The sequence below is a fragment of the Pontibacter sp. E15-1 genome, assembly GCF_022601975.1.
Lineage (GTDB): Bacteria > Bacteroidota > Bacteroidia > Cytophagales > Hymenobacteraceae > Pontibacter.
Map to the genome: position 1 here is coordinate 57672 of NZ_JAKVIR010000008.1, position 57671 is coordinate 115342.

The window sequence follows — 57671 nt, forward strand, 5'->3', positions numbered from 1 at the left end:
TATACTGCGCTGTCAGTTCTGTCAGGCGGTCGTTCACCTCACGCTGCTCGCGTCTTGCATTGGCAGTGTTGTTGCTGTTGGCTTTAAACGTGCTTGGTCTGAAGAAACCGAACAGGCTGTTGTAGTTATTAATCGAGGTGTTCACACCAAACTTCAACCCTTCCACAGGCTCCAGGTAAACCTTAAGGTTTGCCAGGGTCTGCTTGTCGCGGGCCTCATTGGTAATCTGCTTCATTCTGGCTACAGGGTTCTCGATCTCGAAACCACCCGGGATGCGATTCCCGTTAAATTCGTCAAACCCTTCAACGTTCGGCTGCAAATACGTGCCGTTATCATTAAATACCGGGAACGTTGGGTTAATTCTGCCTGCAGTCAGGAAAGAGAAATAATCTACAAAGTTCTTGTTGCTCACCTGCTGTGATAGAAGCAACTGGATCTCCAATTTATCATCCAGTGCCTTCTGAGACAGGTTCAAGCGTGCGTTCAGGCGGTCGAAACCAGAATTGAGGGCTATACCCGGCTGGTCTAAGTATACCACAGAACCACGGTAGTTGAATTTATCGGTGCCGCCCGAAACAGCTACATTGTAGTTTTGGCTATACGCCTTGCGCGTGATCTCGTCGAACCAATCGGTACGGGCACCAAAGTCAAAGGCACTTCGGTCCAGACCCAGTTCATCCAGTTTTGACACGAACGCGTCAGGGGAAAGAAAAGAAAGCGTGTTAGACACTTCCTCTAAACCTACATAGCTGCTAAGCTCAACAGTAGTTTTGCCGGGAGTTCCGCGTTTGGTCGTGATGATGATAACACCGTTAGAACCTCTAGAACCGTAAATAGCTGCAGAAGAAGCGTCTTTCAGCACGTCCATGGAGGCAATGTCCTCTGGAGCAACCGAGTTCAGGTCAGCACCTGCCACACCGTCAATCACGATAAGCGGCTCACTGTTCGCGCTCAAAGAAGATGTACCTCTCAAGCGAATAGCCGGACGGTTGTTGGTTGGGTCACCACCGCCTGAAACCACGTTCAGACCAGCTACTTTGCCTTGCACCGCCTGCATCGGGTTGTTGATTACCCCTGCATTCAGGTCTTTGGCATTTACGGTAGCCGTGGCACCCGTTACGTCAGCCTTCTTCTGCGTACCATAACCCGTTACCACCACTTCTTCCAGTGCTCTGGCATCTGTGGCAAGCGTGACGTTGATCATCGAACGGTTGTTGATTGCAATCTCCTGGGTCTTGTAACCGATAAAGGAAACAACAAGTGTTCCGCTTCCGCTCGGCACGTTCAGGGTAAAAGTACCATCCACGTTGGTGGCAGTACCTACAGTAGTGCCTTTTACTACCACAGTAGCGCCCGGCACCCCTTGGCCATCATCACCCACAACTTTACCTTTCACTTCCGTGGTTTGCACCACAGCGGCAAAGTCCATAGCGTAGCCAGAATGGGCAGTAGCCTGCACTGCACCTTGCGACAGGCATAGCGCCGCCACCAGAATGGCGAACTTTTTCTTTTTGAAGGAACTACTCGCTGAGGCATGCTGTGGGTGCCCAGGAGGTGTAGTGTAATTTTTTTTCATACAATGGCTTTAAGATGGTGAAACTATAGTTTCTGGAGCAAAAGCAATTTTGTTTATATATTAAACGGCACTATATTGAACTCGTTGCAAAAGGTTTGTTATCAATTACTTACACACACCCTTACGTGTTCAGGAAAGCGCCCTTTTGCGAAAGGAAGTTGAAAAATAAAAACTTGCCTGCTGCCATTTTGCCGGCAATTAGTGCCCATGGGCAATGTTATTTCTGATCTAGTCAGTTGAAGGTTCTTGTTATACCAGTCACACGTCAACCTGCTGTTTGAGCGCTTACTTACTAGGTTATTCACAAGAAGCGCTATGCCGATCTGTTTTAAAAACTCTGGATCATCTTGAAATGTTTTGCAAAGACTTCATGGGAAAAATTACAAGTAAAACCAGAGCAGTGCATTTTATATATAGTGCTTTCTCTCTTATGATGGGGTTGTTACAAATAAACGAGGTTAAATCAGCAAGTTCAACCGGACGTGCCAAAAGGTAAAAAGTAACTACTCACGCCAAACACAAAACACTGAATACAAGCAAATTGAAATCAAAACACTCCTCTAAAAAGTAACTATAAAGTAGCCTCTTTCGATCCTGATTGAAAGGGAAAACAGGTATAAACCGGTATTTTTCCATATGGATGTTATGCCACTGTATTTAACTTTTGTAAAGTGTCATATACACGCTATATGGCCTGTACCAAGGGAATTGACTCGAGTGAACAATCGAAAAATAATTTCGGGTAAAGCTTGAAGCGCCATATCTGATGCATAGCGCTGCCCTGTCCACTGCCGATTGACTTCCTTTGCGCTGGTGCGAGCTTGTAGCCTTATACCAGCACCAAATAGATTTTGCGCTTTAGGCTTGCTTGTCGAGGAGAAGCGTAAACGAACTTACTCCTATAAGGAAGGGAATTTTACCTGAATGGAAAGATTCTATAGGCTGATCACTTGAAATCGGGATGACTTCATAATATCGTATAGACGCCGCCTGAACCTGGCTGGCAAAGGGAAGGCTTAGATGGCTTTGATCTCCATGATCCGGTGCTCGAAATCCTCGTTTGAGAGAAGCGACCTGTTCTTGACTTTTGTCTTGTAGTTATACACTGTCCTGACGGAATACTCCAGAATTCGGGCAATCTGCTCATGGTCGCTGATGCCAATCCGGATGAGCGCAAAAATCCGCAGCTCCACGTTCAGCGACTGGTCATCCGGAAGTTCAAACCGGTCCTCGGGCTTAAAGTAGGAGTTAAAAACATCCACGAAATTGGGGAACAGCTTCAGGAAAATCCTGTCGAAGCTCTGGTACAGACTCTCCCGCTCGGCTTTTAAGCTGACAGAGTCCATGACTTTCGTGATCTCGCTATACTGCTTCTGCCGCATTCTCTTGTCCACGGCCACTTTCAGCTTTTCGATCTTATCCAGATACTCGGTATACATGTTAAAGGAATAGCCGATGTACTCTTCCTTAATCTTATTCGCTTCAAGCAGGGCCTCGTTCGTTTCCTGCAGCACACCGTTTATGTCTTTCAGTTTGCTGTTTGCCAATTGAAGGCTGCCGTTTGCCTCCGTCAGGCTTTTCTTGGCTTTCCGCAGTTGCTTTACCTGCCTGAAGATGACGTAGGCAAACACCACCACCAGCAGCGACAGTAGCGAAATGGCTACTGCATACACAAACAATCGGCTCCGCTGGCTCTCTACGGTGGCTAAACGATCCCCCTCAATTACCGGCAGGATAGCCGCCACCTGCATTTTGCGCAAGCGGGCACCGTAAAACCTGGCATCCTCGAGCGCTTGCTTTATATAATAGTAGGCTCTGGCCTGGTCGCCGCTGTTGTACAGCAACTCTGCCAAACGCATCAGGGCCATGGCCTCTGTCGTGGACGATTTTATGTCGGCAATCGCCGCCCTTGCCAGCATCTCGATGGCCTTGTCCTGGTCGCCAAGTGCATCGTAGGCATTCCCCAACGCATGGGCCGCCATGGCATACTGATGGTACCCCGGCTCAAAATTACGCAACACCATCTGGAACTGGCGCTTCACTTCCTCATACTCGCCCAACGCCTCGTACTTCCCGCCTCTCAGGGTATAATACTGCATCTCGCCTTTGTTTGAGAGCACAATCGCGGAGTCGGTATACTGCCCCCCCTTGCGCATGTACTGGTCAGTGAAGTGTTTGTCTTTGTTATAGCTGGCCAGATCGAAATATGCCCTGGCGTTCTGCGTATAGTAGTCGATCCGGATACTGTCAGGCATGCTTGCCACGCGCATTTCGTCCAGCGCATCAAACGTCTCCTTGAAAAGTCCGGCTGAAAGCAGAATGAAACTGAGGTTGAGTTGGGCATGCGTGATCCGGGCAGGGTCCTGTAGCCTGGCCGCGATATCCTGCAACTGCAGGGCATAGGTAAACGCCTCATCGTACTGAAAAGACCTGTACTCCCGATACAGCTTGTCGTAAAGGGTATACTGTGTTTTCAGTGACAGGGTGTCCGTCGCCAGCGCGGCCTGTAATTTGGCAATCCGCTGCTGCTTCAACTGAATGTATTGGTGCTTGTTTTCGATGGTATGGGTGAGTTCATGGAGCAGGCTGTCGGTTTGAGGTGAAGCAAAGGCTTGGAGCGTATGTGTCAGGAATAAAAAAAGGCAAGTAAGGAAAACACCCTTTAATTTCATGTTGGTTCTTGAGTTGAGTCGCTTAAAACTCTTCAAGATACTTCTTCTCGTGCTTATCTCAAAGCCTGTGCAGCCCCGGATCTGCTGGCTCGCCCCTGTGTCCGTCAGTTTTGGCTCGGATTTACTCTTGGATATTAATGTGAATTCGGGAACTACTGTAGTTTAAATAACTTCAAAATAAAGTTTCTAGCCATTGAGGAAAATCTACTGTCAGAACAAGGCAAAATGATTCCCAGTTTTTCCGAGAGGCACCGGGGGTAGGGGCCCCCTATTTGGCGGGTTCCGGTGCCGAACGGAGTGAGGCATTGCGCAGCGCAGCGAGCAAAGGGACACGGCACAGTGCCGAGCGGGAAAACGCGCCCCAGCGGGCGTGGAGCGCAAAATGAGCTATAAAACAATGAATTTCGAGTTTAAAACAACCGCTTGATTTACCGAGTTTACGTGGATTAGAGAGAGAATTGGTTTTTATTAGATAACAGCACAAAAAGAAGGCTACCCGTTTTTGCAGGTAGCCTTGAGGATATGTATGGAGCGTTAGCGCCTAAGGAAGTGCTCTTATAGCTCCCGGATCCAGATGTTGCGGTAGCTGATCGGCTCGCTTGGGTCTCCGTGGTCCTGCAGCTTGATCGGCGCTTTGCCGTGCTGCTTGTATTCAGGCAGCCCGATGTACTGCGTTGGCCCCTTTAGCTGCGTGTCGTTCTGAACCACCACGCCATTGTGGAGTACCGTAACGCGGGCCGGGGTAAACAGGCTCCCATCGGCTTTAAAGCGCGGTGCCGTGAAAATAATATCGTAGGTATTCCACTCTCCGGGCTGGCGCATGGCGTTTTTCAGCGGCGGGTGCTGCTTGTAAATGCTGCCTGCCTGACCGTTGGCATACGTGCGGTTGTTATAGGAGTCAAGGATTTGGAGTTCATACCCAGCGTCGCCCTCGCCGGTAGAGGCCAGAAACAGGCCGCTGTTGCCGCGCCCCTGTCCCTTGCCCGTGATCTTGGCCGGAATCTTCCACTCGATGTGCAGCTGGTAATCCTCAAAACTCTGCTTGGTCTGAATGTTGCCGGTGCCCTTCTTCACCGTGAATGCGCCGTTTTCTACCGTCCATTTCGCGGGGCTGGCCGGGTCGTTGGTAGACACCCACTGGTCCAGGTTTTTCCCGTCAAACAAAACGAGGGCGTCGGCCGGGGCATCGGAGGCAGTTTTGCCCGGCTGCACCACCTTCACCTCAGGCTCCCAAAACTCGGTCATCTCTGGCGTCATTTTCGGAGGCTTGGGCACCTCCTGGGCATTCGCGTCTGCTGCGCCCAGTAACCCGACCGCGCTCAGGAGAAATGCGGCCGCCTTGATTTGGAAAGTGTTTCTGCTTTTCATGGGGTATGGTGTTTGAGTTTATCGTTTCGCTGTTGTCGTTGCCACGGGGATGCTGTTCATCGTATACCAGGCCTCTGTGGTCCAGAGGTTTTTGCCTGTGCTGCTCCTGAAGCTGTTCTTGTTGAGGCGCACATACACCACATGCCCCGGCTTCATACCCCCCAACTGCAGGAATGCCTTCCTACGGTCAGGCGATAGGGTAATTTTCTCAATCGGAAGCGCTTTTTCATCCATCTTCGGCCCGCCATAGTCGGCGGTGGGCTTGTACCACCACTGCTGGATGGTATAGTCTGCGGCCTTCGTGCCCACCCCTTCTTTCAAAGGCTCTGTGAACTCCAGCTCAATGCCGTTTGGCTTTGCCCGCACCGCCAGCATCTCGAACGCAACTTTGTCGTTGTAGGTTAGCTTTTGCAGCCCGTATCCCAGCTTACCGTAATGCTGCCAGTTACCCGTAGAGCCCACGCCGCCCACATACAGGGCGTTGTCGGGGCCCCATACCAGGCGGTTCACCCCGGCCTCCAGCCCCTGCGTGAACCTGAACACCACTCCCTGGTAGGTTCCGTTCACCTTCTCGGCGAACACGCGCTTGATGCCGCCGTGCGTCACCTCGCCGTGCAGCATCTGGTTTTTGTACGGGCCCACGTCGATCTTCACGGGCTGGCTCGGGGAATTACCGATCTCGTCCTGAGGCAGCCATACCACCGGAGGAGTTTGTGTTTTTCCCTCGGTGCCCTTAAAGTCCACGGAGCGGGAGCCATACCAGGCGTTCTCCTGCAGGTGCACAATCTTGCTGGCAGGCAGCCAGTCGCCCTGGTTGTCAGCGATGAAAATCTCGTTGTCCACGCCAAAACCAATGCCGTTGGGTGTGCGCAGCCCGCTGGCGATCAGCTCGTGGGTGCCATCTTTCCGGGATATTTTCACCACCTTTCCCCGATCCGGGATCTGGGGTTGTGTACTGGCGCCGCCCGGGTTTATGGCCGTGGCCAGTGTGCCGTAAAAGTAGCCGTCTTTGTAGAGCAGTCCAAACGCGAACTCGTGGAAGTTGGCCGACACTTTCCAGCCGTTTGCCACGGTCTGGTACTCGTCAATGATGTCGTCGTCGTCCAGGTCCACCAGCTTGGTCAGTTCCTGCTTCTGCAGCACGTATATCTCATCGTCCACTACCTTCAGCCCCAACGGCTCTGCCAGACCGAAGGCAATGCGCTTCACCTTAATGTCTTCGGGCTTTTTGTCCTTCACGCCATCCAGTATAAACACGGAGCCCAGCGAGTCCCAGGTGCTGATGACCATTCTGCCGTCAGAGAGGAAATCCATACCCCCCACTTTGGGGTGGAAGCCGTCCGGGCGGGCCTGCGCCAGCGTGAAACTCGGGTGCACGGCCTCCAGCGGGGCGGCGTCTCCGGGCACCAGGTCTTTTTTGGCCGCTATCGGTTGCGCCTGCGTCTTCTTGATGGCGCTCCCTTTGTAGCTGAACACCTCCGGCGGCACCACGGCAAAGGCCTCGGCTCCGTGTGGCTGCCACTGCAGCGACAGGCCTTTGCCGCCACTGCCCTGGAAATAATCAACCCTGAACGCGTGTTTCCCTGGCTTCAGGATCACCTCGCCATCGCGTGGCTGCAGGCCGTGGCTTCCGCCGTTGTCTACTACCAGCTTGTCGTCGATGTATAACCGGGAGCCGTCGTCGCTCACCAGCCTGAAAACGATGTTGGTGGCTTTCTTCATGGTGATATAGCCGCTGGCTTGCAGCACAAAGTAGTCCTTCAAATCGCCGAAACCGCCTTCATCGGCATGGAGCGCGTTCACGGCACCCGAGAAGGTCGGGAGCATCTCCGCGTCTATCTCCGGTATATCCGTCAGGTTGTCGCTGAACTGGTAGATATTGATGGCGATGCCGGGTTTTTCGGCCGAAGCGTCCACCTCTCCCGCTTTCACCTCCTGAAAATTGATGGCATAGGCGGGGGTGGGCATCAGCTGGTTGGCCGTGGCCTGCTGCTCTTTTTCGGCATCCAGCGCCAGGATATAGGACACCATGGTACGGGCATCGTCTTTCGCCAGGTCCGGGTGCGGCGTCATCGGGATATCTCCCCAGCTGCCAGCCCCGCCGGCAATTATCTTCGCCACCAGTTTGTCTGTGTTTTCGCCGTTGTTCTCATACCGCTCTGCTATGGCCATATATGCGGGCCCCACCGTTTTCACGTCTTTGTTGTGGCAGGTGTTGCAGTCGCTTTTGGCCATCAGGGCAAACACGGCCTCCTCACCCGATACCTGCTCCCCTCCTGCCAGCGCGGCCATGGGCTTGCGCGTCAGTTGGAGGGCCAGCCTTGTCTTGTCGTTGCTTTTCAGCAGCAGGCCGCCCCGCAGGGTATGGAACTGCTTGTTTTCCAGCGTCTCCGCCGACTTCTCGGCCACCACAAATTCCCCGTTGGTTTCGTAGTCTTTCTCGCTTTGCAGAGAGCCCAGTTGCATGTTCAGCTTTACCTGCGCGCCCGAAGGCACGCCCGAGGTTTCGAATACTCGCTCGAAGCCCACTTTGCCGCCATCAGCCGCGAAGAACTCGGGCTTTTCCTGCACCTTAATCCGCTGTCCGTTGCTCACCAGCTCGTAAGAGATGGTAACCGCGTTATCCCGGATGGTATGTCCTTTGTATACCACCTCCGGCACCGTCTCTTTGCCGCCCTCTACCAGGCGCCAGGGGTTTCCGTCCTGCTCCTCCAGAAAAGGAGTGCCGAGGGTAGTGGGTTGCGGCCCGTGCGCCGAAGTGTATACCGGCCCGTCAAAATTTATACCTCCCGTCCAGGCTTTGTACAAAGCGGCGTTCTCGGTGCTGTAGGCAATCCACAGACTGTCGTGGAGGGCGATGCTGAGCATACGCGGTTTCTGGTCGAGGACGGAGCGCAGGACCCAGGCCTCGCGCGGGCGCTCAACCTGCTGGCTTTTCCGGTTGCAGGCCCCGATCCCGAGCAGGAGCACAAAGACAGTGAAAATTAATCTGAATGTTACCTTTGTCATGAAGTAGAGTTATACTATTCTGTTGTGTTTCGATTTGAGTTAGAAAGGAACGAGCCGCTTTCGCTTCGGCCACCGTTGCACCGCTCCCCCTTTTCCGTAGAAGCGGCACCGTGCCATACCCCTCAGCAGACGGGCACAGTTGTTTACAAAGAAATAAATTTGCCACAGCAACCTCAACCCAATCCAGCACAAGGTAAAAAGTAACTACTCACGTGCACCTTATACTATTGCCTATCAGATACTAAGCAAAATATAGGGTGAATCAAAAAGTAAACCCCTGCCGCTGCGCAGAACCCAGACTTAACTGCTCACTGGCCATTATATAACGTTTGTCTACCCATATTTCAGTTACTCGCAGCGAGAAAGAAGCAAGCCTGAACTATTAATTAATCGGCAGTCCATGAAAGGCTAAGCCATATGCTACACTCCTTTTAAAGCTGGGAAAAACGAAGCCGGATGCCGTGTGTTTGTATTTTTACCCTATCGCCACATACACAGCAGCTATCAAGTTTTTGCACGAGATAGCTTCTCCAAAGGCCTTTAGACAACGCTAATTTTAAGACTACATGGGCTTTTGCCAGTCGTTCCGATAAGATTTCATTATATTTGAAACAACATTAGCATGATGACATTGATCGAGCATGGTCCTATTTGACAGTCCTATATTACGCTTAAGCTATACCCCGGCAACGGACATACTCATCGCAGATTTATCCAATTCATACCATTTTCATGCGATGGAGGTACAGGAGGCCTTGACAATGATCCTGAACCATGTCCGGCATTACGACGTCAAGAGGCTGCTCATGAACTCACGGAACAGAGTAATGGTAATTGACGAGATGGCCTATGCACTTCTGATGACCGATTTCATGAAGGCGCTGCTATTGACCCGCCTTCAAAAGCTCGCCCGTATAAACACCGGTATTGATTCCAGGGAAAGCCTGGTGCAGTATTTCGACACGCAGCTTGTCACTACTTTTACGCTCAAGACGTTTAGCTGCATCGAGACTGCCTTGGAGTGGCTTGCTGCTGAAGTGTAAAATCTGTTCAAACAATCCCCCGGCTCCTGCCTGCTATACCTGCCCCGGCACAAACTTTTCCCTCCGCCGTCGCTCTTTGTTTTACCCTGGCTATACCATCACAGCCTGGCTTCTGCTGATCCTCCGCCTCGTTTGCCTGACATGTTACAGTAGATTTTAGCGAGAAAGCAATCCCTATTTCAAAAAACGCGTATCAGTAACAGATTTTCACTTACTAAAACCTATGAATTATGAACGAGGCAGAATATAAAGCACGCGGAAACTGGAACGAACTGAAGGGTAAAATGAAGCAGGAATACGGCGACCTGACAGACGATGATCTGACGTACGACGAGGGCAAAGAAGACGAATGGCTGGGTAAGCTTCAAAAGAAGACCGGCCAGGCAAAAGGAGAGCTCAAAAAATGGATCGACTCGCTATAAGTTGAAATAGTATGATGAAAAGTCCCTGTATCTGGTATAAAACCGGGTGCAGGGACTTTTTTTGTTTCCTCCCGAAGTAGGAGCATGTATAAACTTCCTGCAAAACGAAATCCAAACCTGCCCTATGCCGGAATCAGGCAGGCACCCCATCTGGCCCCTAGGCAGAATACTCTTTGATCGCATCCCCAACCTTTCGCTTAAACCCCCTCCTAAGAAACTCCTGAAAGCGCTCAGCCTTCAAAATCATACCTCCCCAAAATCATTTTCAAACCGAAGTCATATCTCATGGCGGTGAAAGGGGTATGCGCCATGTTTTAGCGGCCAGGAAACGTAGACAATGCTATTCAAGGTTCGTTCAACCTGCTTCGGTAAACGTTCGCCAGCTAAAGGCAGATCCGTATGTCAACTTTTAAAGAATATACAGCCCCTTCCGAAGCTGGAGTCCATGCGCCATTAGTTGTGCAGGTGCATAATCCGCTGTAAATCATACCGTAAAGTCTTGCAAAGAAGCCCTGTATAAATATATAAACTTTCATATATTATATAAGAACAATTAGAAAATACAGTGCCGGGGATGTAAGTTTGTATGAAGATTTTACATTCTGGACTGGTCAGCTAAATGGATACGATGTACCTCGAACTAAGAAATGCTTTTGGAAAAGTGTTTTTGCAAATTGGCTACAACCCGGTAAGCGACTACGTGTACTGTAACTGGCTAAGCTACCAGACCAAGGAAAGTGTTATGCACGGCGCAACCGTGATGCTGGATCTTCTGCAACAGCATGGTTGCCGAAAGGTGCTGAACAACAATACGCAGGTCGTAGGCCCCTGGGACCATAGCATCGGGTGGTTGTATCAGGTATGGTTGCCGAAAGCCCTGGCGCTTGGGCTAAATCAATTCGCGAACGTTTCCGTCCAGGACTCCTTCTCGGATGAGTCGTTCACCAAAATCTCTGACCTCGCCAACCTGAACCTATTCGTGAACACGTTCACCGACGAGGAAGTCGCGAAGGAATGGCTCAAAATCTCGCCGCTGACGCTGTCGGCATTGCATGCTGTGGGTGAGGCCGTGCCGGCTTAGTCATAGTTAATTTGTACTCCTCAGCCGATAGGTGTACCTCCATCTCGGCGCTAAAGTGTTTTAAAAGAGGGTCCAGGGGCCTCCGTCTTTTCCGAAGGCGAGTTTGCAGTACCTGAACACCTCCAGGTACTGCTGCTACATCTTCTCCAGATCCAGTTAGTTTTTCTCTTTCCTATCTACTGTGTTAAAGGTAATACTCCTAATCCTTTGCCACAGTTCGTTTTACAGCCTGTCTTGGGATAATTATTAGTTACTGTGCTGCACCTGCCCTTTTATCAACACTTGGTGTATCTTTTTAGTATTCTGGATGTCTACCAGCGGGTTCCCACCCAGTAACAGCAGGTTAGCATATTTCCCAACGGCAACTGTGCCGTGCATATCCAACACGCCAAGGTAGTTAGCAGCATTGTATGTAGCCATTTTTAGGACAGCGGCATTTGAGAAACCGGCTTCTGTGAGGTATTGCAACTCATGGTGCAAGGCAAGGCCTGGTAAGTTAAAGGGGTTAGGAGAATCAGTCCCAGCAAGTATGTAGTCTGCATAGTCTAGGAAATGATCTTGCAACACCTGCCTGTTAAAGTCGAATTTCACCTTGAAGCTCTTATCAACTTGCTCAGGCAAACTTGACCACCAGCCCGTTAATCCATTAGCTGGCGCTAAATGCTTTACCTCGTTTAATTCCTCACGCACTTCTGTATTGTTAAAATTTCCGTACAGACTCAGTGTTGGGCATAACCACACCTTGTTTTGCTTTATCCGGTATGCATAGGGGGCCAGCTTTGCCTTTTCGTAGTGTGGGTAAAGTGCCATACGGATAGACTCCTCCTTCCTCTGTTCCATATCTGGAGACTGTGAAGTGGCAAACTGGATAAACCCATCCAGGTGTTCAATAGACTTGTGGCGCGGATCTCCGAAATCTTTACTCGTTAAGGTATAGGGAATATGCCCACTAACGCGTAGACCTGCTGCATCAGCGGCCCGAAGTATCTCCAAATAAACCTCCGCAGGCAACCGGTTGTAGACCTTTATTTCATCATAGCCTTTCTGCTGATGTTCCTTCACTAAACGTTCAACCTCACTTTTGTTTATTTGAAAACATAATTCATACTCATATAGGAAAAGTCGGAAACAAAATGGCACTTCTAGTTAGGGTGAGTAAAGCAAATCAGAATTATGACCGTCAAGTAACGGAGTTGACTGCTTATGCCTCGAACAAAGGTATGGAAATTGTGGAGGTAAGAATAGAAACTATTTCTGGTGCTAAGAAAAACACACAAAGAAAAGGTATGCAACAACTCCTACGTTTAGCTAAGAGCATGTTTAAATTTTAACTTTCTGTTTTTCAGGTCATTCGGTTTAATATCACTTGGCAGTTGTGCCACAGCACCCAGCTTTCAGCGCTTCGGGGTGTTTTTTCCATGGTCCTTATCGAGCCTTCTGAAGAAGCTGAACATGCCGAAAGCCCGCTCGGTGACCCACCGCCATCTGACCGGCACAAAGCCCTCTGTGCCTGGTGGCTTGGAGCTTATCTCCAGTTCCACCCCCAGCAGGTTCTCGCTCACCCACTCCATGAACACCTGCTCATAGGCCGCATCGGCCAGTATCTTCTCCCTCCGGTGCAGGTAGCCCCTGAGCGGGGCCACCACCCGCTGGGCCAGCACCCCGTCGGCCTTGTTGGCACTGTGCACCACCACGCCCCACACCAGGCCCAGCGTGTCGGTGATCACGTGCTGCTTCCTCCCGTTTACCTTCTTGTCGCCGTCCACGCCCGTCTCCTGGCTTACAAATGGGTCTGTCTTAACCGACTGGGAGTCAATGCTCAGCAGGCTGGGCGAGGCCTCCTTCCCCTGCCTTTCCCGCTCCCTGATGTTGAGCAGCCAGTTGAGGCTCTCCAGCGTGCCGTCCGCCTGCCACTTGTGGAAATAGTAATACACCAGTTGCCATTTAGGGAAAAGCCCCTCCGGCAGGTTGCGCCACTGGCCGCCCACCCGCAGCATGTAAAAAATAGCGTCTACTATAACCCGCAGCGAGTGTTTGCGTTTTCTCTCTACAGGCAGCGATGCCTTCACCACCTCCCATTGCGAGTCAGTAAGTCTCTTATACTGAGATTCCATAAGCTTAAATTTTTGGTCACTTTTAACTTACGGACTGACTCGCTCTTTTTTACCAAATCAAAAATTTAAACATGCTCTAAGACGAAGAAAATCAATAAGGTGTTGGTTCATGAGGTTACACGGTTGGGCCGCGACACTTCTCAGGTTTTGGCTATCCTTCGTTACACGAACTTGAAGTATCCGTTTTATTGATGAATTATCAATTAACGACACTTAGAGTATGTTTAAATTTCATTTTTGGAAGCGAAAAATGTTCATGAAGGGTTCTGACAAAGCGTTTTTTGAGCTCATAGCAGCGTTATGGGGCGATAAAAAGGTGAAGTCAGGTTCCTTGATGGACGTTTTGTAGCCCAAAAGATGAAATTTAACCATGCTCTTAAGGAGGATGGGACAGTAAATACTATGGCTCAGTTTCTTTTAACCATATTGGCAGATATAGGTCGCATGGAGCGATTAACTCTTATTGAGAGGGTAAAATCTGGATTGGATGAAGCAAAACGCAGGGGGAAAATTTTGGAAAGACCTATTGGCACTACCAAAAGCCTATTAAAAGAGCATCCTAAAGTTGTTAAGTATCTTAAGGACAATTACAGTATCAGAGAGACTGCTAAATTGTGCGACGTTAGCATAAGTCCTGTACAAAGGGTTAAGAAGCTACTTTAAAACTTGAGATTTATATGCCCATCATTTGTTATAGTCTGTTATACATCCTAATAATAGACAATCGTTCTAAAAATACAGCATTCAGTATTACCATAGCCATTATTGTGTGTGGTGGTAATTCTTTGCTAGTTCAGTAAAGATCATTTAAAATAGATTTTTGAAAACAAATTACCAAAATGGCTCAATATAATTAGCTAAAAGCAAACACTATCTCTTCTAAATAATGCGATTATTCATTTCTTCAAAACTGATTCGCTAATCCCATAAGTCATTTCGTCAACAATGCATATGGAATTATGTCATCAATGATACATTTGCACTTAATAAGTGCAACGGTGATATAAATTTTTATTTAGTTAATATTAAAACTTGATATTAAGAAGGTTATATAGTAAAACAAGGAATCTCTAGGTTAATAAAATGTAAATAATTTTATTGATTAATTACAGATTATGAATAGATTATAAAATATAATTTTAAAACAAAATATTTTTTTACAAGTATAATTTATATAATTATTTGAATTAAAAATATAAAACAGTAAACATATAGTTACATAAGAGATGTATTCATAACATATATAAAACTTTTAATATAACAACTATGGCCAAGCAAAACGAACTTATAGATATTGTAGTCACTTCTTCAGAGTTAGGTGCATTCGAATATGGAAATAAAATGTACAAATTCTGGGAGCTACTAAATAATGTTAAAAAAAATCCTCGTGAATGGCAATTCCGATACAATCCTTTATTTATCCCTGAAGTTAAAGAAGACTATCAAATTGCTATCGAAAGTAAGCCTATTGGAAAAAACGGAACATGGCGAACAGCCTTCACGATTTATTTAGACACTCCCGATGCTAGAAGAACAGCATATATGACTGTCTGTAGATATAAAGATAAAGAAGCATCACTTATTCAACCTACGAGTGTATTTGTTCTACCAATTCACGAGGTAAAAATTGATATACCTGATCTTAAATATCTTTATCCTAGTGCTCGAATCCTTGACAATTTATTCAATTTCGATTCTTCTGCAGATGAATTTACTATCGTTATCGAGTCACCAAACGAAGAAACTGCTCTTACACTTGAGAAAGATATACTACAAATGACAATTGAGTATTCTTTCAATTTTTATGTGCGGGATATACAGCAAAACTGGGTTAAGTTCTCAATCAAGACTTTGAAGGAAAGTAAACTGTTTATTGAACTCAGTGGTCAAGCAGTAAAATATATACATAGAGATGACTTAAGAAAGTTATTAGAAAAAGTTACTAATCAAGTTGATTTCAATGCAATTATAGAAAAACCAGAAGACTTTGAAGAGAAACTTCTTGACAAACTGCTAGCGCGCTGGAATGCAGTAGAATCATCAAGTAGTTTTGATGAGATTAAATGGCAATCTACATATAACAAAGATGACCTTAAGCCTGATGTAATTACCAAAGAATTAAATGAAATGTTCTCAAAAGTAGAAAACGAAGAGAATTGGAAGTATAATACTAGTTTTTCCTCAGAAACTAAAGTAGGTTTATTCGATTGGTTAAGTGCTGAAGGCAATATACAAGGAGTTTATACTAATGAAGGACTCAAAAAGCTACTTAATGAGCATAATGTCAAAGTAGAATTTGAAGGGACAAAGATTGTTGTTAAATCTATTGAGTTAAATCAAATAAATATCTCGGATTTCAACGAAGAAACAGATATTCTAAGCGTAAAAACTTATATGGGACCAAATGAAAATATGGAACTTAAAGGCTTTATTGAACTTAATCGAATAGTACCACTTCAAACATTATACCCCGATTTATCATTTCAAGTTTCTAGAATCCGGAATCAAATTTCTGAGATACTAAATGATATTGTGCCAGTTGGTAGCATATTACCATTTTTTGGAACATTGGAGCAAGCAGAGCAATTAAAGAGTAAAGGATGGTGGATATGTGATGGGCGTATTATTGATGATCCTCAATCAATTCGAAACAATAGTCCTGCACCAGACTTAAAAAATAAATTCCTAATGGGTGATTCGACACATAATAAACTTGGTGGAGCAATGAGTCACTCTGTTAGTGGAGTAGTGGTAACAAGTTATACAAATGGCTGGCATGAAACTGTGAGAAGTCACACGGACCCATCTCTAGTTGTACATGGTCCTAATGGATGGGTAACAGGTGCTCCAATTAGAAGTTCTGGCATCATTCCTAGTTTTGATATTCCAATCGTACCGCCCTATTGTACAGTAATTTATATTCTCAAAACACGATAGAATTAAAATACACATATTGAAACTGTTTAGAGTTTTCTGTGAGAGCAAAAAAGTTTTCTATAAGAACAGAAACACCTGTTCAAAACACCTTTTTAAGCTACAATTGTTTCAGTATCTTTACATATCAAGATATAAATAAGCCCTTTAACTGCTACTGCTATTTATTTGAGATTGAAAAATAGCCAAACCCAGAAACTCTAAACTGGTTCTTTACCATATCCACTACATCACAATGATTTTTTTGAAGGGTCGTTAATGCTAAATCGATAGGTTTTAATGTTTTTCATTTCAAAGAAATTGAATTTCTAAGTTCTCGCTACTTGCTATATGTAAAACAAAGTACTATGATCAGTATTTTTGTGTATAACAAATTTTGTACACAAAACAAAAAAACCCTCTTTACATAGCTGCAAAGAGGGTTTCTAATACTTAAATGTGATCCCGTTTGGATTCGAACCAAAGACCTACTGCTTAGAAGGCAGTTGCTCTATCCAGCTGAGCTACGGGACCATTGTTTCCGGGGAAGCGATGAACTTCCCGTAAACAAAAAATTTCGGAATTGCTTCCGAAATTTTTACGTCGGGGTGGCAGGATTCGAACCTACGACCTCCACATCCCAAATGTGGCGCGATACCGGGCTACGCTACACCCCGAACTAATGCCTTCAACGCCGGGAGCGTGTTTTAAGGACGCTGTTACTGTTGAACGCGGTGCAAAAGTAAGCGAAGATTTTGAATTGTCAACATAATATTCAAAATAATTTTCGCTTGCGGAGAGGGGGGGATTCGAACCCCCGGTACCCTTACGAGTACGGCAGTTTAGCAAACTGCTGGTTTCAGCCACTCACCCACCTCTCCGTGGCTCATCCTGCTAATGAGGATACAAACATACTACTTTACCTTTTGCCCTGCAATAGCGGCTGTTAAAATTTAGTTCCCTTTCGCGCAATTTCCAAAGCCCGGCTCTGGTAACTAATTGATTCCTTTCGGCTTGCTGACGGCATATTTTTTCGTTTTTTTTATGCGCGGCCACCTCCTTCGGGCTATCCGCGGCATAAACGCGCCGCGCCTGCCTGTCCGGCAAAAGAAACCGGCCCCGGGTGCCCGCAGGAACACATTTTTGTGCAGGGGGTTTTCTATATTTGTATGTGTATGGCCCGGCCCCTGGTGGTTGCCCGTGCCATACCCTTTACGCAGACGCCTTAAAATGACCTGGTACCAAACCCTGACCTTGCTTGAGCTTGTCTTCGGCGCCCTTTTCTTTGGGTTGTACGTGGGCTATCTGCTGCGCGTGCGCCGGGTGGCGCGCTTCTTCGGGCAGCGGCCGCACATCGTCTGGTTCAAGTTCGTGCTGCGCCACCTCTATGCCCTGCTCCTCGTGATCGCCATACTGGGGCCGTCGTTCGGGGCGATGAAAAAGGAGATCAGGACTATTGGGAAAGACCTGTACATTGCCGTGGACCTCTCGCAGTCGATGGATGCCACGGACGTGCCCCCCTCGCGCCTGGAGAAGGCCAAGCACGAGATCCAGCGCCTCATCACGCGGTTCAACTCTGACAGGATCGGGCTCATGGTCTTTTCGGACGAGGCCTACATCCAGAGCCCGCTCACCTACGACCAGAACGCGCTGCAGCTCTATACCCAAACCCTCCGGACGAGCCTCCTCCCCCATTCCGGTACCGACTACGGCCCCGTGCTGCAGCTTACGCTGGCGAAGCTGAGCCAGCTAAATAGGCCCGAAACCACCGAGCAGAAAGCCCGCATCCTGGTGCTGATCAGCGATGGAGAGGATTTTGGCGGAGACGTGGAGGCGCTGGCCGTACAGCTTCGGGAGCAGAACATCCGGGTGTATACGCTCGGCGTGGGCACCCTGGAGGGTAGCCGCATTCCGGTGGGGCGCGGCTTTAGGCGCGACAGCGAGAACCGCCTCGTCACGACCCAGCTGAACCCCGCACCCCTGGTGCAACTGGCCGACCTGACGGGCGGGCAGTACTTTGAGGTAAGCGACCGGGTGAGCGAGGTAAGCCGCCTCATCACGGCCATCAACAACATTGAAGGCGAGAGGCGGGAGAGCAAAACCATTGATGTGACCGCCAACAAATACGTGTACCCGCTGGCGCTGGCGCTGGCGCTCATCGTGCTGGATGTATTGATCACGGTAAAACTGATCCGGATATGAAACTCGTGTTCCTGCTTGTTTTCCTGATCAGCTTCTTTGGTGCCGGGCTCAACACCATCTCCCGCGTAAACGAGTATGCCCGGCAAGGGGCCGCCGCCTTCCAACGGCAAGAGTATACCGAAGCCATTGTCGCCTACAACTACCTGGTGCATGAGCTGGGCGTGCAGGACGACCAACTGCAACTGAACCTGGCGCACGCATACTACAAGGCGAACATGTGGCCGCAGGCCCAGGATGAATACCGCGTGCTGGCCAGCCACCCGAGCCACCATTTGCGGGCCGTGGCGCACCTGCAGCTCGGCAACATCGCGGTGAAGTATAAAAAGTATGCCCAGGCGCTCCCCCTCTACAAAGCCGCGCTGATAGCCGAGCCGGAAAATGACGCGGCACGTTATAATTATGAGTTGTTGAAAAAGTATGTGGCGCTTCACCCGCAGGCGCAGGAAGACAGCGACCGGGAGCAGTTGCCCGACAACCCGGAAAACCCTGCCCCGGACAGCCTGACGACACCGCCGCCCGCCGCCGAAGCGTTGGAGCCGCAGCCCCGGAAAAAACCCGATGCCGGGGGCAACCTGGAAGAGGAAACCGACAAACCCCAGGAAGACCGGAACGGGCAGCAAGAGCAACGCACAGGCACAAGCCCGAAAGAGAACGCCGATGGCGAAAAGGAGCGGGAACAGCAAAGCGGCACCGAGGCAGGCGATGTGGAAGGACTGAACCCCGCAGGGCAGGCAGATGCCCCGCAACAGCAGCGCGGCCGGAGCGCCGAGAATGCCGCAGCAGACGACCCGCTGGCGCAGACGCGCCGCACACGCCTGCAACAAATGAACATGAGCCCCGAAAAGGCCCGCCTGCTGCTGGATGCCATGCGCAACGCCGAGCTGCAGTATATACAGCAGCTTCCCAAAAAAGCATCAAAAAAGCCGGACACCGCTAAACCCGATTGGTAAGCGCCAACACCATAACATCCGACACATGGACACAGCAGAACATTACCGCCGGCTCGAACGGGTATACCACCAGGCAAACGTGCAGGAGCTTTTTACGGGCAGCACCATTGCCGTGCAGCACGCAAAGGCGGAGCTCACGCTGCCGGTGTCGCCCCGCTATTTTCATGGGGCCAACGCCATACATGGTTCGGTATACTTCAAGCTGCTGGATGATGCGGCCTACTTTGCGGTGGCCTCTGTGGTGCAGGATGTGTTTATCGTGACCTCCTCCTTCCAGCTCAATCTCACCCGGCCCGTAACGGGCGGGCTCCTGAAAGCCGTCGGGACGATCAGGACCCAAGGCAAGCAGCTGTTTGTAGCCGAAGCGACACTATACAACGAAAGCGGCAGGGAGGTGGCCTTTGGCACCGGCCAGTTTATGCGCACCGCCCAGCCCCTCACCAGCCTCAAGGGGTATGCAGAGGAGCTATAAGCTCGATCCTGGTAGAGCTATTCCGGCCCCGGATGTATAAGCGCCTGCTCAAAACCTCGACTGCTTCCTGACCAGGCTGCAAATCGAAAGCACGTGGATATACCCTCACATGAAACACCGGGTCTTCCCCTGTCCTCGTTCATCTCGGCCACCGGCCATACCTCAACCACAGAAAAGCAAAGGCCGACCAAACCTGCGTCGCCGCGTAAAACAAGGTATAGCAGCCACGGCCCGGCTTGCCTAACGAACGTTTGGTAATCTCCCGGAATCGTGCTAACTTCACAGGACAAAATCATTTAGTGTAAAATTATGCAAACCAAAGAAGTATATATTATTTCGGCTGTCAGAACGCCGATTGGCAGTTTTGGAGGCGCTTTGGCCAGCCTTACGGCCACACAGCTGGGTGCCGCAGCCATCAAAGGGGCTCTTGAAAAAGCCGGGGTAGACAAGGACCTGGTGCAGGAAGTGATCATGGGCAACGTGATATCGGCAAACGTGGGCCAGGCCCCTGCCCGCCAGGCGGCCGTGTACGCCGGGCTTGGCTACCAGGTGGAGTGCACCACCGTGAACAAAGTGTGCGCCTCAGGCTCTAAGGCGATCATGTTTGCGGCGCAGGCCATTATGCTGGGCCACAAGGATGTGATTGTGGCGGGAGGTATGGAAAGCATGTCGAATGTGCCGTATTATCTTGACAAAGCCCGTTTCGGTGCTAAGCTTGGCCACGGCCAGATGACAGACGGCTTGCTGAAAGATGGCCTGTGGGACGTATACAACGACTTCCACATGGGTAACGCCGCCGAGAACACGGCCCGCGAGATGAAGATCACGCGCGAGATGCAGGACGAGTACGCGATTGGCTCTTACAAGAAAGTGGCAGAGGCCAACGAGGCCGGGCTGCTGAAAGACGAGATCGTACCGGTAGAGGTGCCGCAGCGCGGCAAAGACCCGCTGGTGATCTCGGAAGACGAGGAATTCAAAAAGGTAAACTTCGAGAAGATTGCAGGCCTGCGCCCCGTGTTCGACAAGGCGGGCACCGTGACAGCTGCCAATGCCTCTACCCTGAACGACGGTGCCGCGGCACTGCTGCTCATGAGCAAGGAGAAAGCCGAGGAGCTGGGCCTGAAGCCGATCGCGAAAATCCTGGGCTTTGCAGACGCGGAGCAGGACCCGATCTGGTTCACCACTACCCCATCATTGGCCATACCGAAGGCACTCAAAAACGCCGGCGTGGATGCCTCTGACGTAGACTTCTATGAGATTAACGAAGCCTTCTCTGTCGTATCCATCGCCAACAATCAGAAGCTGGGCCTGGAAGGCGGCAACGTGAACGTGTTTGGCGGCGCGGTGTCCCTGGGTCACCCGCTGGGAGCCTCAGGTGCCCGGATCCTGGTGACGCTTTGCAACGTGATGGACAAGAAAGGCGGTAAGATCGGCGTGACCGGTATCTGCAACGGCGGCGGCGGCGCTTCGTCTATCGTGATCGAAAAGATGTAATTTCGCCTTTGGGCATATAATTTGACAGGAGCCTTACGTTCATGACGTAAGGCTCCTTTTTTTGTAGGATACGTGACCATCCGGATGCATTTTTGCCCGTTTGAATTCTTGCGCCCTGGCTTTTGTTAGTTTTCGGGCAACGCTCCTTTTATCACATTGGTTTGGTTGCCGTAGTATTTTATCGCTGTTACTATATGTATAAATCACTGCTGACCCTTTTCTTGCTGAGCCTCCCCTATACCTTTGCCTCGGCCCAAACCAAAATCGTCACGTACCACGATGGCGCGCACACGGCGGTAAAGGAGGTATACTTTATTACCCCCGACTCCGCCATTGTCGGTTATTATACCCGCTACTACCCTACCGGGGAGCAGGAAGCGCTCATGAAATTCGTGGAGGGGAAAAAGGACAGTGTGTATACCGAGTTCTACCCGAACGGCACCCCCAAACTGCAGCTAACCTATGTGATGGACCAGAAGCAGGGCCCTTTTAAAGCCTATACCCCCGATGGCACCCTGCTGCAGGAAGGCAACTACGAAAACGACAAACAGAGCAAGCTGTTCCGGACGTTTTATGAGAACGGCACGGTGAAAAAAGAGACGGAGTTCGTAAACGGTTTCCCCGATGGCCTGGTGCGCGACTATTACCCCTCCGGCAAAGTAAGGTCTGAGATCACGTACAAAAACAGCAACCAGAACGGTCCGGCCAAAACCTACTACCCGAACGGCAACCCCGAAACAGAGGCCAACTACCGCAATGGCATGCTGGAGGGATCTTATAAAACCTACTTCGACAACGGCCAGGTACAGACAGAGGTGCAGCATACCGCCGGTGAGAAACAAGGCCGTTTTAAAAGCTACTACCGCAGCGGCAAACTGAGCACCGAGGGCAGCTTTGTGGCGGGCAAAACGCACGGCGCGTCCAAGGCATACTACGAAAACGGAAAGCTGCGCAGCGTGATCAACTACAAGAACGGCAACCCGACCGGGCTCACGCAGTTCTACTACGAGGACGGCACCTTGCGCGAGGAAGCCACCTACAGCAACAACGGCAACGACAGCAAGCTGACCTCCTATTATCCGTCTGGCCATATAAAGGCAGAGGAACAGTTTAAGGACAAGAAGCAAACCGGCAACTGGAAGATTTACTTCGATGCCCCCGGCAAAAAGGTGCAGCTCAGCGAGAGCTTCAGCAACAACAAACTAACCGGCGAGCGCTTGCTATACCACGAAAACGGCACCGTGAAAACCAAGACACTGTATGAAGCAGGGAATATTGTGGGCATCAGTCAGGAGTTCTACCCTTCCGGCAAGCTAAAGTCAGAAACAAACCACAAAGACGGCCGCCGCTTTGGCCCCTACAAGCAGTATTTCGAGAGCGGCAAAGTGGAAGTAACCGGCCAGTTCCGGAACAACCGCGAAACCGGCAACTGGAAATACCAGGACGAGGCAGGCAAGACGCTCAAAACCGTGGTATACCGCAACGGGGTGGTGGTGGAAGAGAAATAAATCCTCAGAAAAGCACCAAGGAACGGGTGCTTTTCTTGTTTCAGGGTATAGGATATATAGACATATAGTATACCCAGCTTCAGAACATTCACAAATTTACACATGTTTGTTGCATTAGAACGTCTGCTGCTTTGAAAATTGTAAGCTGGAATTGTAATGGCGCATTTAGAAATAAGTTTGAGCATCTCATCGAGTTTAAAGCTGACTTATATATAATTCAAGAGTGCGAAGACCCCGCGCGAACCCCTCATAAAGCCTATCAGTTATGGGCTGAGAATCATCTATGGATTGGAGACACGAAAAACAAGGGCATAGGTGTATTTGCATCCAAAGATATTGACCTAAAACCCTTGAATTGGAGCAACGCCTTTCAGGATCACCATGTGAAACACTTTCTCCCTTGTACCATAAATAACAATTTTGACTTATTGGCAGTTTGGACACACCAAAATAACTCTCCAAATTTTGGGTACATCGGCCAACTATGGAAATACCTTCAAGTCAACAAGCATGAATTATCTAACGCTATAATTGCAGGGGATTTCAATAGCAACGCTATCTGGGATCAATGGGACAGGTGGTGGAATCATTCGGATGTCGTGAACGAGTTAAGGCTAGTGGGCATGGAAAGCCTTTATCATACCTATACAGGGGAGGATCAGGGCAAAGAGACACAGCCAACTTTCTATGTTCATCGGAATCCGGAAAAGCCATACCATATCGATTATGTTTTTGGCAGCAAGGAATTCTCAGACAAGTTAACTGAAGTCCGATTAGGGCAAAGAGATCATTGGTTAACAGTAAGCGATCATCTGCCTTTAATCTGCGAGTTTGATTTATAAGTTTCTATTCAATCGAACCTGACATCACAATTATATTTGTTAACTCAGAATCCCCTACGCCTCTCTCCCCTGAGGCGTTTTTTGTGTCCAATCTACCACCGGTGCATCAGGCGGCATTTTTCTCAACAAATTCACAAACCGATTTTTCCACAGAAAACCCGCAAGCGCTGAATCACTTAGCTATTTATCCACGGATTCCGCTCCTTTTTTTGATTTTTAATTCCTAAATCTTCAAATTACCTTCGTAACCTAAACACGAGGAGCATGACCCAAAACGGACTGAAAACCGACATCCGAACCGACTGGAGTCTGGAGGAGATAAAAGCGATTTATTATAAGCCAGTGCTGGAGCTGGTCGTTGAGGCGGCCAATGTGCACAAGCAATTCCAGGCGACCGGCGAGGTGCAGGTATGTACCCTTCTTTCCGTGAAAACCGGCGGCTGCTCCGAGGACTGCGCGTACTGTCCGCAGGCGGCACGGTACAACACTGGCGTAGACGTGCACAAACTCCTGACGCAGGAGCAGGTGCTTACTTCTGCCCAACGCGCGAAAGAAGGCGGGTCTACCCGTTTTTGCATGGGCGCTGCCTGGCGCGAAGTGCGCGACAACCGCGACTTCGACAAGGTGCTGGACATGGTGAAGGGTGTGAACGACATGGGCCTGGAGGTTTGCTGTACCCTGGGTATGGTAAACGAGTACCAGGCAGAGCGCCTGAAAGAGGCGGGCCTGTATGCTTACAACCACAACCTCGACACCTCCGAAGAACACTACGATAAGATCATCACAACCCGTACCTACGACGACCGTCTGGGAACGATAAACAACGTGCGCAAAGCAGGTATCTCGGTTTGCTCCGGCGGCATTATTGGCCTGGGCGAGACGGACGAGGACCGCATCGGAATGCTTTATACCCTCTCCACGATGGAGAAGCACCCGGAATCTGTGCCGGTAAACGCGCTGGTGCCCGTAGAAGGCACGCCGCTGGCTAACCAGCCGCGCGTGTCGGTATGGGAGATGGTGCGCATGATCGCGACGGCCCGTATCCTGATGCCGCAAACCATGGTGCGCCTGTCGGCGGGCCGCGAGCAGATGGACGTGACCGAGCAGGCACTTTGCTTCCTGGCTGGCGCAAACTCCATCTTTACCGGAGAGAAACTGCTTACCACGCCAAACCCCGATTTCGATCAGGACAAGGCAATGTTCGCGCTGCTGGGACTATCCCCACGCAAATCATTCAAAGAAGAAGTAGTAGACGCTGGATGCTAGACGCTAGACAATAGGCTTTCCATTTCTGTTAAACGCAATTCGTGAAAGTCTGAAATCTAACGTCTTATGGCTAACGTCTCAAAAAATAACGCCTTAAAAAAGCTGCAGGATAAGCTGACGGAACGGGCGGCGCAAGGCAACTTGCGCCAACTCAAAACCACCACCGGCCTTACCGACTTCTGCTCGAACGATTACCTGGGTATGGCCCGCTCCGAAAAGTTGCGGGCTGCCATACAGGCGGCGGAGCAGCACTACAGCCATTTACCGTTGGGGGCAACCGGCTCCCGGCTCTTGTCTGGCAACCATTTACTGTTTGAGGAACTGGAGGAAACGATAGCCCGCTACCACCACGGAGAGGCCGCGCTGCTGTTTAACTCGGGGTATGCGGCGAACGTCGGGCTGCTGTCTGCCCTGCCACAGCGCGGCGACACCGTGTTTTACGACGAGGCCAGCCATGCCTCGATGAAAGACGGCCTGCGCCTGAGCTTCGCGAAGAGCTACAGCTTCCGGCACAACAACCTGCAGGACCTGAAGCAAAAGCTGCAGCATGCTACCGGGCAGGTATACGTGGTGGTTGAGTCGGTGTACTCGATGGAAGGCGACAAAGCCCCGCTACAGGAGTTGGCACAGCTATGCCAACAGGCAGATGCCGCCCTGATTGTTGACGAGGCTCATGCCGTCGGCCTCTACGGACCGAAAGGCGAGGGAATGACCGTGGCCTTGGGTTTGCAGGAGCAGGTGTTTGCGCAGGTCATCACGTATGGCAAGGCCATGGGCGCGCACGGAGCCGCCGTGGTCGGGCCGCAGGCGCTCCGCAACTTCCTGATCAATTTCAGTCGGGCGTTTATTTATACCACTGGGTTGCCAACCCATGCGCTGCTGGTCCTGAAATGCGGCTATACCCTGCTGCCGGAAATGGATGCCGAGCGGCAAAAGGTTAAAATGCTGGCCGGGCATTTAGCTACCCAACTGAACAAGATAGCAGGCATTCGCTGTCCCGCCGCCGAGAGTGCGATTCTCTCAGTGTTTGTGGACGAAGGCGGCAGCGCGAAGCTGAAAGACCTGGCTTTGTTTTTAGAGAAGGAGAAATTTGATGTGCGCCCCGTGCTCAGCCCCACCGTGCCGAAAGGCCAGGAGCGTTTGCGGGTGATTGTGCATGCCTATAATACATTACAGGAAATTGAAGGCCTCGCGGAGGCCATAGCCCAAGGAAAATGAAAAGCTACTTTATCACAGGCATCGGAACGGATGTAGGCAAAACGGTTGCCGCCGCCATCCTGACCGAGGCGCTTCAGGCCGATTACTGGAAACCTGTGCAAGCAGGTGGCCTGGATTTCACAGACACCGACACTGTTATGAGTCTGGTATCTAACCCCGTATCCCAATTTCACCCGGAAGCCTACCGCCTGAAAATGGCCGCCTCTCCACACCGCGCCGCCGCTGCCGAGGGTATAGAGATTGATGTGCACGGCATGCAGCTGCCCCAAACCGAAAACAACCTGGTGGTAGAGGGTGCCGGCGGACTGATGGTGCCCATCAACAAGCGCTTCCTGATGCTGGACCTGGTGCAGCAACTCGGGCTGGAGGTGGTGCTGGTTTCCCGCAACTACCTGGGCAGCATCAACCATACACTCCTGACGGCTGAAGTGCTGCGCTACCGCAAAGTGCCGGTGGCGGGTATCATCTTCAACGGCGAGGAAAACGCAGCCTCCGAGGATTTTATCATCAACTATACCGGCCTGCGCCGCCTGCCCTCTATCCGGCAGGAAGCCGATTTCTGCAAAGAAGCCGTGGCAAAATACGCCGAGGACTTTAAAGCCTGTTTGTAAATACACCGAGGTATAATTTGATATAACCTGTACGCTCAATTTGCCCATACTTCAACATAACCGTCCCTGCTGTGTTCTTTATACCAGCAAGGACGGTTATTTAAGTTTTAAGCGTTACAATACTGAATCTAAACAGGAAATTACCCAATATTATTAATCGAGAAAGATTTTTTACTTTATAGGAAATTCCCCTCCTCGGAGGGGCAGGGGTGGGTTTTCACATTATCAAGCTGTAACCCAATCTCTAATTCAGAAAAACGATACCAGAACACTATGAACTTAGCACAACGCGACCAGAACGTTATCTGGCACCCTTATACCCAGATGAAAACCGCCGCCCTGCCTGTGCCGATAGTGCGCGGAGAGGGTGCGGTGCTGTATGCCGAGGATGGTACAAGCTATATAGATGCCGTGGCCTCGTGGTGGGTGAATCTGCATGGGCACGCACATCCTTACATCGCCAAAAAGGTAGCGGAGCAGTTGCAAACGCTGGAGCACGTCATCTTCGCGGGCTTTACGCATGCCCCTGCCGTAGAACTTGCCGAGCGTCTCCTTCAGATTCTTCCCAAGGGCCAGAGCCGCCTATTTTATACCGACAACGGCTCTACCGCCGTGGAAGTGGCCCTGAAAATGGCGATCCAATACTGGAACAACCTCGGCACACCTAAAAAGAAGATCATTGCTTTCCGCGATAGCTACCACGGCGACACGTTCGGGGCCATGGCCGTGAGCGCGCGCAGCGCTTTCACGGCTCCCTTCTGGCCATACCTCTTTGAAGTGGAATTTGTGGATGTGCCGGTGGCGGGTAAAGAAGAGCAGACGATCAGGCAATTTGAAACGCTTGCTACCGGCGATGACGTGGCCGCGTTTATATATGAGCCACTGGTGCTAGGCACCGCGGGCATGGTGATGTATACCCCCGAAGTGTTAGATAAACTCCTGTACATTTGCGAGGAACACAACATCCTGACCATTGCCGATGAGGTGATGACGGGCTTTGGGCGCACGGGCCATACCTTCGCCTCGGCCTATATGCGGCACCAGCCGGACGTGGTGTGCATGTCCAAGGGCCTGACGGGCGGCACAATGGCCTTGGGCGCAACCTCCTGCAACGAGAAAATCTACGAGGCTTTCCTGCACGACGACAAGAGCAAAACCCTTTTCCATGGGCACAGCTATACCGCTAACCCCGTAGCCTGCGCCGCCGGGCTTGCCAGCCTCGACTTGCTGGTACAGGACGAGACGCAGCAAAGCATCCGGCGCATCAGTCAGCGGCATGCAGCTTTTGCAGGGCGCATCCAGCATTTGCCCTACATACAGGAGGTGCGCCAGCGCGGCACTATCTTAGCTGTCGAGTTCAACGACGGTACCAGTTCCTACTTTAGCGACCTTCGGGACACCTTGTATAGCTTCGCTCTGGACCACGGCGTTATCCTGCGCCCGCTTGGCAATATCATCTACATCATCCCGCCCTACTGCATCACCAACGAGCAGCTGGAGCAGGTATACCAGACTATCCTGGGGATGCAGGAAGTAGTTAGTGGCACCAACCCATACCCCCGCCCCGACAAGACTGTGCTGCACGATTAATTCTTCACCCTCTGTTCACCTGCTTTGCCTGCTCCTCTAACTGGGGGCGGGCAGACAGTTTGCGATTTTCCTGTACCTTTGCCCGCGCATGGAAGCTGCGACATCATATATCGTCATCCGGGGAACCGGAGTCATTTCCCCGCTCGGGCATAATGCCCATACCGTGGAGGCTGCCTATCGGGCAGGTATACCGGCTTTTACTTCTGTTGCGCATCAGGGGCAGCTACTGCCCATTGCCGCGCTGCCTGATGCCGCAGAGCATGCGCTGCAGCAACTGCTTCAGGCAAATCCAAACTACAGGCAACTCGACCGCTCTGTTCTGATGGCCATTTATGCCGCGCGGCAAGCAGCTTCAGAGGCAGGCTGGCTGAATGAGAGCGAAAACCCTGCGGATGACCTGGCCGTGAACATTGGCTCATCGCGTGGGGCTACCGGCTTGTTTGAACAGCATTTCGACGCGTTTCAGCAAGGCCACACAGTTTCCTCAAGCGCATCGCCCACCACTACCCTGGGCAACCTCTCGAGTTGGGTGGCCCACGCCGTAAACGCGGGCGGCGCGCAGATCAGCCACTCCATAACGTGCAGCACGGCCCTGATGGCGGTAGCGAATGGCGTGGCGTGGCTGAAGGCGGGGATGGCGCAGCGCTTTTTGGCCGGTGGCACCGAGGCACCGCTCACCCCCTTCACGCTTGCCCAGATGAAGGCCGTCGGCATTTACTCCAAACTGGCCGATGCCCCCTTCCCCTGCCAGCCCTTTGCCGTGGAGAAGCAGAACACCTTCGCCTTGGGTGAGGGGGCTGCGGTTTTCGCGCTGGAGCAGGTGGCGGCAAGTCAGTTGCAGCCGGGCAACTGCGTGATCGAGGCGGTGGGCTTTGGCTTTGAGAAGCTTGTGAGTAAAACGGGTATTTCCGCGGCGGGGGAGAATTTCCAGAAGGCGATGCGGCATGCACTGGCACAGCTACCCGAGCACGACCGCCACGTAGACCTCATCATTACCCATACCCCTGGCACCCGCGCCGGCGACAGCGCCGAACTGGCTGCCATCCAAGCTGTTTTTGGGAACCACATGCCTGCCATCACCACCAACAAATGGCTGATCGGGCACACGTTGGGTGCCTCCGGGGCACTCAGCCTGCAGTATGCCACCGCTATCTTGAGCGGCCAACGCCACACAGCCCTCCCATACCCTGCTCTCCTTCCTTCCTCATCACAACCAGCGCACTATTCGCGCATCCTTATCAATGCCGCTGGCTTCGGCGGAAATGCGGCTAGCATCCTTATTAAGTTAGTATAATATAACTTATCCTACATACATCTGCTTGCCACAATATTTGGCATGTGCTATGCCTGTGCGGTATTTTCTAATATCTGGACAAATAATTCGCTTTATCAACATTCTATATTGTATATAACACATTATGCATGTGTTACTAATTAAACCCGATATGCCCCTAAAACATTCCTGTAAGTCTTTAGCCGCATCCTTGCGATAATAATTATTTTTCGTTCAGAATTAATTACACAAATCTAATATCTATACACTTAAATATACTACTTTTAAATATGCTAAATTTTATATTCGTTCACATTATAGCATAAAAAACATAATACTTTTACGAATTCTATGTGCTCCTCTCTGCCTTTGGCTTAGGCATTATAGCCGACATCAAGCTGAGCATATCGGAGATTTCCATTCTCAGTGCACAAAGCGGCATGACGGGCACAGTGTCCGATGTGTGCGGGGTAAACTTCGCTGGCACATAGAATGGCGATGCACGTAATGCCTGGATAGATGTGATAAACACTTTCCCTTAGTTGAGCCTGAATGAGTTGAAAAACAGCAGGATTTCTACTACGCAGCTATCTAAAGCTCCAGTTGGCTGTCACAAACCAAAACGCACTTCAACCCGGAAACTATACCTTCACGATGCGCACGACTGACACAAAAGGTGCAACTACGGATGTGCCGCTTCTCGTTCGGATGTATTCTGCCTCAAGTCAACCTGCGCCGTATGCACCGCTCCCGGTAGAGCTGGCCTATTTTACCGCCAGCGTACAGCACTCCTTCGTGACGCTGCAGTGGCTCACTGCCACCGAGACAGACAACAAAGAGTTCGTGGTAGAGCGCAGCACCGACGGTAAAGTGTTCAGGGCCATTGGCACAGTAGCGGGCAGCGGGAACAGCAGCACCAAAAACAGGTATAGCTTCGTGGACCGCAACCCGCTTACCGGGACGACCTACTATCGCCTGAAGCAGGTAGATTTCAGCGGAGAGCATGAGTACAGCCGCGTGATAGCCGTGGGCACCCAAGGCGTTGCCGCCCAACTGCGCCTGCAGGCTTATCCGAACCCGTTCGACGCCGCCTTGAACGTGACTGTAACCGCCTTGACCGACAGCAAAGCCACCCTGCAACTGTTCGACCTGCAGGGCAAGGCGCAGCAAACGCAGCAAGTGATGCTCCAGACAGGCGTGAACGAATGCACGATGCAATTGGGCACCTTAACGAAAGGCATTTACCTGCTCAAACTCTCAGGCAACGGGGCAAACGGCACGCTTAAAGTGCTGAAGAACTAAGGGATGTATACCCCCGCCCCTAAAAAAAGAGGCTACCCCCACTGGGCAGCCTCTTTTTTTAGGACAATGCTTTAGAGATATGAAACATGTTGCGGTGTTTTTTGCTATTTTTGCGATATAACTATCATTCATTTTTCAATTATATAAATGAGAATACTGAAGTTCGGCGGTACCTCTGTGGGATCTGCTGAGAGAATGAGGTCGGTTTCTGCGCTCATCCAGAGCGGGGAGCCTAAAATTGTGGTGCTGTCTGCCATGTCGGGCACCACCAATGCGTTGGTACAAATAGCCGAGACGCTGTACCAGAACAAGAACAAAGAAGCCAATGCGCTCATCGACGCGCTGCACGATAAATATAAACAGGTGGTGGAGGAACTCTACACCACCGCCGACAAGAAGAAAGAAGCCAATAGCCTGCTGACAACCCATTTCGACCACCTGCGCGCCTTCACCCAAGACCTGTTCACGATACACGAGGAACGGGCGGTGCTGGCGCAGGGCGAACTTTTGTCTACAGCCCTGTTCCAGTTTTTCCTGGAGGAGAACGGCATCCCGTCGGTGCTGCTTCCGGCACTCAACTTCATGAAGATCGATGAGAACGAGGAGCCGGATGCCCCATACATCGCGAAGCAACTGAAAGTGGAGTTGGCCAAATACCCGGAGGCTACGCTGTTTATCACGCAGGGGTATATCTGCCGCAACACGTTCGGGGAGATCGACAACCTGAAGCGGGGCGGCTCGGATTACTCCGCCTCCCTGATCGGGGCTGCCGCCGACGCAGACGAGATCCAGATATGGACCGACATCGACGGCATGCACAACAACGACCCGCGCATCGTGAAGAACACCTACCCGATTGCGCAGCTGTCGTTTGACGAGGCGGCGGAACTGGCTTATTTCGGGGCCAAGATCCTGCACCCGAGCAGCGTGACACCGGCCAAGCAGAAAAACATACCGGTGCGCCTGCTCAACACCATGGAGCCGGAGGCCAAAGGCACGACCATTTCCGCGGAGCGGGTGGGCGGTAGCATCAAGGCGGTGGCGGCAAAAGATGGCATCACGGCCATCAAGATCAAATCGGGCCGCATGTTGCTGGCCTATGGTTTCCTGCGCAGCGTGTTCGAGGTGTTCGAGCGGTATAAAACGCCGATCGACATGATTACCACCTCCGAGGTAGCCGTGTCCCTGACCATCGACAACGACAGGTTTCTGGACGAGATCGTGGCGGAGCTGGAGAAATTTGGCCAGGTAGAGGTAGACAAGGAGCAGACCATCATCTGCGTGGTAGGCGATTTTATTGCCAAGGACAGCGGCCCCGGCTTGCGGATTTTTGAGTCGCTGAAGGAAATCCCGCTGCGGATGATCTCCTTCGGTGGAAGCCGCAGCAACATCAGTCTGCTGATAGACACCGGCAACAAAGTAGAGGCCCTGACAAAACTGAACGACGGAATTTTTGAGAGAAACAAAGCGAATGCTTAACCTGAACTTAGAGGAGTTGCAACAGCACCCCACTCCTTTTTATGTATACGATTTAAACCTGCTGCGCCAGACGCTGCAAGCCGCAAGGCAGGAAGCTGACAAGTATGATTTCCATGTGCATTATGCCCTGAAAGCGAATGCCAACACCCCTGTGCTCGACGAAATGCGCCAAAACGGCTTTGGTGCCGACTGTGTGAGCGGCAACGAGATACGGGCAGCCATCGAGAATGGCTTTGCTTCGAAAGAAGTTGTGTTTGCCGGGGTAGGCAAATCAGATGAGGAGATAAACTACGCCCTGGAGCAGGACATCTTCTGCTTCAACTGCGAGTCGAGCCACGAGTTGGAGGTACTGAACGAGCTGGCAGCTAAAAAGGGCAAGGTGGCGCGCATCGCGCTGCGCATCAACCCGAACGTGAACGCCAACACGCACAAGTACATCACCACCGGGCTGGAGGAGAACAAGTTTGGCATCAATGCCTGGGAGCTAGAGCATGTGCTTGCACAATTGCAAACGCTCTCCAGCATCGAGCTGATCGGTATCCACTTCCACATCGGGTCGCAGATCACGGACCTGTCGGTGTTTAAGAACCTGTGCACCCGGGTGAATGAGTTCCAGGAGTGGTTCCTGGCGCACAACATCCAGCTTCAGCACATCAATGTGGGAGGCGGCCTGGGCGTGGATTACTATCACCCGGAGCAGCAGCTTATACCTGACTTCGAAGCTTACTTTGGCCTTTTTAACCAGTTCCTGGAAATCAGGCCGGGGCAGGAAGTGCATTTTGAGCTTGGTCGTGCGCTGGTGGCGCAAAGCGGAACACTTATTTCGAAAGTGCTATACATCAAGAACGGGCAGAACACCAACTTTGCCATTCTGGATGCCGGCATGACCGAGCTGATCCGTCCGGCGCTCTACCAGTCATACCACAAAATCGAAAACCTGACCAGCACCGCTGCGGAAGTCCGTTACGATGTGGTGGGCCCGATCTGTGAGTCTTCGGATTGCTTTGGCAAGGCGGTACTGCTGCCCGAAACGAATCGCGGCGACCTGATCGCCATCCGGACAGCAGGTGCCTATGGCGAGGTGATGGCCTCGGGGTATAACCTCCGCAACCGCGTAAAGGCGGTATACCTACACTAACGTGCTCCGGTATTTCTGAATCGGTCGTTTCCCGGATCAGATAGAAAACAAATCGGCCCCGCTTCCAATAGGGAGGCGGGGCCGATTTGTTTAGTAAAAGTACAGATCTGATTTACTGTGTGTATAGAATACCGCTAATTTTTGGTTCGCACGAAGTCTGCATTTGCACGCACAATTCCGCTCTCGCCTTGTAAAAATTCAGCCAGCGCCAGCGCATCGCTTGTCGCATTCTTGTTTAACCGCAGCACATATATATGCTCTGTAAGTGCAGGCAGCACTTCGGCATTATACTGATCGGCCAGTTGCTGCAAAGCATTCTCTCCCCCCTCCTCAATCGTCACGGTAAGTTCGTTGGTAAGGCCGAGCAACTGATCGCCCTGCATAAACAGGGGGCTGGCATAGCTCACATCCGGGTTGTCGGCCAGCAGATGAAGCGCCTCCTCAACCTGGCTGCAGTTTAATCCGGCCACCAGTTCCAGGCGATACAGTTGTGCCGAGTTGTCAAGCACTTTTGCCTTTTGCTGCTTTACAAAATCGTACGCTGCCAGGCTTTGCTGCTGCTGTGCCGAAGTAAGTCCATCTTTAAACGAGACAAGCACCTCCCTGGTAAAAACCATACCCAGCGACTTCTGTTTCTGGTCCTGCGAATAGGTATAGGTTTGGCAAGCCGAGTTGGTTTGCGCTCTCAATAATTTTGGCCCGCCCTTTATGTTTCGAATGGGCGCAGGGCCATCTTGCCTGCATGAAGAAAACACAAAAATAAACAGGATGCAGATAATGTAAGGAAGGGTATATCTTTTCATGTCCGTACAAAATAAATCGTCTTCAGAATTATTTATATGTACGACCAATCTGAGTTTAAAGCTGTAAAAACATCAATTTCTATAGATTAATATATATTTAATTTACTGTATTTAAAATAAAAGCACACAAAATTGGGTTATATTTAGCAAAATTGAATTTTACCAGATATAAAAACACGTCAATTCAAGGTATGCGTGCTCTCGGGTATAGCTTTATATACGCAGCCCCATAAAGGCTAACTTGTGCAGTAGTGCAGGTTTGCCGCTACCTATACGGCCATCGTAAGTAAAGAACCTTGCTATCATGCAAAAGCCGATGACACGGCTGGCCTAATACCATTATCGAATAGATTTTGCGCTTTGAAGTATTTTCTGCAGTGTTTACTATCTGCTGTTACAAAACGCCCTCTTTTGTCCCCCTTGGGGGTAGGGGCCCTCTAAGAAGAAGGGGGTTAGGGGGATGACACTCCCTGCGGACATTCATATGTGTGGTATTTTAGAAGCTGTTTCTCATCAAGCAAGAGCAGTAAAGGTACTTCCGCCCGCCTTTCATCCCCCCTGCCCCCTTCAAAGGGGGACTTTTACGAACTGTACGGCTCTCTTGTATAACAGCAGATTTGACTGTGCAAAATATGTTTGATAGTGGGATATAACTGCTCTTCAAGAAAAGCAAGGTTATGCCTCAGTATTCAGGAAATTTATGATTTTGGAGCCTGCGCCATGGATATGCGTATCGATCAATTGATATTGGTATAACATGACAGGCGTTGCTCACAGAGCTACCAAAAAAGCGTTTCCGCTTCAACGCAGCAGGATATAAGTCTTACTGAAAGCAGTCTTCCAGAAACTTCGCTTACCCTACCTGCTGCTCAAAGTCTACCTCCGCTTCTTTCTGCTCTCCCTGGTAAAACTGCACAATAGCCTCTTTCAACTGCGTGAACTCCACCAGAAAACCGTCGTGGCCATAATTGGAGTCAATCAGGTAAAAAGATGAACCGGGCACATGCGCATGCATAAACCGCTGCTCCTCCACCGGGAAAAGCAGATCGGAGTTTACACCCACAAACAGGGTGCGTGCCTTAACCTGGGCAAGCGCCTTCTCCAGCCCTCCCCGGTCGCGGCCCACGTGGTGCGAGTCCATGGCCTTGGAGAGATGCCAGTAGGTATAGGCATTGAACCGTTTTGCCAGCTTTTCGCCCTGGTGCACCTGGTAGCTGGATGCCCGGAAGTTGTCTGTGATGCTGTTGCCCGGCTCCTGCTGCGTGGCGGCATATGTATTATAGTGTCTGTAGGAGAGCATTGCGATGGCACGCGCCGTCTTTAGCCCCTCCGCACCGGCCGTCTCCGTGGCAGTGCCCCAACTCGGGTCTTGCCGGATGGCCATGCGCTGGCTTTCGTTAAAGGCGATGCCCCAGGGAGAATGGCGGGCATTGGAGGCCACATGCACCAGCCGCTCAAAAATCTCCGGCTGTTGCAGTGCCCACTCCAGTGCCTGCTGCCCCCCCAGCGAGCCGCCAAGCAGTGTATGCACCCGTTCCAGCCCAAGGTGCTGGCGCAACAGGTCGAAGGCACCCACCACATCGCGGTTGGTCACCTGCGGAAAGGTATGGTAATATGGCTGCTGCGTTTTTGGGTTGATGCTAAGCGGCCCCGTGGAACCATAGCAGCCTCCCAGGGTATTGGCACACACCACAAACCACTCCCGCGGATCATATAGTTTTCCATCACCAAAAAGGTCACACCACCAGTCGGTAAAGTCCGGGCTGCCGGTTAGGGCGTGGCAAACCCACACCACGTTGTCACGCCGCTCATTCAACGTGCCGTAGGTGGCGTAAGCAAGCCGGAGTTCGGGGAGCGTGTCCCCGGACTCCAGCTCGAAAGTGGATGTATGCGTGAAAAGGTGATGTGTAGGCATAAGGTGTATAAAATTTAAAGTACTGGCTCTGGCTGTTGTTTTTTTACGGCAGCAAACGCCTGCTCAAAATCCGCTTTGATGTCGTCGATGTGCTCGATGCCGGCAGACACGCGCAGCAGGGTTGGCTCTACGCCCGCGCTTTGCTGCTCGGCATCCGATAGCTGCTGGTGCGTGGTGGAGGCCGGGTGGATGATCAGGGTTTTGGCGTCGCCCACGTTGGCAAGGTGGCTCACCAGTTGCAGGCTGTTCACAAACGTCTCTGCCTGGGCGCGCTCTCCTTTGAGCTTGAACGACAGCACACCGCCGAAGCCGCGCTTGAGGTATTTTTTGGCCAGCTCATGGTAGTTGCTGCTTTTTAGGCCCGGGTAATTCACGGCCTCCACCTGCTCGTGCTGCTCCAGCCACGTGGCAAGCTCCAGCGCGTTCTGCACTGTTCTGTCTACGCGCAGCGACAGCGTCTCCAGGCCCTGGATCAGGAGGAAAGAGTTGAATGGGCTCAGGGCAGGGCCGAAGTCGCGCAGTCCCTCCACGCGGGCGCGGATGGCAAAGGCAATATTGCCAAACGGGCCGTCGGTACCGAACACCTCCCAGAAGTTCAGGCCATGGTAGCCTTCGCTGGGCTCGGAGAACTGCGGGAACTTGCCGTTGCCCCAGTTAAAGTTTCCGCCGTCCACAATCACACCGCCGATGCTGGTGCCGTGGCCGCCGATCCACTTGGTGGCCGATTCCACTACTACGTTCGCCCCGTGCTCCAGCGGACGGAAAAGATATCCGCCAGCCCCAAAGGTATTGTCCACCACCAGCGGGATGTCGTGCTTTCGCGCCAGCGCCGCGATCGCCTCAAAGTCCGGGATGTTGAAGCGCGGGTTGCCGATCGTCTCTACATATAGCGCTTTCGTTTTGTCATCAATCAGCTTCTCGTAGCTTTCCACCTCGTCGTTCTCGGCAAAGCGCGCCTCCACGCCCAAACGCTTAAAGGATACCTTAAACTGGTTATACGTGCCGCCATAAAGATACCGGGTAGACACAATGTTGTCGCCGGCCTCCACAATGTTGTTAAGGGCAATAAACTGCGCTGCCTGCCCCGAGGCCACGGCCACGGCTGCCACACCACCCTCCAGCGCCGCCATGCGCTTCTCGAACACATCGGTGGTGGGGTTCATGATGCGGGTATAGATGTTGCCGAACTCTTTCAGGGCAAACAGGTTGGCCCCATGCTCTGCGTCTTTGAAGGCGAAAGAGGTTGTCTGGTAAATTGGCACGGCGCGCGACTGCGTGGTCGGGTCTACTTCCTGGCCGGCGTGCAACTGTAAGGTCTCGAAATGCTGTGGCTGTGACATGGTTTTGCAGTTAAAAGGTTAAATGTTGGTTTGAGGATGTATGGGTGCCTGGACGGGGGTATATGGCATGATGATCACAGGCAGAACGCAAGGCTGCGAAAGGCGGTGCGGTAAAGGCTTAGCTCAGCAACAACACCGCATGCCGCACATGGAGGTGCGCATGAAATTCTGCCTTGCCAAAATAGAGATGAAAGGATGCGGCAGAAGCACTGCCGGCGAAAAAACTAAACTGTGATTGGTAGACTCGATTCCCTTATTCATGATCGTATCAATTTATATTCTTCCGGATGTTCCGGAATCAGGAATTAGCACCTTAACCGCGTTAGTTAGGTTGCTAGAGTTTCACAGAGCCTGTCTCTCCACTCTTCTTTATAAATCAACTCCCGAAGGGATGATTGACTTGATGTTGCAATTATAAAGCACGGAAAAAGCAAATCCAAATAAAACGCAGCTTTTTTGCCACTGAGCACCCAATGCCTTGCCTTCTCTCCTACGGAGGCATGCAGCAGGCGTTGCGCAAAGCAGCCTCGCACGCAGCGCTACGCAACCGCCATTCCCGAAGAGGATCGTATACCTCAAATGTGCGGTAACACAGCATTCTGCATAAAAGCTCAAGTGCCGCACTTTCAGCTTGGCTGTAAATACAAGTTATCACAATTGTATAGTTTTATGCAATTTCTAACATCAATAGTATAAAACCATAAGTATTTATACCTAGTATAATCCAATATAATTACCCGACTATATTTTGATGATTACTTATCCGTGTAGCCGTATCCTTCAGAAATATTTTAAGGCCTACAAATTATAGTTAACTTTGAGTGCAATTCATGACACAGACTTTATGGAGGCCATAAAAGAAACCAATTTCTCATTCCCCGGGCAGACCGGCTTTTACAAAGGCAAAGTTCGCGATGTGTATTACTTCGGGGACAAACTGGCCATTGTGGCGACAGACCGCATCTCGGCCTTTGATGTGGTGCTGCCCCGCGCCATACCCTATAAAGGCCAGGTCCTGAACCAGATTGCCAGCCTGAATCTGCAGGCCACTGCGTCGCTGGTGCCCAACTGGGTGCTCTCCACGCCCGACCCGAACGTGACGGTAGGCTACAGATGTGAGCCCTTTAAAGTGGAGATGGTTATCAGAGGGTATCTGGCCGGACATGCCTGGCGCGAGTACAAAGCTGGCAAGCGGCTGCTCTGCGGGGTGACACTGCCGGAGGGGCTGCGCGAGAACGACAAACTCCCGGAGCCAATCATCACGCCAACCACCAAAGCCGATGAAGGGCACGATGAGGACATATCCAGAGAAGAAATTTTGGCGCAAGGACTTGTTTTAGAGCAGGATTACCTTAAATTAGAGCACTATACGCGCACTTTATTTCAGAAAGGCACGGAACTGGCTGAACAACGTGGACTGATACTTGTTGACACCAAATATGAGTTTGGTCGCCACGATGGGAAAATATATCTGATCGACGAGATACACACTCCGGATTCCTCCCGTTATTTCTACACCGAGGGGTATGCGGAGCGGCAGGCCAACGGTGAGCCGCAGCGGCAGCTTTCGAAGGAATTTGTGCGGCAGTGGCTGATCGAAAACGGCTTTCAGGGCAAGGACGGCCAAAACGTGCCCGAAATGACAGACGCTATCGTGGCGGGCATCTCAGCGCGATACATTGAACTGTATGAGGTTTTTACAGGCCAGGAATTCAAGAAAAACAGCTACGAAAACGTGCTAACCCGCATAGAGGAGCATATTCGTGACAATAATTTTAACATCAAAAATTAATAATGTTAATGTAGATTTTGGTACATTCGCATCTAAATCTTTACTGGTAGATCTATGAAGTACACGATTGATAAGAAAGAAAACTATACAATTATCACGATCGACGAGAAAAAGCTGGACACATCCATTGCGCCAGACCTAAAGTCTGAGTTTGTGAAGTTGAACGCTGAGGGGATAACGAACTTAATTCTTGACCTGAACAACGTAAAGTATACTGATTCTTCGGGATTGAGCTCTATCCTGATTGCAAACCGCCTCTGCAATTCGTCCAGCGGCCTTTTGATCCTCACTGGTTTACAGGACCACGTGATGAAGCTCATCACGATTTCGAAGTTGGATTCTGTCCTGAATATTCTGCCTACTGTGGAAGAAGCGATTGACCGTGTGTTTTTGCATGAGATTGAGCAGGATCTGACCAACAAAGAAGACTAAGGGCGCCGTCTGCTGTGGATTTCGAACTCAGGATACTGGGCAGTTCGTCGGCCACACCCTCGGCAAACAGACACCATACCGCACAGGTCCTTACCATTGACAACCAGTACCACCTGATCGATTGCGGTGAAGGAACGCAGATGCAGCTGATGCAATACAAGATAAAGCATCAGCGCATCTGCAATATTTATATCAGCCATCTGCACGGAGACCATTACTTCGGCCTGCCGGGGCTTCTCTCCTCCATGCACCTGCAGGGCCGCCACGTGCCCCTGCACCTCTTCGGCCCTCCCGGCCTCTCCGAGATTTTAAGCCTTCAGTTCAGGTACTCAGGCACCAACCTGTGCTATCCCCTCATTTTCCATGAGCTGGACACGACGGCGCATACCAGGATTTTTGAGAACAAGCAACTCACGGTGCATACCATCCCGATGGAGCACCGGGTGCCCTGCTGCGGCTTTCTGTTCCGGGAGAAGCAGAAGTCGCGCCCGCTGATCAAAGAAAAGCTACCTTCCTTCCTGACGCCGCCGCAGCTGGTGCGCCTGAAATGGGGAGAGGACATACGCGATGAGCAGGGCCATATCGTGGTCTACAACAGAGACGTGACACTGGAGCCGAAGCGCAGCCGCAGCTACGCCTACTGCTCAGACAGTCGCTATAAGCCGGAGCTGCTGCCCCTGCTCCGGGAGGTGGACCTGCTTTACCATGAGGCTACCTTCGCCGACGATCTCCGGGAGCGTGCCCACTATACCTTCCATAGCACTGCGCGGCAAGCGGCCGAGATGGCCCTCGCCGCCCGCGTGCGCAGGCTGCTGCTCGGGCACTTCTCGGTGCGCTACAAAGACCTGAACCCGCTTTTGCAAGAGGCGCAGGAATTGTTTGCAGACACTGACCTGGCAAAGGAAGGCAGCATCTTCTGCATCCGGGAGTAACACGGCAGTTATTCCGGCTAAAGGCAGGCAACCTATACCCCGACCCTTGTCGTGAATTATACCTAGAACCCATATGATGCGGAGAAAATGGCTTTCCATGCCGGATGTGCTGACCGGGCCTGGCATTGTACCGCTGGTAATCCAGTTTTTCCTGATGGACCAGACCGTCCATTATCCATACGTAAATTAGTCCTGATTTATTGGCTCAAGTAGCGCTTCCGGATGCAACATACCTCTCCTTCTGAAAAAAGACGCACGCACCTGTTTTTGGTGCTGAGTGCCATATTTATAGCCAATGCCTTGCTGGCCGAGCTGATCGGGGTGAAAATATTCTCCGCTGAGGCCCTGCTGGGGATTCCAGGGGCGCAAATACCGGTACTGGCCGATACCCGGCTCGACTTTAACCTGACGGCGGGCGTCATTATCTGGCCAGTTGTCTTCATCTCCACCGACATTATCAACGAGTACTTTGGCAAGGCGGGCGTCCGGAAAGTGAGCGTACTGACCGTGCTGCTGATCCTGTATGCGTTTCTGGTGATCAGCATCGTGACGGGCCTGCCCCCTGCCCCTTTCTGGCTGGACGTGAACAATACCGACGCGCAGGGCAACCCGTTTAACATTAACTATGCCTTCAACAGCGTATACCGGCAGGGATTGGGCATCATTGTCGGCTCGGTGGTTGCGTTTCTGCTCTCGCAGTTTCTGGATGCCACGGTGTTTCATTGGCTGCGCAGGTTTACGGGCAGCAGCAAGATATGGCTCAGGGCAACGGGCTCTACGCTGGTGTCGCAGCTGGTGGACAGCTTTGTGGTGCTGTTCGTGGCGTTCTTCCTCTTCGGGAACTGGCCGATGGAGCAGGTGCTGTCTGTCGCCATCATCAATTACATCTACAAATTCTGCATCGCTATCCTACTCACACCGCTTCTGTATGTGGCGCATTACGTTATCGACCGCTACCTGGGCCAAAAAGAGGCCACGCACCTGATGGAGGAGGCCAGTATAGAGAACTGATACAACGGGGGTATACCGAACGGAAAAGTTGCTTTATCAATTGGCCAGCACATGCCTCCCTTCGTCTGGCGGCATGGCTTTCAGAAGCGCTCTGGGTAAAACTGGCATGCAAGCACAGGAATCCGTACATTTGTACCAGCAAAACCAAGATGCCATACCACTTAGCACATACACAAATCTTTATCACGGGTTACGTGCTACACGACCTGTAAGTGCCTTTCTACCTGCTACCGGGGATTCGCCCGCATCAAAATTTCAGTTTATCACCTTTTTTAAAGTTCAGGGAATATTATGTTCAGAGGAATCATCCTGGTTTTTCTTGGCGCGTGTAGTTTTGGCATACTCTCCACGATTGTAAAATTTGCTTACCGCGAAGGCTTCTCCCTGGGAGACGTGACTGGCGCACAGGCACTGTTTGGCCTGATTGTCCTCTGGGCGATTGTGCTGGTACGTAACCTGATGCCGGACAACGCGGGCCGCCGCACGTCATTTAAAGAGAAGCTGAAGCTGGCGGCCATGGGTACCAGCAGCGGCCTGGTGAGCATTTTCTACTATAAATGCGTGCAGGAGGTACCGGCCTCCATCGCGATCCTGCTCTTGATGCAGTTCACCTGGATGAGCCTGGTACTGGAGGCAATCGCCAACCGGAAACTTCCCTCGCTGTTACAGGTGGGCACGGTGGCCCTGGTGCTGCTGGGCACTGTCCTGGCAGGCCGCCTGTTCTCCGGCACGCTCCCCGATTTTAACCTGGTGGGTGTCGGCTTTGGCCTGCTGGCTGCGTTGGCATACGCGGTGTTTCTGATGATCAACGGCGGCGCCGGCAACAGCATGCATCCCACCACCAAGAGTGCCTTGATCTTAACGGGTGCCTGTGCGCTCATTTTCACTGTTTTCCCACCGGCTTTTCTGGTGAACGGAGCCCTGGCTCAGGGGCTTTTTAAATGGGGTATAGGGTTGGCGCTTTTTGGCACCATTATACCTCCGCTGTTTTATGCGTATGGCCTGCCTAAAACAGGCCTGGGGCTGGGTGCCATCCTGAGTGCGGCCGAGCTTCCGGTGGCGGTGCTGCTGTCGAGTGTGGTGCTGCACGAGGAGGTATGGGCCGTGCAATGGATGGGCGTGGCACTCATCATAGGCGCGATCATCCTGTCCAACATCAGCTCGCTGCGCAAAAGCCGTCGGCTCCAAAAAACGGCGGCAGCCTGATGCGGCGGTAAACTGAAATGCCCTGCGCCAGCGTAGTCCTGCGAAAACAGCGGCCATAATGGAGGGAAATAACGATCGGCTGGGCTATTTCCGGCATTTTCCCGTAATTTGCATCCTCAACTAGCATACCTACCCTATGGCACGTTATCTTACAGGAATCCAGAGTACGGGGCGCCCACACTTAGGCAATCTGCTTGGCGCGATTATACCTGCTGTGGAGCTATCGCAAACCTCTGAGGAGGCTTCGTTGTACTTTATTGCTGACATGCACTCGCTTACCGCCATCCGCGACGCCGACCTGCTGCGACAGAACACCTACGCGGTGGCAGCGGCCTGGCTTGCCTTCGGCTTCGACACAGACAAACACATTTTCTACCGCCAGTCGGATGTGCCGATGGTAACAGAGCTGACCTGGTACCTCAACTGCTTTGCGCCCTTCCCGATGCTGGCCAACGCCCACTCGTTCAAAGACAAATCGTCGAGAAGAGGGCTTTCTGACGTAAACGCTGGCCTGTTTACCTATCCGGTGCTGATGGCGGCCGACATCCTGCTCTACGACGCTAACTTCGTGCCTGTGGGCAAAGACCAGATCCAGCACCTGGAGATTACCCGCGACATTGCCAGCGCCTTCAACCATGTATACGGGGAGACGTTTGTGCTGCCGGAGGCAAAGACGGACGAGGCCGTGATGACGGTGCCCGGTATAAACGGCGAGAAAATGAGCAAGTCGTATGGCAACACGATTGATATTTTTGAGGCCGACAAGCCGCTGCGCAAAACGATCATGAGCATCGTGACGGACAGTACCCCACTGGAAGAGCCCAAGGAGACGGAGCATGACACAGTGTTTAAGCTTTACCGCCTGCTGGCCTCCCCAGAGGAAACAGAGCAGATGCGCCAGAACTATACTGCGGGCGGCTACGGCTATGGCCACGCCAAGCAAGCCCTCTACGAACTAATCATCCGGAAGTATGCCAAAGAGCGGGAGCTGTTCAGCTACTACATGAACAACCTCCACGAGATCGACAAGAAGCTGCTGGAAGGGGCCGAAAAAGCCAAAGCCATCGCCGGGCCCGTACTGCAACGTGTGCGCCAAAAGCTTGGCTTTTAAGCGGGTTTTTATACCATAAATGCGGTTTTATACCCCCTAGCTAACATTTACTGAAGCGGCAGCTGAGAATTCGGCTGCCGCTTCGGCGTTTCAATACTTTTTGGTTTGCCATTCTGGATTAATCGGGCAGAAGAAAGGAGTGCCCCGTGAGATTGTTGCTGCCTGATGCCGCAGTATACATAGTTGCTACAGAATCCTTTCGTAACTACATAGACACATGCCCTGCGCGCATGTCATTTCTGTAGCGCTTAATTTACGATCCGGATGATCCACTCAAATTTGCTTGTACAAAAAGCGAAAGCTTTCTGCTCACATTTGCTTACCAGTAAACTGTCGCCAAACCTCGTTTTCCATAACCTCCACCACACGACTGCGGTGGCGGCTGCGGCCATGGAGATCGGGACGGGCAGCGGCCTGCAGGCGGAGGAACTGGAACTGGTGACGGTAGCGGCCTGGTTTCATGACACGGGCTACAGCTGCAGGTATGCCGGGCACGAGGATGCCAGCAAGCAGATCGCCAGCAGGTTTTTACGCGCACAGGGAGTTTCCGCGCAGGTCGAAGCCTTGGTAACAGCCTGTATTGAGGTGACGAAACAGCCTCAGAAACCTGGATCGCTGGCTGAACAGGTGCTGTGCGACGCAGACCTGAGTCACCTTGGCAAACGCTGTTTTCAGGTCGCCTCGCAGCATCTGAAAAAAGAAATAGAGGCTGTGCGGGGTATACCCATACCTGACAGGGAGTGGCACAGGCAAAACGCCTGCTTTCTCGAGAGCCATACCTTTTTTACGCCCTTCGCCCTCCGGCACTACGAGGAGCAGAAAAGAATAAACCTCCAGCGTGAGCGCAAACTCCTGTGCTGATCTCAGTATGCGCCATCGAACCAACACCCTGCATCAAGCCTTTTCTCCTAGCATATAAAGTATGTTCCGCCAACCACTAACCTACATCTCCAGCGCTATCGACCGGTTTTTCAGTCTCCAGGCGGTGCAACGCCTGGAAGCCTCTTACCCATTGACTGTGGGGTTTTTCAGGAACAGGCTGGGCATGCAGAATTTTCTGGGCCTGCCACTCACCCTGCTGCTGGGAATTGCGGTCACCAATTATGCCATGCTCTCTGAGATTTCAGAGAACCTTGTAAACTCGCCGGGAATGAAACTGGTGGACAGTTCAGTCGGGCTATACCTATACCACCTCCGGACGGACGAAACAGCCAAAGCCTTCTACTATTTTACGCAGTTGGGTAGTTCGACGGGCGTGGGCATCACGTTTGCGCTCGTGACGCTGGTGCTGCTCTACCACAGGAAGTGGCAGTACCTGGTGGCGCTGCTGATTGCGGTGCTGGGCACCGGTATTTCCATTTACTTCACAAAGCTTTTCTTTCGCCGGGAGCGCCCCTTGGATGTGGGCTACTACGAGCCAAGCTCCTTCTCCTTCCCAAGCGGTCACTCTGCCGGGGCACTGTCGTTGTTCGGGATTGTGGCGATTTTCATTTTACTGGAGCGACGCGCTATCAAATGGCCCCGCTATTGGGCTGCCCTCTGCGTGGTATACATAGTGCTGATAGGCTTCAGTCGCATTTTTCTGGGTGTCCATTTCATCAGTGATGTGGCGGGCGGCTATCTGCTGGGCAGCCTTTGGCTCATCCTGGCCGTGAGCGTGCTGGAGTATCAGCGGCTTCATGAAAAAGAGATACAAAATACTGATATAAAATAACTTACACCCATTTTTCGCGTTCTTCGTTCACCTGATTTTTACCGCTATCCCTGACCTATGCCGAAATGCTGCCTTTGCCTTTTACTCCCCTTCTTGCTTTGCAGCCAGATTGCGCTCGGGCAAACGCAAAATTTGGATTACTATCTTGAACAGGGCTTACAGAACAGCCCACTGCTTCAGGATTACGCGTATCAACAGCAGTCTAACCTCATCGACAGCCTGAAGGTATACGCCACGTACGGGCCGCAAGTAAGCGGAAGCGCCAGCGCGATGGAAGCGCCCACCACCCGTCACTTCGGCTACGACGAAGCCGTGAGCAATGGAGGGGACTACTCCGGTGTGGTGAGCGTCAGCAAGGAGCTGTTCCCCCGGAAACTCCGAAACGCGCGGTTGCTGAACATCGAGCTGCTGAACCTGTCGCTGGCGGCGCAACGCAGGCTGGATGCCCAGGACCTTCGGCGGGTGATCACGGCCCAATACATCACCACATACGCCGATCTGCGGCAGATGCAGTTTAGCCAGCAGGTGCTCGACATCCTGCGGCAAGAGCAGCCTGCCCTGCGAAAACTGGTGGAGAACGGGGTATACCTGCAGACTGATTACCTGAACCTGAGCATCAACCTGAATGCCCAGACCATCGCGCACCGCCAGGCAAGGATTCAGTACCAGTTTGACCTGAACGGGCTGCGCATCCTGTGCGGCATCGAAGACACCGCGACTGTGGAACTGGCCCCTCCGGACATACCGGTGCAGGCACTCGTGGCGGCCAGCCTCACCCCCACGCTCCGCAAGTTTGCCCTCGACAGCCTGCAGCTCTCCCTGAACAGAACGCAGATAGACTTAAACTACCGCTACTCGCTGGCAGCCTTTGCCGATGCCGGCGTGATGGCCACCACACCCCAGGGCGTGCCCCGCCACCTGGGCTCCAGCGTCGGCCTGCGGTTTTCAGTGCCACTTTATGACGGCGGCCAGCGCCAGTTAGAGTACCAGAAAATAGCGATTGCGGAGCTGAGTCGCCAAAGGTATCGCGACTTTTACCTGCGCCAGTACCGGATGCAGCGAAGGCAGTTGCAGGCGCAGCTCACCGCCACCGACCAACTGCTAGAAGACATGCATGCCCAGCTGGACAGCCAAAAGAAGCTGTTGGAGATGTATAGAATTGAGCTTAGTGCCGGTTTAGTCCGCTTCACAGATTATATCGTGCTGATAACAGGCTACGCCGAAATGCAGAACACCCTGGTGCAGGCGGAAATAAGCCGCTTCCAGATCCTCAACGAATTCAACTACCTGAAATGAAACACTTCCGCCATACCTGTTGCCTGCCGCTCGTGTTCCTGCTGGCATTCTGCTCCTCCCCTAACGAGCCGGCCACCGCCGATGTAGTGGAGGTGAAAACCCCAGTCACCATCACGACCGTGTCGCAGGGCCCCATAAAAGAGACCCTGGACCTCAACGCCACCTCCTCTTATCAGCGCAAAAACACAGTGAAGGCCGCGACCGCGGGGTATGTGCAGCGCGTGTTCGTGAAGCCCGGCGAACGGGTGCGGGCCGGGGCCACCCTGTTTACCCTAAAGACCAAGGAAGCGCAGGTGCTCGGCGACCTGATGACCCAGGACCCCGCACTGCCCTTCACCGGAATCATCACGGTGAAAGCCCCCGCTTCCGGCCTCATTCTGGAACTAAGCCGCCAGACGGGGGACTACGTGAACGACGGCGATCAACTGGCGATCCTCTCGGACCTTAACAGCTTCGTCTTTCTCGTGAACGTGCCCTTCGAGCTGCACAGCTACAGCACCGTGGGCACCAGCGTTACCATCCTCCTCCCCGATTCCACCAAACTGCCGGGCACGGTCACTTCCGGGCTTGCCAGTATGAGCGCAGGCGCCCAGACACAGCAGTTCGTCATTCGGCCCCAAACCAGCGCCCTTCTCCCGGAAAACCTGCAGGCCGTGGTGCGCTTCAACAAAAAAGTAAATTCCAATGCGCAGGTGCTCGACAGAGCCGCCGTGCTCACCAACGAAACCATGGACAGCTACTGGGTGATGAAACTCATAAACGATACCACTGCCGTGAAAATACCCGTGAAGACAGGAATCACAGCGAAACACACCATCGAGATCATCAGCCCCAGCTTTGCCCCATCAGACCGCATCCTGGTGTCAGGGAACTATGGCCTCTCGGACACCGCCTATGTCTCCATCCAGAACAGAAAGCCGGAATGAAAAGCTACTTTGTGACCTACAAAAGCCCGGTGGCGGTGGTGCTGGCCATCATTCTGCTGGGTGGCGTTTACGCTTACAACCAGATGCAGACTTCGCTCTTCCCGGAGGTGACTTTCCCGAAGATCAAGGTGATTGCGGACACGGGCCTTCAACCCGTCGGCACGATGATGATCACCGTGACCAAGCCGCTGGAAAAAGCCATCAAGCGGGTGCCGGGCCTCAAGCTCATCCGCAGTATAACAAGCCGTGGCAGCTGTGAGATATCGGCCTTCATGGACTGGAACGCAGACATCGACCTGAGCAAGCAGCAGGTGGAGTCGGCCATAAACCAGGTAAAAGAGGGGCTCCCGCCCGGCATCTCCATCACCGTCGAAAAAATGAACCCGAGTATCCTGCCGGTGCAGGGGTATGTGCTCGACGGGCCCGGCAGAAGCCCGATAGAGTTGAACCAACTGGCGCTGTATACCGTGCGGCCCTACCTGGCACAGGCTGGCGGCGTGGCCGATGTGCTGGTGTCGGGGGGGAAGACGAAGGAATACCGCGTGCAGCTTCAGCCCGAGCGGATGCAGGCGCTGCGCATCACTCCGGCCATGATCTCGGATGCCCTGGGCAGCGCCAACTTTATCCAGAGCAATGGCTATATCTCAGACTACAACCGGCTTTACCTCACGATAACGGACGCCACAATCCGGAACCAGCGGCAGCTCAAGGACTTTGTGGTCAGTAACGACAGCCTGCGCGTGGTGCAGCTGCAGGACGTGGCCGACGTACAGGTGGCCGAGCAGACGGAATACGTGCGCGTGAACGCCAACGGAAAAAGCGCGGTGTTGGTGGCGGTGCTGAAACAACCCACGGCAAACCTGATGGCCGTATCCGCCGACGTGAAAGAGAAGGTTGCCCTGCTCAATGCGGCCATCCTCCCTAAAGGGGTTACGCTCAAGCCGTATTATGTGCAGGGCGATTTCGTGTCTGACTCTATCCGCAGTGTCAGCGACAGCCTCCTGATCGGGTTGCTCCTGGCCATTGTGGTGGCGATCATTTTCCTCCGCTCGCTCAAGTCCAGCGCGGTTATCCTGATCACCATTCCCATTACACTTTCGCTGGCGCTTATCGTGCTGTTCGTGCTGGGCTATACCCTCAACATCATGACGCTGGGCGCAATCGCGGCCTCCATCGGCCTGATCATAGACGACGCGATTGTGGTGGTGGAGCAGATTCACCGGACACACGAGGAGCACCCCGAAACGCCAACCAAAAAGCTGCTCTCCAAATCGGTTGGCTACCTGTTTCCGGCCATGGTGGGCTCCTCCATCAGCACGATTGTCATCTTCTTCCCGTTTATACTCCTGAGCGGTGTGGCGGGCGCTTATTTCAAGATTCTGGCCAACACCATGATGATCACGCTCGCCTGCTCCTTCCTGGTTACCTGGTTGGGGCTGCCCGTTATCTACCTGCTCTTTTCGCGTGGGAGGCACACCGTAAAGCCCGCCGCCCAGGCCGGGCACAGCCAGACACACCGCTGGATCACTTTCTTCATCCGACGCCCTGCCATCAGTTTTCTTTTTGTTGTGGCGCTGATTGCGGCCAGTGTCCTTTCGTTTCCATACCTGGAGACGGGCTTTCTGCCGGAGATGGACGAGGGCTCCATTGTGCTGGACTATACCTCCCCGCCCGGCACCTCCCTGACCGAGACAGACCGGATGCTGCGCGAGGTGGAGAAGAAGATTGTGCAGATCCCCGAGGTGGCCAGCTATACCCGCCGGACGGGCACTCAGATGGGTTTTTTCATCACAGAGCCAAATTACGGGGATTACCTAATTCAACTCAAAAAAGACCGGAAGCGCACTTCGGATGAGGTGATTGATGAGATACGGAAGTACGTGGAGCACACGCAACCCGCGCTTACCGTGGACTTTGGCCAGGTGATCGGCGACATGCTCGGCGACCTGATGAGTTCCACGCAGCCCATTGAGATCAAGATCTATGGCCACGAGCAGGAAAAACTACAGCAGTTGGCCCGGCAGGTGGCCGCCCTCGCCGAGCAGGTTAAGGGCACGGCCGACGTGTTTGACGGCATCACCATTGCGGGCCCGTCGGTGGAGGTGCTGCCAAGCGGCCAGCGGCTGGCACAGTTCAACCTTTCCCCGACGGACCTGCAGAACCAGCTTCAGCTACAGCTGGAGGGCAATGTGGTCGGTTCGATTTTTGAAAAGGAGCAGCAGACCAATATCCGGATGATGTACCCGCAGGCGTCGGCTTATTCGATCGATGAGCTCCGGAACGCGTCCGTGTTTTTACCGGGCGGCCAGCTCAGGCAAATCCGGACCCTGGCCACCGTGAATGTGACCCCGGGGCAGGCGGAGATTGAACGCGAGAACCTGCAGTCGATGATCCCCGTGACCGCGCGCCTCGAAGGCCGTGACCTGGGCAGCGTGATGCGCGAGATCCAGCAGAAGATTGCGGCCACGGTAAAGCTCCCGCAGGGCTACCACATCAGCTACGGCGGTGCCTATCAGGAGCAGCAGCAGTCGTTTAACGAGCTGCTGCTCATCCTCTCAACGGCGGCCCTGCTGGTGTTCGCGGTTATCCTGTTTTTGTTCCGGGATGTGCGCGTGGCGCTACTGATACTGGGGGTAGCCATACTGGGCATATCGGGCAGCCTGCTGGCCTTGCTCCTGACGCAGACGGCCCTCAACGTGGGCAGCTATACCGGCATCATCATGATCATCGGTATCATCGCGGAGAACGCGATCTTCACCTATCTCCAGTTCAAAGAGACCCTGCACGAGAAAACTCCGGAAGAAGCCGTGACGTATGCCATCTCCACGCGCCTGCGCCCCAAGCTCATGACCGCGCTGGGCGCTATCATGGCGCTGCTACCAATTGCCTTTGGTATTGGCACGGGGGCGCAGCTGCACCAGCCGCTTGCCATCGCTGTGATTGGCGGCTTTGTCATCGGCCTGCCCCTCCTACTGCTGGTATACCCCAGCCTGTTATTACTGACGTTCCGGAACTACAAAAGGGGAAGCGCCTGAGGTATAAACGCGGGTTAGCGCTCCAGCACGATCAGGTCGGCGGAGGCGCGGTTCAGGGCGATCGGGATGTTGTTGAGTACTGCCGTGCGGATCAGCGTCTGGATATCGTGCTCGTGGCCATGGGGCGTCTCGGCATCGATAAAAAAGATCACCTTGTGCACCTCCCCTTCCAGAATGCGGGCAGCCAGCAGTATGTCGCCGCCGCTTGGGCCGTGGCCAAAGGGCTGCACGTTCAGGTCGAGCAGGTCGTTTATCAGTTGCGAGGTGTTGGTGGTGCCAATCAGGTTATGGCCTTCCAGGGCCTTGTGGTTTTCCTTTACCCAGTTCAGCAGGTTGTTTTTCTGGTTGTTATGCGCAACTAAGGCAATTGTGGTCGTCATGGTATGTCTGTTTAAATTTCGTTGCATGTGGTTCGACATGCACCAGCTAATTTAATATAATTAGCCCGAAGATAGCCAGCACTTTGCAAAATCTTAAACAGACACGCCCAAACGTCAAAAAAATAGCCGTGCCCGCCCTGGCATCTCAGCGCAGGCGGGCACGGCAAGTATGGGCAAGGCGGCAGGCAAATTCTCCTGCGGCGTTCAGTTCTGAGGTATAATCTGAGGTATTCTGAGGTATAAGGTGTGCTTACTCAGCCGTCCAGAGCACACGCTCCTGGTCTGCCAGGATCAGCAGCACGCGCGGCGGGTTGGCTACGATCACCACGCGCATCTCCACGCCCGGGAAAGAGTCAGACTCTACCCACACGCCTTCTTTCTCATCGTGCTCCAGATCCGCCTCAGGGTCCAGGGTGCTGGCCAGGTAAGCGGTTGGCGACAGGCACATCGATAAAAATGTTATACCTGCATTTCGGGGGTATTAGCTTCCTTATTCTTGTGCAGCCGCTGCTTGTACCGTTTAGCCACAAGTCCCACAGCTATGCAAAGCAGCACGCCTAACGTATAAGCAGCTAGGTCGCTCCACACAAAGCCCTGCCCAAGCACCAATTTCCCGAGGGTAGTCTGCCGGAGGGCCAGCAGCCAGGGCGCACGCCACAGCTGGCTGATTTCGATGGCGAAGCAGATGCATATACTCATCATCGCTACGTTGACTATGCTACCCGCGCAGAAAAAGCTGACGAGGACATACATCATCACAGCATATAACACATCGCCCGCCATAAGCGGAATGCCCGCTATTTTCCGCGACAAAAGCCCCGCCGCAATAATGAGCAGCAGTAATAGCAAGTACTTTACAGTTCTTTTGACTGGTTTCAAAGTATGATTGTAAGTGACCGGGTTACATTACAAAGCGCCAACAGTTGTGAAGGTACATGGTATAGAAGCAAAACGCAATACCCCTGAAAGCGCCAGAAAGTAGGCTTCCAGGGGTATAAAGGAGGCAGGTACTTGATGCGGCGCTTTACGTTGTGTTTTCCAGTTACCGCACCACCAGCTTGGCGTTTTCTTTCGTGTGTTTTGACACTGCCGTTAGGATGTACACTCCTTTGTTCAGGTTATGCGCAAACAGCAACTCGGTTTTGGCAGACCCATCTTTGTTGGTTACTGCGGTTGTGGTCAGTATCGCACGGCCTCTCACATCATAGAGTGTAAGCGTAACCGCTTCATTCTGCTCAAAATTATTCAACTCCACGAAAGCCTTGTCGCCTGAACTCGGATTCGGATAAACCAAAAGTGCAGACTCGTCAACATCTATACCCCCGATGGACGCTTTCGCTACCGCAGAGGCGGAAAGAGCTTCGGCTGTAGAAAGGGCAATGGTCAGGTAGTTAGTCTCGGCACCGACAGCAGGTGCCGCCATGTTGCCGCCCAAAGTAACCTTACCCGACGGGAATGACTTGCTGAAGAGCACCATGGAGCTATTCTTGGAGTCGTCCACGCCCAGTCTGTCGGAGAGTCGCTGCCAGCTAGAGAGCCAGGAAGGCAGGGACGTGCCGCGCGGGTCATAGGCAACATATACCGTGGCATCCCTTGTCAAATTAAAGGTCAGCAGGGAGCTGCTCGTATTCCGCTTGTCATCGTTCGGCGGCTGGATGAGCGTTGCTCCCTGCAACGAAGCTGGCACCGAGGTGATTTGGTAAGTGCGGTCGGTATACATGCGCTTGCCAACCGCCAGGTCTGTCACCGTGTAGCTTCTGCCTGTGCCAACTGTTACGCCCGTAACCAGCGCTCCGGAACCGTTAATGACTGTAAAACTCAACGTTAATGGCTCACCGGCCGTGCCGCTTGCTTTGGAGCCCGAGTACGGCACAGCGTTAAGGGTGTAATTTCCCACCGCTGGTGTCCATGGATAGTAGCCCCCGCGCGTGTCGTCGCCGAACAGCGCATAAGGCGCTACGCTCTCCGTCACGCTCTTGGTCTGCGTCCCGGTCAAATTGAACTTCACGCTGCCCACCTTGCTCGGACTGGTATTGGCCCGAATGTTAAGGTTTTTCGTTGGCAGGCTAGCCAGGTTCAGTGTGGCACCGCTGGTCAGGACCATGATATCGTTGTCGTTATCAGCATTAACCAGCGTCATGCTTATCACCCGCTGTCCTGAACTGATTGGACGGTCCGTGACGGTGAAGCTAAGGGTTATCGCTATACCTGCTGCCCCTGTTGCCTTAGATCCTTCATAAGGTGTAGCCTGGAGGGTATAGCTACCCACCGCTGGCGCCCAGGCGTAATAGCTCCCGCGTGTGTCGTCGCCGAACAGCGCATAGGGCGCTACGCTCTCCGTAACGCTCTTGGTCTGCGTCCCGGTCAAATTGAACTTCACGCTGCCCACCTTGCTCGGACTGGTATTAGCCCGAATGTTAAGGCTTTTTGTCGGCAACTCGGCTAAGTTCAGCTCATCTCCAGATACCAGGTCGCGTATAGGCACATTCGTCGCCGCATTTATTAAAGTCAGACTCACTACTTGTGTGTTGCCGCCACTTGCCGGACTCACGGTTACAGCAATCTGCTCCTCATCAGAGCGTGTAGGCGTGCCGTTGTCCGTAACCCTCACACGGAAACTATACACACCCTCGCTTGTTGGCGTCCAGCTAAAGGCCCCTGAGGAGGCATTGATCGTTGCCCCGGTCGGAGGGTTTACAAGAGAGTATGCCAACACCTGGCCCGCGTCCGCATCGGTGGCAGTGGCGGTGAAGTTTAGGGCCTGGCCCACCTTGGTCGCCTTATCACCAATGGCAGCCAGCACAGGAGCGTGGTTGGAACTGGACGTTTCGATAACCAATTGGGGTTTATTCTGGGAACTCTCCTTACTGTTGAAGCTCAGGCTCACTACCCGGTTGGCCGGGTCACGAAGCAACAGGCTGACGATTTTGTCACCTATAAGCTGGGCCTGCACAAAGTCAGTCACATCCAGCTCATGGTAAACTGCCTGGCCACCCACGCTCACCGAGCTCAACGCCCCAGCCTGTGCTACAGGCGCATTGTTCCACGTAATGCCTTGCTCCGTCCAGGAGTCGTTTGCGACCCCATAGGCCGCCATGCCTATACTAGCAGCACTTTCTGTGTTGCTGCCATACACCCGCAGCTTAGCTGACACCACGCTGCTCACCCCACTCAGGGAGAACTTCAGGTATGAGTTGCGCGCATAGCTTTCATTGCTGGTGGCCTTTACCAACAGTGCCGCCTCGCTCCCGTAGTTCGTGCTCGCGTAGCTACCGCCCCGCACGAAGGCATCGGCCACCGGTGAGAGCGTCAATTCCCCTCCCGCCGGACTCACGGTTACAGTAATCTGCTCCTCGTCGGAAAGGACAGGTGTGCCATTGTCTGTTACTCTCACGCTAAAGGTATAGGTCCCCTCACTTGTCGGAGTCCAGCTGAAGGCGCCTGTAGCTGCGGCAATAGCGGCACCGGTAGGTGCGCCTACCAACGAGAAGCTCAACTGCTGCCCCGCGTCCGGGTCTGTGGCCGATGCCGTGAAGTTCAGCTGCTGGCCCACCGTCACCGATTTTCCCCCGATAGCCGTCAGCACCGGCGCCTGGTTGCTTGGCGATGCCTCCTTTACAGAGAGGGTATAAGTCGCGCTTTCTGAACATGTGTTTTGTGTTGCAGTTACGGTAATGGTTGCGTTAGACACAACCGCTGTTGGTTTTCCGCTGATAACCCCGGAGCTGCTGTTAATGCTAAGCCCTGCAGGCAATCCCGTCGCCTTAAAGGTATACCCCGTAGGAGCGGTCGTAACCGTTTGCGTATAGGAGTCACCTGCTGTCGCGGTAGGCAAAACCGTCCCCGAAGCTGGAGTAAAAGTCAACGCTGGGCAAGGCGGCTCTGAGCAGCCAATGGACATACTTTGCAAAGTAGGAGTCACGCTGGTGTTGGAAGTGGACAAATCGGCGCGGTACTGGATATAGCGCGAAGTGCCTCCTACCGTAGCCCCACTTGCCGGAACAGCTTTGAACGCTGTCCAGCTATTATCCGGGGTTGGCGTATTGCCCTGTCGTTGGAAGATTGCTAGCGATGTGCCTGTAGGCAAGTTTGCCGTCCAGGCCGCTTCATCCCACACTCTTTCCCCACCACCGTCATATACCCTGGAAGTAAAGCTGCCAGAAGAAACATACGGCGTAACGTAGAGCCAGTCGATGGATACAGCCGGACCTCCTACAGTATAATCGCTGGCTCCCACCCGCATGGGGGTAGTCAAGGTTACTGTTTCAGTATGCACCAAAGCACCATCGATGTAAAACTCCACATTGTTCGTGTTCCAGTTGATGCGGTAACTGTGCGAGGCACCAATGAAACTTCCGGGTATGTTGAAATCTGAAAAAGCACTTCCATTCCGTACTCTCGCCTGCAGCCCCGTTCCGGCATTGCCAGTGCTGAACATAGCCCATATCAGGGTGTTGTTGAACATATCCACGTCATCGCCTGCGCCAAAACCGATATGCTGGAAACTGCTTGCACCAAACATCGCGACAAACTCCAAAGATGCCCCGGGACCAAAGGTAGTGCTCACCGGCTCAGTGTTATATCGGGCTCCATCTACGGACACTTGCCCGTTCGCAACTGTAGACGCGCCGCCAGCGCTCCATGGAAAACTTTGCCACTCGCTGGCAGGAGGCAACGTGGTGAACTCCTCCGCTACCTGTGGCATCAGTTTAACGCCACCAGCAGTGGCATAAGTGCTGGCGCCAGCCGTCCCTTTGTTAAAGTCTGCAATAGACAGATCCGAAAAACAGGCGACGGCAGGCGTAGTAAAACTCTTCGGCGCAGCAGGCGGAGCAGGTGACGTTGCGGTGTTGGATGCGGCGTCGGTGGAGGTTACCCGGTAGTAATAGGTAGTGCCGGAGGCAAGACCGCTAAGAGTCATACTATGGCTGGTCACTGCACTGGCATCAGTAGTCTGCAGGTTCAGCTGCCCGGCAGCCGTTCCATAGTCTACCCTTGAACTGGAGGCCTTGTCGGTCGTCCAGGTAATAGTGGCAGTTCCGGCACTAGACTGTGCAGCTGCTACCGCTGTTATTTGCGGAGCCTCGTTGTCACCTTCGTAAGTTGCCCGATACGTACCGTTGCTGGCCGGGAAGAAAGCGTACGCGATACCTTTTATCGTCTCGGTGGTATAAGACAGGTTACCGCCATTCAAGGTTATAGCTGTTAACTTGCTGCCAGCAGCATCCATGGGCACCATGCCTCGCAGGTTGTTGGAGCCACTGGCGGCCGTAACTGTAAAGGACAAAACTTTGCCGCTCCAGCTCATGTTGCCGAACGAAGAGTTATTGCGCCCATCCAGCCAGGTAAGCATTTGTTTTGAAGACACAACAGGCACCTGGCGCTGCAGTGCCGCGGCAATAATGGCATTTGATCCATTGCTACTGTTACCTCCGTTCGCATCGGTGTGCATGTTGGCCGTAAATACGCCATAGTATCCTTTCGTGCTCAGCGCATTGTCCAGAAGCGAGGCAATGTGGGTAGCATAGGTTATCCCAGACTCATCTGTCATCTGCGTTGTGGCCTGATAAACGTCAATTAGCGAGCCGTCTGCATCGGCAAAGCGCATGGGCATTCCTGAGCCGGTAAACATTCCGGGGCGGTCGTTCACCCATGCCGCCGGCCAATAGTAATAGTTTGCATCCAGCCGAATGCCGTTCTCTAACTCAACCTTAGGCTGCGTGGCCCAATCGCTCCAGGCAATACAGTGTGTTCGGTGTGTGGTGGTTTGTGAGATGCTCGGGAACTGGGCTGCAAGATCCGCAAGCTGGCCAGTGAACATTTGTCTCAATGTAGCAGGTGTGTAGTTTGCGCAGCCCGTGTTCAAGTGCAGACTGATTTCAAAGCCCTGTGCTTCGAAGGCAGCCGCCTGTGCATCTGTGATGGGTGTGCCGGGGTAGATGTATGATGTGCTTCGGATGGCGGTCCAATTATCCACCGCTTGTTGTGTGTTTGCGGGGCTTTTAGCAATGTAATCGTTAAACCTGCCAATTGTTCCGCCATTGCCATGGTCATCGCCCGTCATCACAATGGCGGCCTTCAGGCCACGGGGCAAGTACCAGAAACGGGGCAAAGGCTTCTTGTGCATGTTACTTTGCAAGATGATGTTGGCCAGCAACCGCTGCTGTTCATCGGCCTGCGGGATGGCTACTTTATTTAAATCTACCCAATCCGGGTAGAACATATCGTCTGACCG

The 57671-nt window shown here is 52.4% G+C and carries 45 protein-coding genes, 3 tRNA genes and 1 riboswitch (2 of these 49 cut by a window edge); of the genes, 32 read left to right on the top strand and 16 right to left on the bottom strand.

Annotated features, from left to right (window positions below; all coding sequences use genetic code 11):
• From MKJ04_RS06975 to MKJ04_RS06990, 4 genes are all read right to left on the bottom strand, one after another.
• On the bottom strand, positions 1-1576 hold the 5' end (the start) of the coding sequence (locus MKJ04_RS06975; RefSeq protein WP_241640806.1) for a SusC/RagA family TonB-linked outer membrane protein. It extends 1583 nt beyond the left edge of the window; 1576 of the gene's 3159 nt are visible here — the first part of the coding sequence; it begins with the start codon at positions 1574-1576; its stop codon lies beyond the left edge, outside the window.
• 1016 nt (positions 1577-2592) lie between these two features.
• Positions 2593-4248 (bottom strand): DUF6377 domain-containing protein, encoded by a 1656-nt coding sequence (locus tag MKJ04_RS06980; protein WP_241640814.1) that lies wholly within the window; start codon positions 4246-4248, stop codon positions 2593-2595.
• Positions 4249-4803: 555 nt separating this feature from the next.
• Positions 4804-5616, bottom strand: a complete 813-nt coding sequence (locus MKJ04_RS06985) for a DUF1080 domain-containing protein (protein WP_241640816.1) — start codon at positions 5614-5616, stop codon at positions 4804-4806.
• 18 nt (positions 5617-5634) lie between these two features.
• Positions 5635-8625, bottom strand: a complete 2991-nt coding sequence (locus MKJ04_RS06990) for a PA14 domain-containing protein (RefSeq protein WP_241640823.1) — start codon at positions 8623-8625, stop codon at positions 5635-5637.
• A gap of 641 nt (positions 8626-9266) precedes the next feature.
• Here MKJ04_RS06990 and MKJ04_RS06995 point away from each other — a divergent pair.
• The 3 genes from MKJ04_RS06995 to MKJ04_RS07005 all read left to right on the top strand — a co-directional run bounded on the left by MKJ04_RS06995 (position 9267) and on the right by MKJ04_RS07005 (position 11171).
• Entirely contained in the window at positions 9267-9668 is a 402-nt protein-coding gene (locus tag MKJ04_RS06995; protein WP_241640825.1) for a hypothetical protein, read from the top strand.
• Positions 9669-9898: 230 nt separating this feature from the next.
• On the top strand, positions 9899-10090 hold the full coding sequence (locus MKJ04_RS07000; RefSeq protein WP_241640827.1) for a CsbD family protein: 192 nt from the start codon (positions 9899-9901) through the stop codon (positions 10088-10090).
• A gap of 628 nt (positions 10091-10718) precedes the next feature.
• The gene (locus tag MKJ04_RS07005) at positions 10719-11171 is read left to right on the top strand and encodes a hypothetical protein (protein ID WP_241640829.1); all 453 of its coding nucleotides are present in this window, start codon (positions 10719-10721) and stop codon (positions 11169-11171) included.
• Between the two features lie 246 nt (positions 11172-11417).
• On the opposite strand, the gene MKJ04_RS07010 is transcribed toward MKJ04_RS07005, so the two are convergent.
• Positions 11418-12233 carry an amidohydrolase family protein gene (locus MKJ04_RS07010; protein WP_241640836.1) on the bottom strand — a complete coding sequence of 272 codons (816 nt, stop codon included), beginning with the start codon at positions 12231-12233 and terminating at the stop codon, positions 11418-11420.
• 71 nt (positions 12234-12304) lie between these two features.
• On the opposite strand from MKJ04_RS07010, the gene MKJ04_RS07015 reads away from it, so the two are divergent.
• Complete coding sequence (locus MKJ04_RS07015; protein WP_241640844.1) at positions 12305-12502, top strand: recombinase family protein; 198 nt, start codon at positions 12305-12307, stop codon at positions 12500-12502.
• A gap of 63 nt (positions 12503-12565) precedes the next feature.
• Here the strand turns inward: MKJ04_RS07015 and MKJ04_RS07020 are convergent, their stop codons facing one another.
• On the bottom strand, positions 12566-13285 hold the full coding sequence (locus MKJ04_RS07020; protein WP_241640846.1) for an IS5 family transposase: 720 nt from the start codon (positions 13283-13285) through the stop codon (positions 12566-12568).
• Positions 13286-13642: 357 nt separating this feature from the next.
• On the opposite strand from MKJ04_RS07020, the gene MKJ04_RS07025 reads away from it, so the two are divergent.
• Both MKJ04_RS07025 and MKJ04_RS07030 read left to right on the top strand, forming a co-directional pair.
• Positions 13643-13948, top strand: coding sequence for a recombinase family protein (locus MKJ04_RS07025; RefSeq protein ID WP_241640848.1), 306 nt, complete (start codon positions 13643-13645; stop codon positions 13946-13948).
• Positions 13949-14551: 603 nt separating this feature from the next.
• Positions 14552-16222, top strand: a complete 1671-nt coding sequence (locus MKJ04_RS07030) for a hypothetical protein (RefSeq protein WP_241640849.1) — start codon at positions 14552-14554, stop codon at positions 16220-16222.
• Positions 16223-16658: 436 nt separating this feature from the next.
• Here the strand turns inward: MKJ04_RS07030 and MKJ04_RS07035 are convergent.
• The 3 genes from MKJ04_RS07035 to MKJ04_RS07045 form a co-directional block, all read right to left on the bottom strand.
• A tRNA-Arg gene (locus MKJ04_RS07035) sits at positions 16659-16732 on the bottom strand.
• 69 nt (positions 16733-16801) lie between these two features.
• Positions 16802-16875: transfer RNA gene (locus MKJ04_RS07040), tRNA-Pro, on the bottom strand.
• 117 nt (positions 16876-16992) lie between these two features.
• Positions 16993-17079: transfer RNA gene (locus tag MKJ04_RS07045), tRNA-Ser, on the bottom strand.
• Between the two features lie 349 nt (positions 17080-17428).
• Here MKJ04_RS07045 and MKJ04_RS07050 point away from each other — a divergent pair.
• From MKJ04_RS07050 to lysA, 15 genes are all read left to right on the top strand, one after another.
• Positions 17429-18400, top strand: coding sequence for a VWA domain-containing protein (locus tag MKJ04_RS07050; RefSeq protein WP_241640856.1), 972 nt, complete (start codon positions 17429-17431; stop codon positions 18398-18400).
• The gene (locus MKJ04_RS07055; RefSeq protein ID WP_241640858.1) at positions 18397-19350 is read left to right on the top strand and encodes an aerotolerance protein; all 954 of its coding nucleotides are present in this window, start codon (positions 18397-18399) and stop codon (positions 19348-19350) included. The genes MKJ04_RS07050 and MKJ04_RS07055 overlap by 4 nt, the downstream gene beginning before the upstream one ends.
• 25 nt (positions 19351-19375) lie before the next feature.
• Positions 19376-19822: a PaaI family thioesterase gene (locus MKJ04_RS07060; protein WP_241640860.1), complete on the top strand. Its 447-nt coding sequence runs from the start codon at positions 19376-19378 to the stop codon at positions 19820-19822.
• Between the two features lie 309 nt (positions 19823-20131).
• Positions 20132-21316 carry an acetyl-CoA C-acyltransferase gene (locus tag MKJ04_RS07065; protein WP_241640868.1) on the top strand — a complete coding sequence of 395 codons (1185 nt, stop codon included), beginning with the start codon at positions 20132-20134 and terminating at the stop codon, positions 21314-21316.
• 194 nt (positions 21317-21510) lie between these two features.
• Positions 21511-22824 carry a toxin-antitoxin system YwqK family antitoxin gene (locus MKJ04_RS07070; RefSeq protein ID WP_241640870.1) on the top strand — a complete coding sequence of 438 codons (1314 nt, stop codon included), beginning with the start codon at positions 21511-21513 and terminating at the stop codon, positions 22822-22824.
• Positions 22825-22955: 131 nt separating this feature from the next.
• Positions 22956-23666, top strand: coding sequence for an endonuclease/exonuclease/phosphatase family protein (locus MKJ04_RS07075; RefSeq protein WP_241640872.1), 711 nt, complete (start codon positions 22956-22958; stop codon positions 23664-23666).
• A gap of 264 nt (positions 23667-23930) precedes the next feature.
• Positions 23931-24932: a biotin synthase BioB gene (gene bioB / locus MKJ04_RS07080; RefSeq protein ID WP_241640880.1), complete on the top strand. Its 1002-nt coding sequence runs from the start codon at positions 23931-23933 to the stop codon at positions 24930-24932.
• A gap of 66 nt (positions 24933-24998) precedes the next feature.
• Positions 24999-26150 (top strand): aminotransferase class I/II-fold pyridoxal phosphate-dependent enzyme, encoded by a 1152-nt coding sequence (locus MKJ04_RS07085; RefSeq protein ID WP_241640888.1) that lies wholly within the window; start codon positions 24999-25001, stop codon positions 26148-26150.
• Positions 26147-26761 (top strand): dethiobiotin synthase, encoded by a 615-nt coding sequence (gene bioD, locus MKJ04_RS07090; protein WP_241640890.1) that lies wholly within the window; start codon positions 26147-26149, stop codon positions 26759-26761. The genes MKJ04_RS07085 and bioD overlap by 4 nt, the downstream gene beginning before the upstream one ends.
• A 273-nt stretch (positions 26762-27034) precedes the next feature.
• Positions 27035-28351, top strand: coding sequence for an adenosylmethionine--8-amino-7-oxononanoate transaminase (gene bioA, locus MKJ04_RS07095; RefSeq protein WP_241640891.1), 1317 nt, complete (start codon positions 27035-27037; stop codon positions 28349-28351).
• An 88-nt stretch (positions 28352-28439) separates the two neighbouring features.
• Positions 28440-29645, top strand: a complete 1206-nt coding sequence (locus MKJ04_RS07100) for a beta-ketoacyl synthase N-terminal-like domain-containing protein (RefSeq protein WP_241640892.1) — start codon at positions 28440-28442, stop codon at positions 29643-29645.
• Positions 29646-29977: 332 nt separating this feature from the next.
• Complete coding sequence (locus MKJ04_RS07105) at positions 29978-30115, top strand: hypothetical protein (protein ID WP_241640893.1); 138 nt, start codon at positions 29978-29980, stop codon at positions 30113-30115.
• Between the two features lie 112 nt (positions 30116-30227).
• Positions 30228-30926: a T9SS type A sorting domain-containing protein gene (locus MKJ04_RS07110; RefSeq protein WP_241640894.1), complete on the top strand. Its 699-nt coding sequence runs from the start codon at positions 30228-30230 to the stop codon at positions 30924-30926.
• 147 nt (positions 30927-31073) lie between these two features.
• Entirely contained in the window at positions 31074-32405 is a 1332-nt protein-coding gene (locus MKJ04_RS07115) for an aspartate kinase (RefSeq protein ID WP_241640895.1), read from the top strand.
• Positions 32398-33543: a diaminopimelate decarboxylase gene (lysA, locus tag MKJ04_RS07120; RefSeq protein ID WP_241640896.1), complete on the top strand. Its 1146-nt coding sequence runs from the start codon at positions 32398-32400 to the stop codon at positions 33541-33543. The genes MKJ04_RS07115 and lysA overlap by 8 nt, the downstream gene beginning before the upstream one ends.
• Before the next feature lie 134 nt (positions 33544-33677).
• Here lysA and MKJ04_RS07125 read toward each other — a convergent pair whose 3' ends face one another.
• The 3 genes from MKJ04_RS07125 to MKJ04_RS07135 form a co-directional block, all read right to left on the bottom strand.
• Entirely contained in the window at positions 33678-34346 is a 669-nt protein-coding gene (locus MKJ04_RS07125; RefSeq protein ID WP_241640897.1) for a S8 family serine peptidase, read from the bottom strand.
• Between the two features lie 853 nt (positions 34347-35199).
• Positions 35200-36261 carry a homoserine O-acetyltransferase MetX gene (gene metX / locus MKJ04_RS07130; RefSeq protein WP_241640898.1) on the bottom strand — a complete coding sequence of 354 codons (1062 nt, stop codon included), beginning with the start codon at positions 36259-36261 and terminating at the stop codon, positions 35200-35202.
• Positions 36262-36275: 14 nt separating this feature from the next.
• Positions 36276-37601: an O-acetylhomoserine aminocarboxypropyltransferase/cysteine synthase family protein gene (locus tag MKJ04_RS07135; RefSeq protein WP_241640899.1), complete on the bottom strand. Its 1326-nt coding sequence runs from the start codon at positions 37599-37601 to the stop codon at positions 36276-36278.
• Positions 37602-37871: 270 nt separating this feature from the next.
• Positions 37872-37979, bottom strand: a riboswitch (SAM riboswitch).
• Between the two features lie 466 nt (positions 37980-38445).
• Between MKJ04_RS07135 and MKJ04_RS07140 the strand changes: the two genes are divergently transcribed.
• From MKJ04_RS07140 to MKJ04_RS07190, 11 genes are all read left to right on the top strand, one after another.
• On the top strand, positions 38446-39393 hold the full coding sequence (locus MKJ04_RS07140; protein ID WP_241640973.1) for a phosphoribosylaminoimidazolesuccinocarboxamide synthase: 948 nt from the start codon (positions 38446-38448) through the stop codon (positions 39391-39393).
• A 54-nt stretch (positions 39394-39447) separates the two neighbouring features.
• On the top strand, positions 39448-39825 hold the full coding sequence (locus tag MKJ04_RS07145; RefSeq protein WP_241640900.1) for an STAS domain-containing protein: 378 nt from the start codon (positions 39448-39450) through the stop codon (positions 39823-39825).
• 14 nt (positions 39826-39839) lie between these two features.
• Complete coding sequence (locus MKJ04_RS07150; RefSeq protein ID WP_241640901.1) at positions 39840-40757, top strand: ribonuclease Z; 918 nt, start codon at positions 39840-39842, stop codon at positions 40755-40757.
• Positions 40758-40979: 222 nt separating this feature from the next.
• Complete coding sequence (locus MKJ04_RS07155; RefSeq protein WP_241640902.1) at positions 40980-41768, top strand: queuosine precursor transporter; 789 nt, start codon at positions 40980-40982, stop codon at positions 41766-41768.
• A 291-nt stretch (positions 41769-42059) separates the two neighbouring features.
• Positions 42060-42974 carry an EamA family transporter gene (locus tag MKJ04_RS07160; RefSeq protein WP_241640903.1) on the top strand — a complete coding sequence of 305 codons (915 nt, stop codon included), beginning with the start codon at positions 42060-42062 and terminating at the stop codon, positions 42972-42974.
• A gap of 136 nt (positions 42975-43110) precedes the next feature.
• Positions 43111-44085, top strand: coding sequence for a tryptophan--tRNA ligase (trpS, locus tag MKJ04_RS07165; RefSeq protein WP_241640904.1), 975 nt, complete (start codon positions 43111-43113; stop codon positions 44083-44085).
• Between the two features lie 315 nt (positions 44086-44400).
• Positions 44401-44946: an HD domain-containing protein gene (locus MKJ04_RS07170; protein WP_241640905.1), complete on the top strand. Its 546-nt coding sequence runs from the start codon at positions 44401-44403 to the stop codon at positions 44944-44946.
• Positions 44947-45007: 61 nt separating this feature from the next.
• A complete protein-coding gene (locus tag MKJ04_RS07175) occupies positions 45008-45799 on the top strand; it encodes a phosphatase PAP2 family protein (protein ID WP_241640906.1) in 792 nt (263 codons plus the stop codon).
• A 132-nt stretch (positions 45800-45931) separates the two neighbouring features.
• Entirely contained in the window at positions 45932-47095 is a 1164-nt protein-coding gene (locus MKJ04_RS07180) for a TolC family protein (RefSeq protein WP_241640907.1), read from the top strand.
• Entirely contained in the window at positions 47092-48021 is a 930-nt protein-coding gene (locus MKJ04_RS07185; protein ID WP_241640908.1) for an efflux RND transporter periplasmic adaptor subunit, read from the top strand. The genes MKJ04_RS07180 and MKJ04_RS07185 overlap by 4 nt, the downstream gene beginning before the upstream one ends.
• Entirely contained in the window at positions 48018-51056 is a 3039-nt protein-coding gene (locus tag MKJ04_RS07190; RefSeq protein WP_241640909.1) for an efflux RND transporter permease subunit, read from the top strand. Before MKJ04_RS07185 ends, MKJ04_RS07190 begins: the two co-directional genes overlap by 4 nt.
• A 14-nt stretch (positions 51057-51070) precedes the next feature.
• Here the strand turns inward: MKJ04_RS07190 and MKJ04_RS07195 are convergent, their stop codons facing one another.
• The 4 genes from MKJ04_RS07195 to MKJ04_RS07210 form a co-directional block, all read right to left on the bottom strand.
• Positions 51071-51436 carry a methylglyoxal synthase gene (locus tag MKJ04_RS07195; RefSeq protein ID WP_241640910.1) on the bottom strand — a complete coding sequence of 122 codons (366 nt, stop codon included), beginning with the start codon at positions 51434-51436 and terminating at the stop codon, positions 51071-51073.
• A 250-nt stretch (positions 51437-51686) separates the two neighbouring features.
• Complete coding sequence (locus MKJ04_RS07200) at positions 51687-51884, bottom strand: hypothetical protein (RefSeq protein ID WP_241640911.1); 198 nt, start codon at positions 51882-51884, stop codon at positions 51687-51689.
• An 11-nt stretch (positions 51885-51895) separates the two neighbouring features.
• Entirely contained in the window at positions 51896-52285 is a 390-nt protein-coding gene (locus tag MKJ04_RS07205; RefSeq protein WP_241640912.1) for a DUF2809 domain-containing protein, read from the bottom strand.
• A 193-nt stretch (positions 52286-52478) separates the two neighbouring features.
• Positions 52479-57671, bottom strand: partial view of a N,N-dimethylformamidase beta subunit family domain-containing protein gene (locus tag MKJ04_RS07210; RefSeq protein ID WP_317246709.1) — the 3' portion only. 3321 nt of this gene lie beyond the right edge of the window; the window shows 5193 of its 8514 coding nt (coding positions 3322-8514); its start codon lies off the right edge, out of view; its stop codon occupies positions 52479-52481.

Excerpts from the sequence above, each read along its gene's own strand:
- MKJ04_RS06980 (WP_241640814.1), bottom strand. The coding sequence starts at position 4,248 with ATGAAATTAAAGGGTGTTTTCCTTACTTGCCTTTTTTTATTCCTGACA.
- MKJ04_RS06985 (WP_241640816.1), bottom strand. The coding sequence starts at position 5,616 with ATGAAAAGCAGAAACACTTTCCAAATCAAGGCGGCCGCATTTCTCCTG.
- MKJ04_RS06990 (WP_241640823.1), bottom strand. The coding sequence starts at position 8,625 with ATGACAAAGGTAACATTCAGATTAATTTTCACTGTCTTTGTGCTCCTG.
- MKJ04_RS06995 (WP_241640825.1), top strand. The coding sequence starts at position 9,267 with ATGGTCCTATTTGACAGTCCTATATTACGCTTAAGCTATACCCCGGCA.
- MKJ04_RS07000 (WP_241640827.1), top strand. The coding sequence starts at position 9,899 with ATGAACGAGGCAGAATATAAAGCACGCGGAAACTGGAACGAACTGAAG.
- MKJ04_RS07005 (WP_241640829.1), top strand. The coding sequence starts at position 10,719 with ATGTACCTCGAACTAAGAAATGCTTTTGGAAAAGTGTTTTTGCAAATT.
- MKJ04_RS07015 (WP_241640844.1), top strand. The coding sequence starts at position 12,305 with ATGGCACTTCTAGTTAGGGTGAGTAAAGCAAATCAGAATTATGACCGT.
- MKJ04_RS07020 (WP_241640846.1), bottom strand. The coding sequence starts at position 13,285 with ATGGAATCTCAGTATAAGAGACTTACTGACTCGCAATGGGAGGTGGTG.
- MKJ04_RS07025 (WP_241640848.1), top strand. The coding sequence starts at position 13,643 with ATGAAATTTAACCATGCTCTTAAGGAGGATGGGACAGTAAATACTATG.
- MKJ04_RS07030 (WP_241640849.1), top strand. The coding sequence starts at position 14,552 with ATGGCCAAGCAAAACGAACTTATAGATATTGTAGTCACTTCTTCAGAG.
- MKJ04_RS07050 (WP_241640856.1), top strand. The coding sequence starts at position 17,429 with ATGACCTGGTACCAAACCCTGACCTTGCTTGAGCTTGTCTTCGGCGCC.
- MKJ04_RS07055 (WP_241640858.1), top strand. The coding sequence starts at position 18,397 with ATGAAACTCGTGTTCCTGCTTGTTTTCCTGATCAGCTTCTTTGGTGCC.
- MKJ04_RS07060 (WP_241640860.1), top strand. The coding sequence starts at position 19,376 with ATGGACACAGCAGAACATTACCGCCGGCTCGAACGGGTATACCACCAG.
- MKJ04_RS07065 (WP_241640868.1), top strand. The coding sequence starts at position 20,132 with ATGCAAACCAAAGAAGTATATATTATTTCGGCTGTCAGAACGCCGATT.
- MKJ04_RS07070 (WP_241640870.1), top strand. The coding sequence starts at position 21,511 with ATGTATAAATCACTGCTGACCCTTTTCTTGCTGAGCCTCCCCTATACC.
- bioB (WP_241640880.1), top strand. The coding sequence starts at position 23,931 with ATGACCCAAAACGGACTGAAAACCGACATCCGAACCGACTGGAGTCTG.
- MKJ04_RS07085 (WP_241640888.1), top strand. The coding sequence starts at position 24,999 with ATGGCTAACGTCTCAAAAAATAACGCCTTAAAAAAGCTGCAGGATAAG.
- bioD (WP_241640890.1), top strand. The coding sequence starts at position 26,147 with ATGAAAAGCTACTTTATCACAGGCATCGGAACGGATGTAGGCAAAACG.
- bioA (WP_241640891.1), top strand. The coding sequence starts at position 27,035 with ATGAACTTAGCACAACGCGACCAGAACGTTATCTGGCACCCTTATACC.
- MKJ04_RS07100 (WP_241640892.1), top strand. The coding sequence starts at position 28,440 with ATGGAAGCTGCGACATCATATATCGTCATCCGGGGAACCGGAGTCATT.
- MKJ04_RS07115 (WP_241640895.1), top strand. The coding sequence starts at position 31,074 with ATGAGAATACTGAAGTTCGGCGGTACCTCTGTGGGATCTGCTGAGAGA.
- lysA (WP_241640896.1), top strand. The coding sequence starts at position 32,398 with ATGCTTAACCTGAACTTAGAGGAGTTGCAACAGCACCCCACTCCTTTT.
- MKJ04_RS07125 (WP_241640897.1), bottom strand. The coding sequence starts at position 34,346 with ATGAAAAGATATACCCTTCCTTACATTATCTGCATCCTGTTTATTTTT.
- metX (WP_241640898.1), bottom strand. The coding sequence starts at position 36,261 with ATGCCTACACATCACCTTTTCACGCATACATCCACTTTCGAGCTGGAG.
- MKJ04_RS07135 (WP_241640899.1), bottom strand. The coding sequence starts at position 37,601 with ATGTCACAGCCACAGCATTTCGAGACCTTACAGTTGCACGCCGGCCAG.
- MKJ04_RS07140 (WP_241640973.1), top strand. The coding sequence starts at position 38,446 with ATGGAGGCCATAAAAGAAACCAATTTCTCATTCCCCGGGCAGACCGGC.
- MKJ04_RS07145 (WP_241640900.1), top strand. The coding sequence starts at position 39,448 with ATGAAGTACACGATTGATAAGAAAGAAAACTATACAATTATCACGATC.
- MKJ04_RS07155 (WP_241640902.1), top strand. The coding sequence starts at position 40,980 with ATGCAACATACCTCTCCTTCTGAAAAAAGACGCACGCACCTGTTTTTG.
- MKJ04_RS07160 (WP_241640903.1), top strand. The coding sequence starts at position 42,060 with ATGTTCAGAGGAATCATCCTGGTTTTTCTTGGCGCGTGTAGTTTTGGC.
- trpS (WP_241640904.1), top strand. The coding sequence starts at position 43,111 with ATGGCACGTTATCTTACAGGAATCCAGAGTACGGGGCGCCCACACTTA.
- MKJ04_RS07175 (WP_241640906.1), top strand. The coding sequence starts at position 45,008 with ATGTTCCGCCAACCACTAACCTACATCTCCAGCGCTATCGACCGGTTT.
- MKJ04_RS07185 (WP_241640908.1), top strand. The coding sequence starts at position 47,092 with ATGAAACACTTCCGCCATACCTGTTGCCTGCCGCTCGTGTTCCTGCTG.
- MKJ04_RS07190 (WP_241640909.1), top strand. The coding sequence starts at position 48,018 with ATGAAAAGCTACTTTGTGACCTACAAAAGCCCGGTGGCGGTGGTGCTG.
- MKJ04_RS07195 (WP_241640910.1), bottom strand. The coding sequence starts at position 51,436 with ATGACGACCACAATTGCCTTAGTTGCGCATAACAACCAGAAAAACAAC.
- MKJ04_RS07200 (WP_241640911.1), bottom strand. The coding sequence starts at position 51,884 with ATGTGCCTGTCGCCAACCGCTTACCTGGCCAGCACCCTGGACCCTGAG.